The sequence below is a fragment of the Pseudomonas sp. 86_A genome (assembly GCF_017491705.1).
Taxonomy (GTDB): Bacteria; Pseudomonadota; Gammaproteobacteria; order Pseudomonadales; family Pseudomonadaceae; genus Aquipseudomonas; species Aquipseudomonas koreensis.
In genome coordinates, this window is the sequence record NZ_JAFGYS010000016.1 from 149,943 (window position 1) to 207,613 (window position 57,671).

40 protein-coding genes and 1 pseudogene (2 of these 41 cut by a window edge) are annotated in these 57,671 nt (G+C 62.2%); 27 read left to right on the top strand and 14 right to left on the bottom strand.

Translation table 11 applies throughout. From position 1 onward, the window contains the following. From J5M57_RS23650 to pvdM, 4 genes are all read right to left on the bottom strand, one after another. On the bottom strand, positions 1-127 hold the start of the coding sequence (locus tag J5M57_RS23650) for a cyclic peptide export ABC transporter (protein ID WP_083366445.1). It extends 1,523 nt beyond the left edge of the window; the window shows 127 of its 1,650 coding nt (coding positions 1-127); it begins with the start codon at positions 125-127; the stop codon falls past the left edge of the window. Positions 128-462: 335 nt separating this feature from the next. Further along, positions 463-1,356, bottom strand: coding sequence for a formylglycine-generating enzyme family protein (locus tag J5M57_RS23655; RefSeq protein WP_207849588.1), 894 nt, complete (start codon positions 1,354-1,356; stop codon positions 463-465). Positions 1,357-1,386: 30 nt separating this feature from the next. Next, positions 1,387-2,667, bottom strand: coding sequence for an aminotransferase class V-fold PLP-dependent enzyme (locus tag J5M57_RS23660; protein ID WP_083366443.1), 1,281 nt, complete (start codon positions 2,665-2,667; stop codon positions 1,387-1,389). Between the two features lie 28 nt (positions 2,668-2,695). Next, positions 2,696-4,045, bottom strand: coding sequence for a pyoverdine-tailoring dipeptidase-like protein PvdM (gene pvdM / locus J5M57_RS23665; RefSeq protein WP_064586820.1), 1,350 nt, complete (start codon positions 4,043-4,045; stop codon positions 2,696-2,698). Positions 4,046-4,285: 240 nt separating this feature from the next. Between pvdM and J5M57_RS23670 the strand changes: the two genes are divergently transcribed. After that, positions 4,286-5,914, top strand: coding sequence for a PvdJ/PvdD/PvdP-like protein (locus J5M57_RS23670; protein WP_207849589.1), 1,629 nt, complete (start codon positions 4,286-4,288; stop codon positions 5,912-5,914). A 174-nt stretch (positions 5,915-6,088) separates the two neighbouring features. Here the strand turns inward: J5M57_RS23670 and J5M57_RS23675 are convergent, their stop codons facing one another. The 3 genes from J5M57_RS23675 to J5M57_RS23685 are packed head-to-tail and all read right to left on the bottom strand — an operon-like array spanning position 6,089 to position 10,646. Beyond that, the gene (locus J5M57_RS23675) at positions 6,089-7,489 is read right to left on the bottom strand and encodes an efflux transporter outer membrane subunit (RefSeq protein WP_207849590.1); all 1,401 of its coding nucleotides are present in this window, start codon (positions 7,487-7,489) and stop codon (positions 6,089-6,091) included. Positions 7,490-7,496: 7 nt separating this feature from the next. Next, positions 7,497-9,473: a MacB family efflux pump subunit gene (locus tag J5M57_RS23680; RefSeq protein WP_207849591.1), complete on the bottom strand. Its 1,977-nt coding sequence runs from the start codon at positions 9,471-9,473 to the stop codon at positions 7,497-7,499. Then, positions 9,474-10,646, bottom strand: a complete 1,173-nt coding sequence (locus tag J5M57_RS23685) for an efflux RND transporter periplasmic adaptor subunit (protein ID WP_064586824.1) — start codon at positions 10,644-10,646, stop codon at positions 9,474-9,476. It abuts the gene before it with no gap. 323 nt (positions 10,647-10,969) lie between these two features. On the opposite strand from J5M57_RS23685, the gene J5M57_RS23690 reads away from it, so the two are divergent. The 19 genes from J5M57_RS23690 to J5M57_RS23780 all read left to right on the top strand — a co-directional run bounded on the left by J5M57_RS23690 (position 10,970) and on the right by J5M57_RS23780 (position 38,261). Then, positions 10,970-11,452 (top strand): sigma-70 family RNA polymerase sigma factor, encoded by a 483-nt coding sequence (locus J5M57_RS23690; RefSeq protein ID WP_064586825.1) that lies wholly within the window; start codon positions 10,970-10,972, stop codon positions 11,450-11,452. Between the two features lie 135 nt (positions 11,453-11,587). After that, positions 11,588-12,922 carry a SidA/IucD/PvdA family monooxygenase gene (locus J5M57_RS23695; protein ID WP_064586826.1) on the top strand — a complete coding sequence of 445 codons (1,335 nt, stop codon included), beginning with the start codon at positions 11,588-11,590 and terminating at the stop codon, positions 12,920-12,922. 558 nt (positions 12,923-13,480) lie between these two features. Continuing rightward, positions 13,481-16,180 carry a magnesium-translocating P-type ATPase gene (gene mgtA, locus J5M57_RS23700; protein WP_207849592.1) on the top strand — a complete coding sequence of 900 codons (2,700 nt, stop codon included), beginning with the start codon at positions 13,481-13,483 and terminating at the stop codon, positions 16,178-16,180. Between the two features lie 156 nt (positions 16,181-16,336). Beyond that, positions 16,337-17,053 carry an MgtC/SapB family protein gene (locus tag J5M57_RS23705; protein ID WP_083366436.1) on the top strand — a complete coding sequence of 239 codons (717 nt, stop codon included), beginning with the start codon at positions 16,337-16,339 and terminating at the stop codon, positions 17,051-17,053. A 308-nt stretch (positions 17,054-17,361) separates the two neighbouring features. Further along, complete coding sequence (locus J5M57_RS23710) at positions 17,362-17,892, top strand: fimbrial protein (protein WP_064586829.1); 531 nt, start codon at positions 17,362-17,364, stop codon at positions 17,890-17,892. Between the two features lie 146 nt (positions 17,893-18,038). Continuing rightward, positions 18,039-20,426 carry a fimbria/pilus outer membrane usher protein gene (locus J5M57_RS23715; protein WP_347709574.1) on the top strand — a complete coding sequence of 796 codons (2,388 nt, stop codon included), beginning with the start codon at positions 18,039-18,041 and terminating at the stop codon, positions 20,424-20,426. Between the two features lie 46 nt (positions 20,427-20,472). Next, positions 20,473-21,219: a molecular chaperone gene (locus J5M57_RS23720; protein WP_207849593.1), complete on the top strand. Its 747-nt coding sequence runs from the start codon at positions 20,473-20,475 to the stop codon at positions 21,217-21,219. Further along, positions 21,216-22,256, top strand: coding sequence for a fimbrial protein (locus J5M57_RS23725; RefSeq protein WP_207849594.1), 1,041 nt, complete (start codon positions 21,216-21,218; stop codon positions 22,254-22,256). Before J5M57_RS23720 ends, J5M57_RS23725 begins: the two co-directional genes overlap by 4 nt. 142 nt (positions 22,257-22,398) lie before the next feature. Then, positions 22,399-23,586: an EAL domain-containing response regulator gene (locus J5M57_RS23730; protein WP_207849595.1), complete on the top strand. Its 1,188-nt coding sequence runs from the start codon at positions 22,399-22,401 to the stop codon at positions 23,584-23,586. 151 nt (positions 23,587-23,737) lie between these two features. Beyond that, positions 23,738-24,364, top strand: coding sequence for a response regulator transcription factor (locus J5M57_RS23735; protein ID WP_064586833.1), 627 nt, complete (start codon positions 23,738-23,740; stop codon positions 24,362-24,364). Further along, complete coding sequence (locus tag J5M57_RS23740; RefSeq protein ID WP_207849596.1) at positions 24,365-28,009, top strand: transporter substrate-binding domain-containing protein; 3,645 nt, start codon at positions 24,365-24,367, stop codon at positions 28,007-28,009. Between the two features lie 259 nt (positions 28,010-28,268). Continuing rightward, positions 28,269-28,682, top strand: a complete 414-nt coding sequence (locus tag J5M57_RS23745) for a DUF4398 domain-containing protein (protein ID WP_169840736.1) — start codon at positions 28,269-28,271, stop codon at positions 28,680-28,682. A 10-nt stretch (positions 28,683-28,692) separates the two neighbouring features. Further along, positions 28,693-29,466, top strand: a complete 774-nt coding sequence (locus tag J5M57_RS23750) for an OmpA family protein (protein ID WP_064586836.1) — start codon at positions 28,693-28,695, stop codon at positions 29,464-29,466. Positions 29,467-29,698: 232 nt separating this feature from the next. Beyond that, complete coding sequence (locus tag J5M57_RS23755) at positions 29,699-31,909, top strand: autotransporter outer membrane beta-barrel domain-containing protein (RefSeq protein WP_207849597.1); 2,211 nt, start codon at positions 29,699-29,701, stop codon at positions 31,907-31,909. A 168-nt stretch (positions 31,910-32,077) separates the two neighbouring features. Beyond that, positions 32,078-32,443: a hypothetical protein gene (locus J5M57_RS23760; RefSeq protein ID WP_169841255.1), complete on the top strand. Its 366-nt coding sequence runs from the start codon at positions 32,078-32,080 to the stop codon at positions 32,441-32,443. Between the two features lie 94 nt (positions 32,444-32,537). Continuing rightward, on the top strand, positions 32,538-33,746 hold the full coding sequence (locus tag J5M57_RS23765) for an EAL domain-containing response regulator (RefSeq protein ID WP_207849598.1): 1,209 nt from the start codon (positions 32,538-32,540) through the stop codon (positions 33,744-33,746). A 90-nt stretch (positions 33,747-33,836) separates the two neighbouring features. Further along, complete coding sequence (locus J5M57_RS23770) at positions 33,837-34,271, top strand: chemotaxis protein CheY (protein WP_207849599.1); 435 nt, start codon at positions 33,837-33,839, stop codon at positions 34,269-34,271. 143 nt (positions 34,272-34,414) lie between these two features. Further along, positions 34,415-35,041, top strand: a complete 627-nt coding sequence (locus J5M57_RS23775; protein WP_207849600.1) for a response regulator transcription factor — start codon at positions 34,415-34,417, stop codon at positions 35,039-35,041. A 10-nt stretch (positions 35,042-35,051) separates the two neighbouring features. Continuing rightward, the gene (locus tag J5M57_RS23780) at positions 35,052-38,261 is read left to right on the top strand and encodes a transporter substrate-binding domain-containing protein (RefSeq protein WP_207849601.1); all 3,210 of its coding nucleotides are present in this window, start codon (positions 35,052-35,054) and stop codon (positions 38,259-38,261) included. A gap of 4 nt (positions 38,262-38,265) precedes the next feature. Here J5M57_RS23780 and dkgB read toward each other — a convergent pair whose 3' ends face one another. Further along, positions 38,266-39,069, bottom strand: coding sequence for a 2,5-didehydrogluconate reductase DkgB (gene dkgB / locus J5M57_RS23785; protein ID WP_207849602.1), 804 nt, complete (start codon positions 39,067-39,069; stop codon positions 38,266-38,268). 320 nt (positions 39,070-39,389) lie between these two features. On the opposite strand from dkgB, the gene J5M57_RS23790 reads away from it, so the two are divergent. The 3 genes from J5M57_RS23790 (at position 39,390) to J5M57_RS23800 (ending at position 42,352) form a co-directional block, all read left to right on the top strand. Further along, complete coding sequence (locus J5M57_RS23790; protein WP_207849603.1) at positions 39,390-40,256, top strand: pirin family protein; 867 nt, start codon at positions 39,390-39,392, stop codon at positions 40,254-40,256. Between the two features lie 115 nt (positions 40,257-40,371). After that, positions 40,372-41,814: a mechanosensitive ion channel domain-containing protein gene (locus J5M57_RS23795; protein ID WP_207849604.1), complete on the top strand. Its 1,443-nt coding sequence runs from the start codon at positions 40,372-40,374 to the stop codon at positions 41,812-41,814. 97 nt (positions 41,815-41,911) lie between these two features. Then, positions 41,912-42,352, top strand: coding sequence for a carboxymuconolactone decarboxylase family protein (locus J5M57_RS23800; RefSeq protein ID WP_207849605.1), 441 nt, complete (start codon positions 41,912-41,914; stop codon positions 42,350-42,352). 113 nt (positions 42,353-42,465) lie between these two features. On the opposite strand, the gene J5M57_RS23805 is transcribed toward J5M57_RS23800, so the two are convergent. Together J5M57_RS23805 and J5M57_RS23810 are read right to left on the bottom strand one after the other, a co-directional pair. After that, positions 42,466-44,058 carry a DHA2 family efflux MFS transporter permease subunit gene (locus tag J5M57_RS23805; RefSeq protein ID WP_207849606.1) on the bottom strand — a complete coding sequence of 531 codons (1,593 nt, stop codon included), beginning with the start codon at positions 44,056-44,058 and terminating at the stop codon, positions 42,466-42,468. Further along, positions 44,055-45,176: an HlyD family secretion protein gene (locus J5M57_RS23810; protein WP_207849607.1), complete on the bottom strand. Its 1,122-nt coding sequence runs from the start codon at positions 45,174-45,176 to the stop codon at positions 44,055-44,057. Before J5M57_RS23810 ends, J5M57_RS23805 begins: the two co-directional genes overlap by 4 nt. A 342-nt stretch (positions 45,177-45,518) precedes the next feature. On the opposite strand from J5M57_RS23810, the gene J5M57_RS23815 reads away from it, so the two are divergent. After that, positions 45,519-47,246, top strand: coding sequence for a ShlB/FhaC/HecB family hemolysin secretion/activation protein (locus J5M57_RS23815; protein WP_207849608.1), 1,728 nt, complete (start codon positions 45,519-45,521; stop codon positions 47,244-47,246). 113 nt (positions 47,247-47,359) lie between these two features. Next, complete coding sequence (locus J5M57_RS23820; protein WP_207849609.1) at positions 47,360-51,829, top strand: hemagglutinin repeat-containing protein; 4,470 nt, start codon at positions 47,360-47,362, stop codon at positions 51,827-51,829. A gap of 136 nt (positions 51,830-51,965) precedes the next feature. On the opposite strand, the gene nhaA is transcribed toward J5M57_RS23820, so the two are convergent. Next, entirely contained in the window at positions 51,966-53,174 is a 1,209-nt protein-coding gene (gene nhaA / locus J5M57_RS23825; RefSeq protein WP_207849610.1) for a Na+/H+ antiporter NhaA, read from the bottom strand. Positions 53,175-53,335: 161 nt separating this feature from the next. Between nhaA and J5M57_RS28975 the strand changes: the two are divergent. Further along, positions 53,336-53,437, top strand: a pseudogene (locus tag J5M57_RS28975) (hypothetical protein); the annotation flags it as partial. 164 nt (positions 53,438-53,601) lie between these two features. On the opposite strand, the gene J5M57_RS23830 reads toward J5M57_RS28975, so the two are convergent. After that, positions 53,602-54,753 carry an MFS transporter gene (locus J5M57_RS23830; protein ID WP_207849611.1) on the bottom strand — a complete coding sequence of 384 codons (1,152 nt, stop codon included), beginning with the start codon at positions 54,751-54,753 and terminating at the stop codon, positions 53,602-53,604. A 242-nt stretch (positions 54,754-54,995) separates the two neighbouring features. Between J5M57_RS23830 and J5M57_RS23835 the strand changes: the two genes are divergently transcribed. After that, positions 54,996-55,976, top strand: a complete 981-nt coding sequence (locus tag J5M57_RS23835) for a diaminopimelate epimerase (protein WP_207849612.1) — start codon at positions 54,996-54,998, stop codon at positions 55,974-55,976. A gap of 137 nt (positions 55,977-56,113) precedes the next feature. Here J5M57_RS23835 and codA read toward each other — a convergent pair whose 3' ends face one another. Next, the gene (gene codA / locus J5M57_RS23840; RefSeq protein WP_207849613.1) at positions 56,114-57,361 is read right to left on the bottom strand and encodes a cytosine deaminase; all 1,248 of its coding nucleotides are present in this window, start codon (positions 57,359-57,361) and stop codon (positions 56,114-56,116) included. A gap of 14 nt (positions 57,362-57,375) precedes the next feature. Continuing rightward, on the bottom strand, positions 57,376-57,671 hold the 3' portion of the coding sequence (gene codB / locus J5M57_RS23845; protein ID WP_207849614.1) for a cytosine permease. It continues 976 nt past the right edge of the window; 296 of the gene's 1,272 nt are visible here — the last part of the coding sequence; its start codon lies beyond the right edge, outside the window — the gene reads right to left on this strand; the stop codon is at positions 57,376-57,378.

Sequence of the window (57,671 nt, forward strand, 5' to 3'; positions counted from 1 at the left end):
TCGCCAGCAATACCGTGACGCTCAGGCCGCCGACCATGCCCAGAAAAATGGACGCGGCGACGATGAGCCGAAACGGTTTCAACAGGGCGAACAATTCGCCGATGGCGCCACGGGTAGGCTGAGTCATGGAAGACAGTTCCTTGGGTATAAAGGCAGATACCCAGTAGAACGTCCGGTGGCAGGCTTAATTTAGCCGGGTGCCGACTGGCGGCGACCCCGTTACGAACCTGTGGGCGCGGGCTTGCTCCCACAGGTAATGCTGCTCACGTAAGAAATTTTGCGTTCAATTGAAACCCGTGGCGAGGGAGCTTGTCGGATCGCCGCACCGTCCCGCTGGGTCGCGAAGCGGCCCCAAAAGAGGGACTGCTACGCAGTCCAGCGGGAGCAAGCTCCCTCGCCACAGTCACAGTGTCGGGCTTAAGTGAACAGCATTACGCTCCCACAGGGGGATTTCGGTGCTTGTCAGAGTTCGCGTACTACGCGAAAGCCCATCCAGTCGCCACGTTCCTGCGGATACTGGCTGTTGCGGTTGCCGGATCGGGAGAACACGGGCGCTTCGCCCCAGTCGTTGCCGCGAATGCGCACGGCTTCGCAATTGGCTTCCAGCCACGCGCTGCCATCGGTCGGTGCACCGACGTAGTCAGGGTGTTCGCAGTCTTCGACCCATTCGTAGACGTTGCCGTGCATGTCGTACATGCCAAAGGCATTGGGCGGATAGCTGCCCACGGGCGAGCTGTAGCTGAAACCGTCCGCCGGGCCGTAAGTGTTGGCGTGCTTGGCGATGCTGTATTCCTTGCCCTCGTCGAACGGGAAGGGGAACGGGCCCTTGCTGCCGGCGCGCGCGGCATATTCGCGCTGGGCTTCGCTGACCATGTGGTATTTCTGCCCGGTTTTCTGCGAGAGCCAGGCGACGTAGTTTTTCACGTCGTAGTAGTTCATGCACACCGCCGGTTGCCGAGGCCCCTGCGGGTAGCGCGGCTTGCTGGCGACACACTCGCGACCGGGGCGGGGATCGCCATTGGCGATGCTCACACCGCTTTCGCGCACGTAGCTGTCCCACTCACCGGCGGTGACCTGGAAGCGGCTCATGGCGAACGGTCTGGCGAATGTCACATCGTGCATCGGGCCTTCATCGGGTTCGCGGCCGACTTCATCGTCCGGCGTGCCCATGGTGAAGGTGCCCGCCGGTAGCACGACCATTTCCGGGCAGTCCTTGCAGTCCTTGAACACTTTGCCTGGCGCGGGCGGGGTGGCCGCCAGCGCGGGATTCGGCAGCAGGCTGCCGAGGAGGGCCGTGAAGGCCAGCACCTTGAGTGCGCCGGCGCCGGTGGCAGGGGACAACAGATCACGTTTCATGGGTCATCTCGATTAAAGGAAAGCGGGGATTCACAGGTGCTTGTCGAGCACGGCCATGAATCGCTCGATGTCGTTCTCGCTGTTGAGCAAACCCGGGGCGATACGGATCACCGGACCGACATCGCGCTCCACCGCATCGCACACCACACGGTCGGCCATCAGTTGCGCGGCGACCTGATCGCAGTCGCGGCCCTTGATCCGGAAGAAGGTGAAGCCGGACGACAGCGCGGCGCTGCGCGGTGTCACCAGTTCAATGGAGCGCTGTTCCAGCAGGCGGTTTTTCGCATGGGTGTTGAGGCTGTGGATGCGCGATTGCACCTCGTTCTTGCCCAGTTCCAGGTGCAGTTTGAACGCCTCGTCCAGCGCCCAGCGGTGCTCGAAACTGTGGTAGCCGCCCGGGGTCATGGTGGTCGAGAAGGTGGTGGCTTCCGAAAAGGTCGGGATGATCGGCGTGACGTCCTTGAGCTCGCTGGAGCGCGCGCAAATGATCCCGGTGCCACGCGGACCGAACATCCATTTGTGGGTGCCGGCAATAAAGAAATCGCAGTGCATGTCGGGGAAGTCCAGATCCTCGACGCCGAAGCCGTGCACGCCATCGACCACGTACAGGATGCGGTCCTTGTCGTCGCGCTGCCGGTTGTGTTGCTCGACCAGTTTGCCGATCTCGCCGATCGGCAGTTTCACGCCGCTGCCCGACTGCACCCAGGTCATGCCCAGCACGCGCGTCTCGGGACGGATGCCACGGTCGATGCCGCTCAGCACTTCGTCGACGGAGATCGTCGAACTGCTCTCGAACAGCTTGAGCTTGCGCACTTTTACCCCGTCGCGCTGCTGGCGGTAGCCGAGGGTATAGTTTGTCGAGTAGTGCTCGTGTTCGGTGGTGAGGATTTCCTGCCCCGGGCGCACGTGAATGCCGCCGTAGATCAGTGACAGACCTTCGGTGGTGCTGCCGGTCAGGGCGATTTGTTCGGGCTTGGCCTTGAGGTAGCGTCCGGCCCATTCGCGCACGATCTGTTCACGTTTTTCGGTCTCGCCCAAATCCCAGTCCATCGCCCGTCCGGGGTTGCGATCGAGCATGGCGCGATGGCGCTCGATGGCTTCGCGTACCGGCCGTGGGTGCGAGGTCACCAGGAAGTTGGCGAAGTGCAGATAGTCCGGATCCTGGTCGAACAACTGGCGCAGTCGCACCCATTTGTCGGCAGAGACCGGTTGCGGGTTGGCGGCCCGCGCCGGCAGGTTCACGGCGGCGCCCAATGGCAGGCCGGCGGCCAGAATCCCGGCCTGTTTGAGGAAAGAACGGCGGTTGGTCATGGAAGTCGGTTCGCTTGTTCAAAGGGCGTCAGTGGGTGGCCACGGGTTTCGACGATTTCTGCACCTGCTCCCAGACGCGCAGGAAATTGCCGCCCCACAACTTGCCGATGTCCGCTTCGCTGTAGCCGCGGGAGATCAGTTCGGCGGTCACGTTGCGTGCCTCGCTGACGTCCTTCCAGCCGTCGATGCCGCCACCGTCGTTGAAGTCGGAGCTGATGCCGACGTGATCGATGCCGATCTTCTTCACCGCGTAATCGATGGCATCGCCCAGGTCCTTGAGGGTGGCTTTGGGCTCTTCGTCGACAATCCCGTAGAGCTGACTGGCGTACTCGCCAAAGCGTTGCTCGGGCCACACGGTGATGATCGGATCGCCGGGCATCAGCGCCATTTCCAGACCTTGCAGCGGTTGCAGGTCGAATTTCGCGCGCAGGGCGTTGAGCTTGTCCTGAGTGTGCTGGCTCAACGGGCGCAGGTAGGTCGGGAAGCCGACAATCTGCACCACGCCGCCGCTGTTCTTGATCAGTTGCATTTCCTGATCGCTGATGTTGCGCGGGATATCCACCAGCCCTCGTGGCGCCGAGTGCGAGGCCACGATCGGTGCGCGGCTCAATTGCGCGACTTGTTCCAGGGCCTTGGTCGACATCTGCGACACGTCGATGATCACCCCCAGGTCGTTGAGCCGGTGCACCGCTTGCTTGCCGATATCGGACAGGCCGCCGAGGGCGTCGCGGGTGTCATTGAAAAACGGCAGCGGCCGCGATGAGTCGGCCCAGTCGTTGTTGCCCACGTAACTGAAGCCGAACATGCGCATGCCACGCGCGGCCCACTTGTCGAGGGCGTTGAGGTCGTTGCCCAGCGGATAGGCGTTGAGCATGCTCATGAAGATCGCGAATTTGCCTTCGCCATGCAGGCGCCGGAAGTCGTCCGGGGTGTAGGCGATCGCCACCTGATTGGGGAAGTCGCGCACCAGCGTGGTGATGATCTTGTAGCGGGTTTCCTGTTCGAAACGTGCTTCCTCGACGAAGCCCGCGGTGGGTCGATGCGGTGCGTTGGCGCCGTTCCAGATTTCCGGCCAGCCGAAGATCGTCAGCGCGGCACCGGAAAGCCGGCCGCGGGCGGCCTTGACCAGGTCGAACTGGCCGCTGCCGTCCTTGTCGGCTTCGTTGCCGGCGGTGCCGAAATCCAGCGGCACGGTGATGTGGCTGTCGAAGGAAAGGATTCGATCCTGCAACTCATCCGCCTGTTTCATGACTTTGGGCGGGTAGCCGGGGTTGTCCTTGAACCAGTGCTCCCAGACCGCAAAGCCGGCGGCGGCGCTGATCGCCAGGGCCAGCGGCAGGCCGATGTAAAGAGCCTTTTTCGAACGTGGTTTTGTCATTGCCATCTCAGTCAGGTTCGCCGTCGAGGTGCAGGCACGAGGGCCTTTGCTATCTGGGTGGAACGACTGGGCGGCCATGGAATTTAGGTGCTCGGAAAAAGATCGCCGCTTGCGCCCGTACGCCGATCCCTTGTTGGAGCTGCCGAAGGCTGCGATCTTTTCCGGCGCCCATAAATTTGCCGGCGTAATAATCGTTCTAGCTTGGATAAAGCCTGCTTCATGGCTGACACAGGTAGGGCAATGACGATTTCTCGACGATGGTTCATGGCGGGTCTGGCACTGACCGGCGCCGCCGTGCCTGCAGCGTATTTTGGGCATCGTGAATGGACGAAGCCGGACCCGACGATCACTCCCGGCGAAGCCTCGTTCGACGTCGCGGATGTGGCGGGTCAGCGTCTGGCCGATGCCCTGCGGGGTGTCTGGCAGATCCGTTTCGAAGGGCGTGATGCGGGCATTGCCGGGTTGCCGAAAGATGACCTGGAAGTCTTCCTCGACATCGCGCACAGGGGGCGCGGGGTGATCGGTTTTCTCGACACCGCCGAACGCCTGCGCTCGCCATTACAGCCGCGCTATCGAGTCCTCGCCGATCTGGCCGATGTCAGCGCCGCACAACTGAGCTGGCGGCTGGTCAGCACCACCGCGGCCGATGGTGCCCCCGACTATGAATTCAGCATGGGCCTGGACGAAGTGTGGGCCGGCTTCGGCAATGCCGGCAGCGGCAGCCTGAGCGGACGCGTATTGAATCTGCAGCGGCCGTTGATGTTGCCGGCCCAGGACAACCGCTTTGTCGCGGTCAAGCGTGTGTTCCCCGAGGCGCGTGAGCGCATTGGTCTCAACCCGACCCTGTTGGCGTGGCTGATTTCCCCTGAACATCGTTTGTTCCACCAGCTCTGGCACGCCTCACGGGACAAGTGGCACACCCTGTCCGAAGAAAAGCGCGGCGCGTTGCGCGGCATCGGCTGGCAGCCCGGTCCTCGGGACAAGGAGCGCGACGCTCGCGGGCCGCGCAAGGATCGCAACGGTTCGGGAATCGATTTTTTCTTCATGCACCGGCACATGCTGGGCACGGCGCGGTCGATGCAGGATCTGCCGTCCTGGCAGCATTTCCCGTTACCGCAGCCGGAGCTGATCCGTGATCGGCAGGGCTTTGCCGCCTATTTCGACAACCACGACGGCACCTCGCTGCCGCCGACCTGGCTGGCCGAAGAGGATGACGAATACTCGCAGTGGGTCAGTGATATCAAGACCGCGGAGACCTACCACAGCAACTTCCTGGTCTGGGAATCGCGTTACCGTGACCCGCGCTATCTGGCGAAGCTGACGTTGGGTCAGTTCGGGTCGGAGGTTGAACTGGGGCTGCACGACTGGCTGCACATGCGCTGGGCCTCGGTGCCGCGCGATCCGTCCAACGGGCATCCGGTTCCGTTTGCCCGCGACCCGGCGGATTTTTCCGCACGCTGGTACGCGGCTGAAAACGATTTTCTCGGCGATCCGTTTTCATCCCACGTCAGCCCGGTGTTCTGGGCGTTCCATGGCTGGATCGACGATCGTCTGGAAGACTGGTTCCGCGCCCACGAGCGGTTTCATCCGGGGGAGGTCTCGCGTATGCAGGTCAATGGCGTGCCGTGGTTCGCGCCGGGGCGCTGGGTCGAGGTCAATGATCCGTGGCTTGGCCCGATCACCCACGGCTGCAGCACAGTGCCGGGGCTGCAGGCTGGCAAGTCGGTGGAAATGGACCCGGAGACCATGAAACTGGCGCTGCGCATCACCTTTGGCGATGACGAGAAAAAACTCTCGGAACTGTTCCGCAAAGTGCCGAAACGGCCGTGGTATGCGCGGCATCTGAAGGCCAAACAGACTCCGGTCTGAGACCGCGTTATCGTTCAATCGCGAGCAGGCTCGCTCCCACAAAGGTTGGTGTTGAGCGCTCGCTTGAGTGCAACACAAATCCTGTAGGAGCGAGCCTGCTCGCGAAAGCGCTGGGTCATGAAAAGATGATTCGCCTGGCATGCCTTGATCGCTGGCTGTGCACGTCCCACGCGATTACCGACTCGGCGTTTGCCAACCCCCGCCAAGCGCCTTGTACAACGCAATGCTCGCCTGCAGTCGCGACAGGCGCAGTTGTACGTTGAGGTCTTGCGCCGCATACAGAGTGCGCTGGGTTTCCAGTACGGTCAGCAGGTCTTCGGCGCCGGCCTGATAGCGGCTTTGGGCGATGTCGAAAGCGGTCTGCGCCTGATTCAGTTCTTCGCTCTGCCATTGTCGCTGCTGGTCGATACCGCGAATGCTGTTTAGGGCTTTTTCCACATCGGCGAAACCATTGATGATCGCGCCGCGATAGTTTTCCAGCAGTTCTTGCTGACGCGCGGTGGCCTTGTCGCGCTCGGCGCTCAGGCGGCCGTTGTTGAAGATCGGTGCAACCAGGCCAGCCGTGAGGTTATAGAACGGGCTGCGCATCAGTTGGTCGAACTGGTTGGCACCCGAGCCGAGTTGAGCGGTGAGAGTCAGGGCTGGCAGCATCGCCGCGCGGGCGACTTTGACGTCGGCCTCGGCCGCCGCCAGTTGCGCTTCGGCGCGGGCGATGTCCGGACGTTGGCTGAGCAGTTCGCTGGGGACGCCGCTGGCAATCTCCGGCCACCGCAGGCGAGCAAAGGATTCCTGGCTGACCGCCACTTGCTGCACCGGTCGGCCGAGCAGGGCGGCCAGGCTGATCAAGGCTTCCTGGGCCTGTTGCTGCACCAGCGGCAATTGCCGTTGCTGCGCGGCCACCAGGCTTTTCTGCTGGGCCAGTGCCAGGGCGGTGGCCGAGCCCGCGTCGTGCCGGGTCTGCACCAGTTTCAGCACGCTTTCAGCGTTGTGCAGATTGAGTTCGGCAATGCGCGCCTGTTCGCGTAACGACAAGGTCTGCGCATAGGTGCTGGCGACCCCGCTGAGCAATGTCAGCTCGACGGTGGCGCGCTCGAATTCGCTAGCCTGCAAAGTGAACTGCGCGCTGTCGCGGGAGGCACGCTTGCCGCCCCAGAAGTCGACTTCGTAGCTGGCGCTCAGGTTGGTGTCGAAATAATCCACGGCTTGATTGCTGCTGTCGGCATCCAGTTGGCTGTAGCCGCTGCCGCGCAGCAGTTTCTGTCGATTGGCGTTGAACGCGGCTTTGACTTCCGGCAGTTGCGAGCCGCCGGCGATCACCGTGCCGGCCTGCGCCTGACGCACTCGGGCGACGGCGGCAGCGAGGTCGAAACTGCCCAGGCGCGCCTGCTCGATCAAACGGTCGAGTTCAGGGCTGCCGAACTGCCTCCACCACTGCGGATCGATGCGTGCGACGCTCGCCGCATGAGGCGATTGCCAGGTGGCAGGCGCTTGCACGCCACTCTCCGGACGCTGAACGGGACTGCCGCAGGCGCTGAGGATCAGGCATACGGTCAACAGGCTGAGGCGCGGTTTCATAGATCGATCATTCACTGGTAAGGGCCGTGACCGGGTCGAGCCGGGCAGCTTTGCGGGCAGGCATGAAGCCGAAGACAACACCGGTCACCAGGGCGCAAGCGAAGGCGCCGAGCACCGCCATCAACGAGAACGCCACGGCCACTTCACTGAGGATCAGCACGCCGCCGACGATCAGCGCCAGGGCGATGCCGGCAATCCCGCCGACCACCGAGAGCATCACCGCCTCGGTGAGGAACTGGCGCAGGATGTCGCGCTGGCGGGCGCCGGTTGCCATGCGGATGCCGATCTCGCGGGTCCGTTCGCGCACGGTCATGAGCATGATGTTCATCACGCCGATGCCGCCGACCAGCAACGAAATCGCGGCAATCGAACCGAGCATCAGCGACAGGGTGTTCTGGGTGCGCGCCTCGGCCTGGATCATCGCGGCGTTGTTGGTCAGTTCGAAATCCTTCTTGCCGTTGTGCAGGCGCAGCATCATGCGTTCGATGGCCTGCTCGGTCTCCTTGACCTTGCGCGCGTCGGCGGCGGCAATCGCCACGTACTCGGGGTTGTAGGTGCCGAACAGCCGAGTGCTGGCGGCGGAGTAGGGCACGGCAATGCGGTCGTCGCTGTCGGAGTCGCCGGAGCTGGCGCCTTTTTCAGCGAGCACGCCGACCACTTGAAACGGCACGTTCTCGATCAGGATGTATTGGCCGATGGGGTTGGCGACGCCCTTGAGCAGCTTGCTCCTGACCTTGTGCCCGATCACCGCCACTGCGGCGCCGGCGGCTTCATCGGCGGCGGTGAAATAGCTGCCCTCGACCACCGGCCAGTTGAATATTTTCGGGAAGTGGGTGTCGTTGCCGCCGACATAACTGTTGTGGTCAAGGTTGCCGAAACGCACCACGGCTTCGGCACCGTTGACCGGCATGATCTGCTTGATCAGCGGCAGGGTCGCGAGCACCGCCAGATCGTCCAGGGTGACAATGCCCTGGGGTGCTCGTGGATGCGGCGAGGCGCCGCTCAGGTAAATGATGTTCGAACCGAACGCGCCCATCTGCGCCATCACCTGGCGCTTGCTGCCTTCGCCGACGGCCAGCATGACCACCACCGACGCCACGCCGATGATGATCCCCAGCAGCGTCAGCGCGGTGCGGAAGCGGTTGATCCACATCACTCGCCATGCCGCGTGCAGGGCGTCGACCAACTCACCTTTCCACGCGCCGGTGGCTTCAGCGCCCTCGGCCAGACGCTTGCGCAGATCCACCGCTTGCAGGGCGCCGGGGTTGGCGCTGCTCTGCGCGTGGGGATTGTCGCGGGCGCTGTCGCTGATGATCAGGCCGTCGCTGATTTCGATGATGCGTTTGGCTCGCGCCGCTACTTCGCGGTCGTGGGTGATCAGGATCACCACGTGGCCCTGCTGGCTCGCCAGTTCGTCGAGCAGCGCCATCACCTCTTTGCCGCTGTGGCTGTCGAGGGCACCGGTGGGTTCGTCGGCGAGAATGATGTGACCGCCGTTCATCAACGCCCGGGCAATCGACACCCGTTGCTGTTGGCCGCCGGACAACTGATGCGGGCGATTGCCGGTGCGCGTAGCCAGACCGAGACGCTCGAGCAGGGCCGCCGCGCGGGCATGACGCTCGGCGGCCGGGGTGCCGGCATAGATCGCCGGCATCTCGACGTTTTCCTGGGCCGAGCCGGACGGAATCAGGTGGTAGCCCTGAAACACAAAACCGAAGGCTTCGCGGCGCAGCCAGGCCAGCTCGTCGCTGTCGAGGCCGGCGACGTTTTCCCCGGCAAAGCGGTACTCGCCGGACGTCGGCCGGTCGAGGCAGCCAAGGATGTTCATCAGGGTCGATTTACCGGAGCCGGACGCGCCGACAATCGCCACGAATTCGCCGGCGTGGATCGACAGGTCGATGCCGCGCAGCACGTGAACCTCGGGCGCGTCGCCGCCGCCGTAGGATTTGCGGATGTCCTGCAGGTCGATCAGAGGCGTTTGCATTCAGCCCCCGTTGCCGTCGGCCGGGCCGATCAACAGGTGATCGCCTTCGTTCAGCCCTTCGACAATCTGCACCTTGAGCCGGTCGCTGATCCCGGTGCGCACTTCGCGCTGCTGAATGTCACCGTTGGCCGCGACCACCTGCGCGGTCTGCAGGTTGGCCGTGGTGCTGCCCTGCAAGGCGGCGACCGGCGCAGTGAGGACATCCTTGGCCTGGTCGGCGACGAAAAACACCTGGGTGGTCATCTCCGCCATCAGCGCGTTGTCGGCGTTATCGACGTCGAGCAGCACGGTGTACAGCACCACCCGCGCACTGCCGCTCTTGCTGGTACTGGCCGGGCTGCCGCCGCCTTGGCTGGTCTGGTCCAGCGGCTTGGGTGGTACCGGCAGGATCTGCCGCACGGTGCTGCTCCAGCGCCGCTGACCGCCGCTGAGGGTGGTGAAATAAGCGCTCATGCCCGGTTTGACGTGGCCGATGTCGGCCTCGGAAACCTCGGCCCACACGGTCATCGGCGACAGTTTGGCGATGCGCAGGATCAACGGCGTCTGCTGCTGGGCGTTAAGGGTCTGGCCTTCGCGGGCGTCGAGGGCAACCACGGTGCCGGCCATCGGCGCGTAGATTCGCGTGTAGCCGAGTTCGGCCTGATCGCTGCGCAGGCTGGCTTCGGCCTGGCGGATCTGCGCCTGGAACATGTCGATGCGCGCCTGGGTGGCTTTCAGTTCGGCGCGCGCGGTCTGTACATCTTCTTCGCGGGTGGCGCCGCCGGCGGCGAGATGCTGCTGACGCTGATACTTCTGCCGCGCCAGTTCATGCTGGGCGCGCTGCTCCTGCAATTGCGCCTTGAGGTTTTCGATGGAGAAGCGCCCGGCGTCGAGTTTGGCCTTTTGCGTGGACGGATCGATTTCCACCAGCAACTGGCCTTCCTTGACCACATCGCCGACTTCCACGTGGATCTTCTGGATCTGCCCGGAGGCCTGCGCCCCGACATCGACATAACGGCGCGGTTGCAGGGTGCCCAGCGCGGTGACGCTGCTTTCGATGTCGCCACGGCTGACTTGCACGGTGGCGAAGCGGTCGCGGCCCGGCGGCAGGATTTGCCACGCGGCGTAGGCCACAACGGGAATCAGACAGAGGACTACGAGCAGGGCGCGTCGGGCGGGGCGGGGACGTTTCATGCAGGGTTCCGGCCAGTGGAATTCGGCCCGTCGTTCGGGGCGCGTGCAAAAGGCGCGCAGCCGCTGAACGCTGTCGCAAGGCACGACAGACACGGGGAGCTGTCCTGTAAACGACGAGCGCGGAGGGGAATTTAAGCGAAGACACAGGATGTTACAGGTATAGAACGGCACTATTTGACGGGCAACGACAAACGCCACTTTAAATCTATATGAGAATTACTATAAATTACGCACCTCAAGTTGCCACTATCTTGCTACCCGTTTTCGGGAGCCGTCGATCAGTGTGCTCAAGGATCGAATCCGCATCGAGGCGGCCGGGAGTCATGTTGGAAAACTACTATCGCGAGCTGGTGTGTTTCCTGAACGCCAAGCTGGGCAACCGTCAGGTCGCCGAAGATGTGGTGCATGACGCTTACGTGCGGGTACTGGAGCGCTCCAGCGACACGCCCATCGAGCAACCCCGGGCCTTTCTTTATCGCACCGCGTTGAATCTGGTGATCGACGATCATCGACGCAACGCCTTGCGCCAGGTCGAGCCGCTGGAAGTGCTCGACAGCGAAGAGCGCTATTTCATCCCGTCACCCCACGGCAGCCTCGATCACGGTCAGCGTCTGGAAATGCTCCAGCGCGCATTGGCGGAACTGCCGCCGCTGTGCCGCGACAGTTTTCTGCTGCGCAAGATCGAAGGCCTGTCGCACCCGCAGATCGCCGAGCACCTGGGCATTTCCAAGGCGCTGGTGGAAAAACACATCGTCAATGCGATGAAGCATTGCCGCCTGCGCATCAAGCAATGGGATGCCCATTGAGCCGGCGTCGTTAAATTTTATTTCACTGTCCTCGTTCCTACTCAACAGACGACCTGCTGTCCTGCTCAAGGGCCGGTCAGGTCACTTAGGCTCTCCTTTCCCCTTGTTGAGGGGTTCATCCAGAGGACACTGGAAATGACTCAGGCAATTGCATCGCCCATCGTTCACGACCTGATCGGCGTCGGTTTCGGCCCTTCGAACCTGGCGCTGGCCATCGCTCTGCAAGAGCGCGGCCCGACCCACGGCGAGCTGGATGTGCTGTTCCTCGACAAGCAGGCCGACTACAGCTGGCACGGCAACACCTTGTCGACCCAGAGCGAGTTGCAGATTTCCTTCCTCAAGGATCTGGTGACCCTGCGCAACCCGACCAGCCCGTACTCGTTCGTCAACTACCTCAAGCACCACGGCCGTCTGGTGGACTTCATCAACCTCGGCACCTTCTACCCGTGCCGCATGGAGTACAACGACTACCTGCGCTGGGTCGCCGGTCAGTTCACCGCGCAGAGCCGCTACGGCGAAGAAGTGCTGACCATCGAGCCGGTGCTGCACAACCATCAGGTTGAAGCACTGCGCGTGATCTCCCGCGACAGTGAAGGCCAGCAGTTTGTCCGCACCGCGCGTTCGGTGGTGGTGAGTGCCGGCGGCACGCCGCGGATTCCTGAAGCGTTCAAGGCGCTGAAGGGTGACAGCCGTGTGTTCCACCACTCGCAGTATCTGTCGCAGATGGCCAAACAGCCGTGCGTGAACAATCAACCGATGAGCATCGCGATCATCGGCGGCGGGCAGAGTGCTGCGGAAGCGTTCATTGATCTCAACGATTCGTTTCCGTCGGTGCAGGTCGACATGATCCTGCGCGGCTCGGCATTGAAGCCGGCGGACGACAGCCCGTTCGTCAACGAAGTGTTCTCGCCGGAGTTCACCGATCTGGTGTTCCAGCAAAACAGCGCCGAGCGTGAGCGTCTGGTCAACGAGTACCACAACACCAACTACTCGGTGGTGGACATCGACCTGATCGAACGCATCTACGGCATCTTCTATCGCCAGAAAGTCTCGGGCATCGCCCGTCACGCGTTCCGCACCCTGACCACCGTCGAGAGCGCCACCGCTACCGAAAATGGTATCGAACTGGCGGTGCGCAACAACGCCACCGGCGAAGTCACTGTGCGCAACTACGACGCGGTGGTGCTGGCCACCGGTTACGAGCGCCAGATGCACCGCAAACTGCTGGCACCGCTGCAAGAGTATCTGGGCGACTTCGAGGTTGATCGCAACTACAAACTGATCACCGACGAACGCTGCAAGGCCGGCCTGTACATGCAGGGCTTTTGCCAGGCCAGCCATGGTCTGAGCGACACGCTGCTGTCGGTGTTGCCGGTGCGCGCGGACGAGATTGCCGGTTCGTTGTATGAGCATGGCAAGAACCGTGGGCATCGTTCGATGGCGGATCTGTTGTTGGCAGCTGCCAGCTGAGCTTTGCGTCGTCTGTAATACCGCTATCGCGAGCAGGCTCACTCCTACAATGTTCTGTGCACGCAGGACAGCTGTAGGAGTGAGCCTGCTCGCGATAGGGCCATCAGACATGCTGAAAATCCGAAACCTGAACCCTTCCTGAACATCCCTGACACACCTCCTTACACGGGTTTACTCTCCAGACATCGAGGCGTAAGCTTCGCGCGTTTTCATCAATAGCGGAGACCCACAGTGGGTACTTGTTCGAGTGACAGTTGTCGGCCGGTCTCGGTAACCGGCAGATTCTCGGCAAGATAACGCGCAGCCTTTCTCTGCCGTTGTCTCGCCGTAAAGCGAGCAGCGGCATCCCGATCATGGTCAGTTGAGACCATGTCCCGACGTCCTTCTCATCGACACTGAAAAAGTGTGGTTTCGACCTTCGGGTCGTCCTCGCAACTCTATCGACACGCCTGTCTTTCCAGACCGGCGCGCCAAGCCTTGCCGTGCCGGTTTTTCCGGTGGACGAGGCGCGGCCGTACCTGCTCGACGGTTTCCCGGCTGACCACAGGGGCAACAGCCATGAAACTTACGCTCAAGGAATTTTTCGCAGGCTTCCTGCGCACACGCCACATCGCCCGGCACTTCCGCCGTCTGGCGCTGCTGGAATCGATCAACGACACCACGGTCAGCCGTGAAGTGCCGCCCACTTTGGCCAATACCCTGGTCGATGCGGCGCATCGCGACAGCGGCGAACTGCTGTCTTCGCTGGGCACCCACACCGACGGCCTGACCGACTTTGAAGTCGACGCACTGCGCGCGCAGTACGGCCTCAATGAAGTCGAACACGAGCAGCCGCTGCCATGGTGGACTCACCTGTGGCACTGCTACAAAAATCCGTTCAACCTGCTGCTGACCCTGTTGGCGCTGATCTCCTGGCTGACCGAAGACCTCAAGGCCGCCACCGTGATTTTCTCGATGGTGCTGCTGTCGACGCTGCTGCGCTTCTGGCAGGAAAGCAAATCCAACCAGGCCGCCGATGCGCTCAAGGCCATGGTCAGCAACACCGCCACGGTGATGCGCCGCGATGAGCCGCGCGTCGAACTGCCGATCAAGCAACTGGTCCCGGGCGACCTGATCGTGCTGTCGGCCGGCGACATGATTCCCGCCGACTGCCGGGTGCTCAGCGCCAAGGACCTGTTCGTCAGCCAGGCGGCGATGACCGGTGAATCGATGCCGGTGGAGAAATTCCCGCGTCAGGCCGACCGTGACACGCGCAATCCGCTGGAGCTGGAGAACATCCTGTTCATGGGCACCAACGTGGTGTCCGGCACGGCGGTGGCGGTGATTCTCACCACCGGCAACAGCACCTATTTCGGCGCGCTGGCGCAACGGGTCGGGGCGACTGACCGGGCCGTGACATCGTTCCAGATGGGCGTGAACAAAGTCAGCTGGCTGCTGATCCGCTTCATGTTCGTCATGGCGCCGCTGGTGCTGTTCATCAACGGGTTCACCAAGGGCGACTGGACCGAAGCGCTGCTGTTCGCACTGTCGATCGCCGTGGGTCTGACCCCGGAAATGCTGCCGATGATCGTCACCTCGACCCTGGCCAAAGGCGCGGTGTTCCTGTCGCGCAAGAAGGTCATCGTCAAGCGCCTGGACGCGATCCAGAACTTCGGCGCGATGGACGTGCTGTGCACCGACAAGACCGGCACCCTGACGCAGGACAAGATCTTCCTCGCCCGCAATGTCGATGTCTGGGGTGACGACTCCGATGACGTGCTGGAAATGGCCTACCTCAACAGCTACTACCAGACCGGACTGAAAAACCTGCTCGACGTGGCGGTGCTGGAACACGTGGAAATCCACCGTGAACTGAAAGTCGGCACGGCGTTTCGCAAGGTCGATGAGATCCCGTTCGACTTCAATCGCCGGCGCATGTCGGTGGTGGTCGAGGGGCGTGGCGAGCCGCATCTGCTGATCTGCAAAGGCGCGGTGGAGGAAGTGTTGGCGGTGTGCAGCCGCGTGCGTCACGGCGACGTCGATGAAGCCTTGAGCGATGAATTGCTGACCCGGATTCGTCAGGTCACCGCAGCATTCAACGCTGAAGGCTTGCGCGTGGTGGCGGTGGCGGCCCGCTCGATGCCCGAAGGTCGCGACACTTACAGCCTGGCGGATGAACAGGAGCTGACGCTGATCGGTTACGTGGCGTTCCTTGATCCACCGAAGGAAAGCACCGCGCCGGCGCTCAAGGCTCTGGCCGAGCATGGTGTGGCGGTCAAAGTGCTGACCGGTGATAACGAGCTGGTGACCGCGAAGATCTGCCGTGAAGTCGGCCTCGCCCAACAGGGCCTGTTGCTGGGCAACGATATCGAGCGCATGAGCGATGCCGAACTGGCGGTGGCGGTGGAAAAAACCAACGTCTTCGCCAAGCTGACGCCGTCGCAAAAGGAGCGCATCGTGCGCATCCTCAAGGGCAACGGGCACGTGGTCGGGTTCATGGGCGACGGCATCAACGACGCCCCGGCGCTGCGCACGGCCGACATCGGTATTTCGGTGGACAGCGCGGTGGACATCGCCAAGGAAGCGGCCGACATCATCCTGCTGGAAAAGAGCCTGATGGTGCTGGAGGAGGGCGTGCTCGAAGGGCGCCGGACCTTCGCCAACATGCTCAAGTACATCAAGATGACCGCCAGCTCCAACTTCGGCAACGTGTTCTCGGTGCTGGTGGCCAGTGCGTTCATTCCGTTTCTGCCGATGCTGCCGATGCACCTGCTGGTGCAGAACCTGCTCTACGACATTTCGCAGATCGCAATTCCGTTCGACAACGTTGATGAGGAGATGCTGAAAAAGCCACAACGCTGGCAGCCGGGTGATGTCGGTCGCTTCATGCTGTTCTTCGGCCCGATCAGTTCGATCTTTGACATCCTGACGTTCGCCTTGATGTGGTATGTATTCGATGCCAACACCCCGGATCACCAGACCCTGTTCCAGTCCGGCTGGTTCGTGGTGGGGCTGCTGACCCAGACGCTGATCGTGCACATGATCCGCACGCCGAAGATTCCGTTCCTGCAAAGCCGTGCAGCCATGCCGCTGTTGGTGATGACCGGGATCATCATGGCCGTCGGGATCTTCCTGCCGATGGGGCCGCTGGCCAACTACTTCAAGCTGCAGGCGCTGCCGTCGCTGTACTTCGTGTTCCTGCCGGTGATCCTGCTGGCGTACATGGCGCTGACCCAGGCGGTGAAAGGCTTCTACATCCGTCGGTTCGGCTGGCAGTAATGCTGCCTCTGTAGGAGTGAGCCTGCTCCGGGCGGCGTTCCGACGATAGCAATCTGTCAGTCAACATTTCAGCGACTGACACAGCGCTATCGTCGGAACGCCGCCCGGAGCAGGCTCACTCCTACAGGGGATTCGGGTGTTTTCAAGGACAAGACTATGCAAGCCATCAACAACCTCAACCTCACGTCACTGCTCGACACCCTGGTCAGCCTCAGCGCGGCGTTCATCCTCGGTGGTCTGATCGGTTTCGAACGTCAGTACCGCCAGCGTACGGCCGGCCTGCGCACCAACGTGCTGGTGGCGGTCGGCGCGGCGATTTTTGTCGACATGGCCAACCGCCTCGGCGGCGCTGAAGGCGCGGTGCGGGTGGTTGCCTACGTGGTCTCCGGCATCGGTTTTCTCGGTGCCGGCGTGATCATGCGCGAAGAGGGCAACGTGCGCGGCCTCAACACCGCCGCCACCCTGTGGACCTCAGCCGCCGTCGGCGCCTGTGCCGGTGCCGACCTGTTGGCCGAAGCGCTGCTCGGCACGCTGTTCATTCTGGCCGCCAACACCTTGCTGCGGCCGATCGTCAACAACATCAACCGCCAGCCACTGGACGTGGTCTCGGCCGAAGTCACCAACATCGTTTACGTGATCGCCCGGCGTTCGCAGCAGAAAGCGGTGTTCGCCTTGCTCGAAGCGGAACTTGAACGCAGCAACTACCCGGCCAGCGACATCGACGTGCATGCCTTCGGCGCCGATGAAATCGAGATCGAAGCGACGCTGGCGACCACCTCGGTGGACGGCGACGAACTGGACGCCCTGGTGGCGCGGATCTCCACGTCGGCGCTGGTGGTGCAGGCGTTCTGGAGCCCGAGCACCACCGAGTAAACTGCGTCTGGTGGCGAGAAATGTCCTACAGCTTGGGGGGAAAGGGCTTACATTTTCAGCGGTGTGCATCACTCATTATTTTCTCCGGAGCAGAGATGCCCGGCGTTCTGATGACTCTGTTCGGCATAACGTTTTAAGCGGTTCAGCCAGGCATGTACCGGTGGCAATTGCCAGCGGTATGGGGGGCTTGAGCTGTAGACGTAAACGCTGGTTTGTCGCTTCAACCGACAAACCGCGGTGCTGACTTGAATGATTCGGGAAGCCAGGCCGCTGGGCCGAATAAATAACTATCCCAAGAGATGCACACCATGAAAAAGCTTGTCGCTGTTACCGCCGCTACCGTTGCCATGAGTCTGGCTTCGTTCGCCAACGCTGCACCCGCTACCGGCAACCCGGGCACCGTGCGTTTTATCGGTGAGATCGTTTCCGGTGCCTGCGGTATCGACGCCAATTCTCTGGATCAAACCGTTTCTCTGGGTCAGGTTCCGTCGAACCGATTCAAGGCGACCGGCGATCGCTCCGACCCGGTCAAGTTCGACATCGTCCTGACCGACTGTGACACCACCACTCAGAAGAACGCCCGCTTTACCTTCAGCGGCGTACAGGACCCATCGGTGCCTGCGCTGTTCGCGACCACCGGTCTGGCGCAGAACGTTGGTATCCGCTTGCAGGCCAGCGCCGGCGAAATGCTCGACAACGGCAAGGAGCAGGTCGCGCCGGTGGTGCTGCAGGACGGCAACAACACCGTGACGTTTGCCGCCATGTACGAAGCCACCGCCGCGTCCGTCACCACCGGTGAAGCGGACAGCGTTGCCAACTTCACCGTTGCCTACAACTGATACGCCCGTATCAGCTGTTTAGAAGAAAGGGGTGAAAGCCCCTTTTTTCTTATTCTCCGAGCACTGTTTAAAGGGTATTGCCCGTGTACTGCCGCACACTTTTCGTGTCTTGCGTGTTGATCTGCTGTGCGCGTTCTGCAAGCGCCGTGGAGTTCAATTCGGAGTTCCTGAATATCGACCGTAAAGACGATATCAGCCTCGGGCAGTTCACCCATGCCCAATACACCGTGCCCGGAAGTTACCTGCTGGACATCACCGTCAACCAGCGCTACTTCGGCACGCGCTCCATCGAATTCAAACCTGGCGACAGCGCGCAGGACAGTTATGCCTGCCTGCCACCCTCGCTGGTGGAGATGTTCGGTCTCAAGCCTGAAGTGTTGAAGACCCTGCCACGCCTGGCCCAAGGGCAATGCGTGGACGTGCGCGCCATCGATAACGCAACCATCAAGTACATCAAAAGTCTGGGCCGGCTCTCGATCAGCCTGCCCCAGGCCAGTTTTGAATATGACGACCCCAATTACATTCCGCCGGCCGCCTGGCGCGACGGGCTGGACGGTGCATTGCTCGACTACCGGGTGATCGCCAACAGCCGCCAGTCCACGGCTTCCGGCGCTTCCGGCAGCGGCCGTTCGTTGCAAAGCTACGGCACCGCCGGATTGAACGTGGACGCCTGGCGGATTCGTGCCGACTATCAGGCCCGCCAGGCGTCCGGCGAGCAGAACAGCGGCATCCATGACAAGGCGTTCCAGTTGAACCGCCTCTATGCCTATCGCGCCTTGCCGGCCATTCGCTCGAAACTCTCGGTGGGTGAGGATTATCTGAATTCCGACGTGTTCGATACCTTCGCCCTGCGTGGCGCCACGTTGAGCAGCGACGACCGTATGCTGCCGCCCAGCCTGCGCGGTTATGCGCCACTGATCAGCGGGCTGGCGCGGACCAACGCGACAGTCACGGTGTCGCAGCAGGGCCGGGTGCTGTATTCGACGACGGTCACCCCCGGCGCCTTCAGCCTCCAGGATTTGAACAGCAGTGCCCAAGGCACGCTGGACGTCACTGTGCGTGAAGAAGACGGCAGCGAGCAGACGTTCACCGTGACCACGGCGGCGGTGCCGTTTCTGTCCCGTGAGGGGGAACTGCGCTACAAAGTCTCGGCCGGTCAGCCACGACTCAACGGCGCCGGTGGCAGCGAGCCGGGGTTCCTTTCCTCGGAAGTGGCCTACGGATTGCCTTGGGACTGGACGGTCTATGGCGGTGTCCTGGCCGCTTCGGACTATATGTCCGACGCCATCGGTCTGGGCAAGGATCTGGGGGTGTTCGGCGCCTTGTCGGCAGACGTCACCACTTCCCGCGCCAAGCTGCGCTGGAGCGGCGAAACGGTGGTGGGCAACTCCTACCGGATCAACTATTCCAAGCATTTCGATGGCATTGGCACCGACCTGCGCTTCCTCGGCTATCGCTTTTCCGACAAGACCTTCACCAACTTTTCGCAGTTCGCCGGTGACCCCGATTCCTACGCCTTGAACTCCGGCAAACAGCGTTACTCGGTGACACTGGCCAAGCAGTTTTCCTGGCTCTCGACGAGCGTTTCCTACGACCACTCCACGTATTGGGACGCGGCGCCGTCCGACCGGTTCGGCCTGTCACTGGCACGCAGTTTTTCCGTGGGCAACGTCAAGAACGTCAACGTCAATCTGTCCGCCTATCAGACGCGCAATGCGCTACAGAGCGATTCGCAGATCTATGTCGGGGTGACGGTGCCACTGGGGGGCAACTCGATGCTGTCGAGCAACGTTCAACGCTCGGGGTCGGCAGCGCCGTCGGGCAACGTCGGCTATAGCCATGACGACGGCGACGGCCTGAATTATCAGGTGTACGGCGGCCTCGGCGACAGCCGTTACGTCAACGCCTATGTCGGCAAACGGGCTTCGACCTACCGGGCCAACGCCTCGGCCACCACCGACGGCAGCACCTACCGCTCGCTGACGGCTGAACTCGACAGTTCGCTGGTCGCCACCCGTTACGGCGTGTCGGCTCACGGCAACGGCTCCAATGGTGATACCCGGCTGCTGGTCTCCACCGATGGCGTGCCGGACGTGGCGTTCACCGGTCAGACCCGCTCCAACCAGGCCGGTTACGCGGTGATGGACGGACTGCCGTCGTTTCAGGCCTACGAGGCGCGGATCAACATGGAGAAGTTGCCCCTGGACACCGAAGTCTCCAACCCGGTCCAGCGCCTGGCGCTCACCGAGGGCGCGATCGGCTATGTCAATTTTTCTACGGCCCGTGGCCACAACGCCTATGTGGCGCTGATGCGCAGCGACGGCAAACCGGTGCCCTTTGGCGCATCGGTACAGGACCGGGTCACGAACAAGGAAGTGGGCATTGTCGGCGAAGCCGGCGTGACCTATCTGCTGGGCGTCAAGGCGCAGGCCGAACTGGTGGCCGTGTGGGCAGACAGCCAGCGTTGCGCCCTTGCCGAGCTGCCTGAAGAGAACGTGGTGACCAACATCGCCAAACCCGTGCAGTGCCTCTGAGCGGGCGCTGAACACTACCCCTTTCCCAGTCTTGCGGAGCACCCTCATGCAGTTTTTTTTGTTTGCCAATACGCGTCATGTGTTCAGTCGTTGCGGCCTCGCGCTTGGCCTGTGTATGCCGTTGCTGGCGAGTGCAGCCGTGGTCCCGGATCGCACCCGCATCGTGTTTGAGGAAAGCGCGCCGTCGGTGAGCGTCACGTTGAGCAACAAAAACACGCAATTGCCCTTTGTCGTGCAGTCGTGGATCGAGAACGAAGCGGGCCAGAAGGTCACGACCCCCTTCATGGTGCTGCCGCCGTTGCAGCGCATCGAGCCCAGTGAAAGCAGCGTACTGCGTATCGTGAAGTTGCCTGAACTGGCGTTGCCCAAAGATCGGGAGTCGGTGTTCTACCTCAACGTGCGTGAAATTCCGCCGAAGACCGAAGCGGTCAATTCGATGCAGATCGCCTTGCAATCGAAAATCAAACTGTTCTACCGCCCGGCAGCGGTCAAGCGCGAGCGGGGCGACGACCTGGCGTTGGGCCTGAAGCTGAAAATCGATCCGGTCGGCAAGCAGTTGCTGGTCGACAACCCGACGCCTTTTCACATCACTGTGGTCGGGCTGCTCGCCGGTGCGGAAAAAACCAGAATGCCGATCGAGACGATCATGATCGCGCCTCGCGGCAGTGCCCGGTTTGCGCTGACCAGCACGGCGTTCACCACGCTGCGGGTGTCGAACATGAATGACTTCGGCGGCCAGACCGACACGCTGTTCAACTGTGCGGCGAATGTCTGCAGCGGTGTCAAACCATGAATCGCCAAGGCGGGCGCTGCCGCCAGTCCCGGCTGGTCAGGCTCTGCCTGGCGGCATTGCTGTTGGTGTTTTCCCAGGCTTCTTGGGCGATGTTTTGCAAATCGCTGGACGATGGCGCTTACCTGAGTGAATACATCGGTCCCGTGTCGGTGCCCGATACGGTGCCGGACGGCACGATCATCTGGCGCTCCAAAACCCACGTGGTCCCGGCCAAGTGCTGGAAGGTCCACGACATTCATTTTCGCGAAGACGATCCGATTTACTTCTACGGAAACCCGGCGGGGCTCAATGCGACGTCCTGGGGCATCGAATTCGGCCTGGTGTACAAGGGCATGACCGCCTGGGACGGTGACTGGAGCGCCAACCCGACACAGGGGGTGAACACCGGCTATATCTCGCGAGGCTGCCCATCGGCGAGCAATGATGCCGAGATGTTGCCGTGCTCGCTGGTTAACCCCAGCGTTGCGTTTCAAGTGGTGATCCGCAAACGTGGGTTGCTGCCGTTACAGCGGCCCTCGCAAGACACCTATGACGTGTTCCAGTTCGACGGCTTGTACGGCCTCAACGGGGGGCCGGGCAACCCGTTTGGCAACTTCCGTTTCCAGCTCAGCGGTTTGCAGAACATTGTCGGTACCGCCTGTACCGTCGATGTAACGGTAACGCCCGAGCCGGGTATCGTCGATTTCGGAGTGATCCAGAAAACCGCCACGGGCCTGTCGCCGCCCAATCCCACACGGCCGTTCAGCCTGGCGCTGGAGAAGAAGTGCAGCAGCGCGATCAACGTCGGTGCAACGTTCGTCACCCCGCAGCAGCAGGGCGATTACACCATTTTGCCCACCGCCGACAGTCAGTTCGGCATTCAGGTCAGAGATGCGCGCAACACCCTCGTGCCGATCAATGAGCCCTTTGCACTGGCCAGTTTTGCCGCAGACGTGAGCCATATCGATGTGCCGTTCAGCGCATCGGTCGTGCCGTTGGGCGACCCCAAGGTCGGACCATTCGAAGCGATCATGGTGGTGCAGATTGTTTACTACTGACGCAACCTGGCCGCAGTAAAAAGCCAGACCGGGTGCTGTCGCTGGGAAATTTCCTACAAGCCGGCCAGACAAGTCCTTCAGGATTCAGCCGTGACGATTGCCAATATGTCTGCTCTCAGGTCGATTAAGCGATGAGTTGATGATGGCCTCCCCACGAATTCTGGTGCTGGAAAATCAAGGTTTCGCGCGCAGCGTATTGGTCACGATGCTCGAGCGTCTGGGCGTGCGCGATGTATTGCAGGCCACTGACGGCGAGCAGGCGATGGTGCAGTTGCACTTGCGCGGCGGTGTTGACATCGTTTTGTGCGACCTGACCGAACGAGGTCTGGATTGCCTTGAATTTCTGCGCTGCGCCAGCCACAGCGGCATGGTGCGCTCCGTGGTGTTGTGCAGCGAATTGCAACCGGAGTTGCATCGCGCCCTGGGTCACATGCCAACGCTTGCAGGTCTGCATCTTCTGGGAATCCTCAACCGGCCGATTCAGTTGCGATCTTTGCGCCGCTTGCTGTTGCGCTACCGACTCGCCCGGGTGGTGCCTGTGCCGACTGTGCCGAGCCAGGAATTGCCCAGTGAAGACGAGGTGCGGCGCGGGCTTGCACTGGGCGAGTTCCGTGCCTGGTTCCAGCCCCAGATCACACTGAGCACCGGCGCGGTGGTCGGGGTCGAAGCGCTGGCACGCTGGGAGCATCCGGCGCGGGGCGTATTGTTGCCGAGTGACTTTCTGGCGGCGGTGTTGGCCTACGATCTGATCGATCAGATGTTCAAACACCTGCTGGAGCAGGGGCTGAGCCTGATGGGTATCCTGCGCCGGCAAGGCGTGAGCCTGACCCTGGCGCTCAATCTGCATGCTTCGCAACTGGCCGGTCATGAACTGATCGAGCACATCAGACGATCCCTGGAACGACATTCTTTCAAGGGCTCGGCACTGGTATTCGAATTGGCGGAAAACGGTTTGCTCGATAGCGCACCGGCCATCCATGAAAACCTGCTGCGTCTGAGACTGTTGGGCTGCGGCCTGGCGGTGGATGATTTCGGCGTGGGCTTTTCATCGCTCAAGTTGCTGTGTCAGCTACCGTTCAATCAAATCAAGCTGGATGGCCGATTCGTCCAGCGATTGGGGCATCCGCGCAATCGCTCCATGGTCACCTGCACACGGGTGTTGGCGCAGTCGCTGGACATGCGCCTGGTGATCGAAGGCGTCAGCAGCCTGAAGATCCGTGACCGGGTGCTCGCACTGGGGTGTGAAACCGGCCAGGGTTACTACCTGGCGCGACCCATGAGCGGGCATGATTTGCTGCAATGGCTGGCGATGCCCGGCAGCGCTGGCTGAATGCGTCAGGTTTGCCTCATACCCTTTTAGAAATTCCCTACACTTCAGTCGCGCTCGTGTATTTTTGCTGCACGGATGGACTGGCTTGTTGTTCCATTCTTATTCATGGCATTGACGATGTCGGTTGCCGGCGTGTTCTCCAGAGGTTTTTATGCTCAAAGCGATAGTTGTGGACGATCATCCGTTCATTCGCTCCTCGGTCAAAATGCTGCTGAAACAAGAACACTTCGAGGTCGTGGCGGAGGCCGACAATGGCGCAGATGCTGTGCAACTGGCCCGTGAACACGCCCCGGACCTGATCATTCTGGACATCGCCATGCCCAAGCTTGACGGGCTGGAGGTGATTTCGCGGATCAGTGCGCTGGGGCTGTCCAGCAAGATCCTGGTGCTGACCTCGCAATCGGCGCTGTTCTACTCCATGCGTTGCATGAAGGCTGGCGCGGCGGGCTATATCTCCAAAACCAATGACCTGGATGAGTTGATCAAGGCCATCAAGGCGGTGATGGACGGCTACACGTTCTTCCCTAACCTGGCCACCAGTTCGGTGCGGCGCAGCGATGTCGATGCCACGGATCTGGAACTGATCCAGAGCCTGTCCGATCGCGAGTTGACGATTCTGCAGCAGTTGTCCAATGGCCTGAGCAACAAGGAAATCGGTGACGCGATGCTGTTGAGCAACAAGACCGTCAGCACTTATAAGGCCCGCCTGATCGAGAAGCTCAAGGTCAAATCGGTGGTCTACCTTGCCGATTTCGCCAAACGCAACAACCTGGTCTAGATGAATACTCTTGTCAAAAAGCTCTTGGCGGGCCTGGTGTTGTGCGGCACCTGGCTGGCGGCCAGTGTCTGCACGGCAGCGCCTGAAACATTGCATGTGTTGGGGCGCTCGATCGTCGACGAATACTCGGTTGCCCTCGATGAAGCCGACTGGGCCTGGCTACGGCATCGCCCCACCTTGTTGCTCGGCGCCTCGGCACCCGACTACGCGCCGTTTGCGATCACCAGCAACGGCAACGACTACGAGGGGCTGACGGCCGACTATGCGCAACTGATCGCGCAACTGCTGCACGTCAACATTGAAGTCCGCCGTTTTGATTCGCGCGCGCAGGTTCTGGCGGCGCTCAAGAGCGGCCAGATCGACATGCTCGGGACGGCGAACGGCTATGAGGCGACTGACCCCGATTTATCGATGTCCACGTCTTACGCCGATGATCAACCGACGCTGGTGACGCGCATTGGCGATAAACAGAACCTGCCTGTGGATCTGGCCGGCAAGCGGGTCGCGATGCTTTACCACTATCTGCCGCCCGACGCGGTGCAGACGTTCTACCCCCATGCCAGCATCCAGTTGTATCCATCGACCCTGAGCGCCATCGGCGCGGTGGCGTTCGGTCAGGCAGACGTCTATCTGGGGGACTCGATCAGCTCCAATTACCTGATCAGCAAGAATTACCTGAACAACGTTCAGCTCAGCGACTTTTCCCGCATGGAGGTGCAACCCTTCGCGTTTGCGGTGAGTCGCGGCAATGACCGCCTGTTGCGCATCCTCAATGCGGCACTGAGCAGTATTCCCACCAGCGAGCGCATGGGCATTCTGCGCCGCTGGAGTGCCGGCGGGGCGACCATGCCCGGGCGCCAGACCCTGCATTTCAGTGTCAGCGAGCAGCGCTGGCTGGATCGTCATCCACGGATCAGCGTGGCGATCAACGAGAATTTTCTGCCGCTGACTTACTTCGACGACGATGGCAACTTTCGCGGACTCAGTGCCGACGTACTGGCGAAAATCAGCCTGCGCACCGGCCTGAAATTCGACGTGCAACGGGCTGAGTCGGTCAGCCAACTGGTCGACCAGGTGAGCAGCGGCAAAGCGGACATGCTCGCGGCGTTTACCCCGAGTGCCGAGCGTGAAAGCGAGTTGCGTTTCACCCGGCCTTACCTGACCACGCCGTTCGTGCTGGTCACCACCACTGACGGGTCCGCCCCGCAAACCCTGGATCAGATGGCCGGTAAACGCCTGGCGTTGATTCGCGGCAACGTGTTGCACGAATACCTGGTGGAGCAGTATCCCCGGGTGCAACTGGTGACGGCGCAAAACGCCGCCGACGCGATGAGCATGGTGGCTTCGGGCAAGGTCGACGGCGCGATCAATTCGCTGATCAATGCCCGCTATCTGATCTCTCGTCAGTATCGCGGCCAGTTGCAGGTCAGCAGCACCGTGGGGACCCAGCCGGCGCGCATCGCCTTGGCGACCAATCGCGGCGCACTGGAGTTGTATTCGATTCTCGACAAGGCGCTGCTGAGCATTTCCCCGGAAGAAATGGATGAACTGACCAACCGCTGGCGTGCCGAGGTGGTCGTCGACAGCAGCTACTGGCTGCGGCATCGCAGCGCGATCATTCAAGGGTTTGTCATCGCCGGTGTGTTGCTGCTGGTGGCGCTGGGCTGGATTGCCTACCTGCGCATGCTGATACGCAAGCGGCGCCAGGCCGAGCTGGCCCTCAACGATCAGATGGAGTTCATGCGGGTGTTGATTGATGGCACGCCGCATCCGATTTACGTGCGCGATCGCGAGGGGCGACTGGTGACCTGCAACAGCGGTTACCTGCAAGTGTTTGGTGTCGAGCGCGATGCGGTGGTGGGCAAGACCGTGACTGACGGCGTGCTGAGCAATGCCGCCGAGGCTCGGGGTTATGCCGAGGACTACCGGCAGGTCATGCAGTCGGGCGTTGCGCGAATCGAAGATCGCCAGCTCAGCCTGGCGGACGGTCGGGTGCTGACCATTTATCACTGGATGCTGCCGTACCGAGGCAGTCATGGCGAAGTCAGCGGCATGATTTCCGGCTGGATCGATGTCAGTGAGCGTCAGCAACTGTTGCAGCAATTGCGCGTTGCCAAGGACGGCGCCGACGATGCCAACCGGGCCAAGACCACGTTCCTGGCGACCATGAGTCATGAGATCCGCACGCCGATGAATGCGGTGATCGGCATGCTTGAGTTGGCGATGAAGAAAGCCGACCAAGGGGTGCTGGATCGCTTTGCCATCGAAGTGGCCTCGGGGGCGGCACGGGGCCTGCTGGACCTTATCGGGGATATCCTCGACATCGCGCGGATCGAATCCGGGCGGCTTTCATTGGCCCCGGAACGCGCCAACCTGCGCGAGCTGATCGAGTCGGTGGTACGGATATTCGAAGGGCTGGCGCGGCAGAAACACTTGCGCCTGCAACTGGATCTGGATGCGCTGGTCAACGCTGATGTGCTAATCGACCCGCTGCGTTTCAAGCAGGTGTTGTCGAACCTGTTGAGCAATGCGATCAAGTTCACCGACGCGGGGCAGGTCCGCGTGCAGGTGCGCGTCGATCAAGCGCAGGGCGAGCGAATGCTGGTGTGCCTGCGCGTGGAGGACAGCGGGCGTGGGATCTGCGCCGAAGACCAGCAGCGCCTGTTCACGCCGTTCACGCAGGCGGCCAATCAAGGACCGTCGCCACAGGGTGGTTCCGGCCTGGGGCTGGTGATCAGCCGCACCCTGTGCGAAATGATGGGCGGCTCGCTGACGATGTCCAGCGAGCCAGGCCAGGGCACGCAGATTGAGGTGCGCCTGAGCCTGCCGATCCTGCCGCCGCAGGCACGCGTGGCGGTGGCCGAAGTGGAGCCGGTGATGGTCAGCCAAGCGCTGAATATTCTGGTGATCGACGACTATCCGGCCAACCGTTTGCTGTTATCTCAGCAACTGAGTTATCTGGGCCACCGGGTGACGGACGCCGAGGATGGCGCCCATGGTCTGCGGGCCTGGCGCAGTGAGTCGTTCGATGTGGTGATCACCGATTGCAACATGCCGATCATGAACGGTTACGAACTGGCGCGGGCGATCCGTGACGAGGAGGCAGCGCGTGGACTGCCGCGCAGCCTGGTGCTGGGTTTTACCGCTAACGCACTGGCTGAAGAGAAGGAGCGCTGCGCGCAGGCCGGCATGGATGATTGTCTGTTCAAACCGATCAGCCTCAAGGACCTGAACGCGCGTCTGGCGTCGGTCGAGCCACAATCGCGGCCTGAACTGGAAGGCGATGATGCCAGCCTCGCCGAGAGCAGCGCTGACTTCGACCTGAGCAGCCTGGAGCAGTTGACCCGTGGTGATCCGGCGTCGATCAAGAGTCTGCTGACGGACTTGGCCACCAGCAACGAAGAGGACATGGCCAAGCTCATGCGCCTGTTCACTCTGCATGATGTGTCCGGGCTGGCTGACCTCGCGCATCGGGTCAAGGGCGGTGCGCGGATCATCAAGGCGAAGTCGTTGATTCAGGCGTGCGAGTTGCTGGAAGTCGCCTGCGAAGGTTCTGATTCGGGCGCATTGACCGAGGCGGTCGATGCCTTGCAGCAGGCCATGGAGCATTTGGCCGCCCAGTTGCAACCGTACCTGGCGGACTGAACGTCGACGCGCGGATCTTTTGGGTTTTGCACGGCAAACTTGCGAATTTTCCTACATTCGCCACTGAGCCTGCCTCGTTAACGTGCTGATGTCTCAGCGAAAGGCTGATTCAGAAAACCGGCGACCTCCACGACCTTCAGCGCAACGCTGAGCGTCATCCGGGGCGCCGCACGTAACGGGCAGGCGTCATCCATCCCCGGCATTGCCGACGCCTCAGCCCTCCGTGTTTACCTCACCTTTTATCGTTTTGGAGCAGTTGATGACCCTTCAACGTATGGCTTCCCGTGTGCGACTGTCGCTCAGCGGGCTGGTTGTAGCGGCGGCCTTGAGTGCCTGTGCCAGTGCGCCGGTTCCCGAGCAGCAGATCACCCTGTCCAGGGATGCCGTCAATCGCGCGGTGTCTGCCGAAGCAACGCAATACGCACCACTGGAAATGAAAGCCGCTCAGGACAAGATGTTTCTGATGGAACGCGCCATGGGGGAACGTGATTACGTTCAGGCGCGAACCCTGGCCGAACAGATCGAAGCCGACGCCAACCTCGCCGAACGCAAGGCGCGGGCGGTCAAGTGGCAGAAACAACTGGTCGATGCGCGCAGCGGCATTCAGGTGCTCAAGCAGGAAATGCTGCAAGACCCGGCCACCGGTTTCAACCCGCCCGCCAGCGCTCAATAAGGAACGATTCATGTCGAATTTCAAATTACTGCCCGTCGTTTCGCTGTGCGCGCTGGTGCTCGCCGGCTGCGCCACACCGCCGGAAAACCCGCAATTGCTACAAGCCCGCGCACAGTTCGCGGCGCTGCAACACAAGCCGGAATCGAACACCCTGGCGGCCATCGAAACCCGTGAGGCGTTCATCGCCCTGAACAAGGCCGATCAGGCCTCGCTCAAGGATCGCAAGGCGCCGGATGTCGAGCAGTTGACCTATCTGGCGAGCCAGAAAATCGCCGTCGCCGAGCAGACCATCGCCATGCGTCAGGCCGAAGCCGGCCTGAAGAAGATCGATGCCGAACGCACGCAGGTGCAACTGGACGTGCGTACGCAACAGCTCAAGGCCTTGCAGGCCATGAAGGCGCAGAAGACCGAGCGCGGCGAAGTGGTGACCTTCGGTGACGTGCTGTTCGACACCGGCAAGGCTGATCTGAAGCACGGCAGCCAGCGCAACTTCGAGCAGTTGGCGCAGTACCTGACCGCCAACCCGGAACGCCAAGTGCGGATCGAAGGCTTCACCGATGACGTGGGCAGCGATGACTTCAATCAGCGTCTGTCGGAGCGGCGTGCCGATGCGGTGGCGTTCGCGCTCAAGCGCATGGGCATCAGCGCTGATCGTCTGATCACCAAGGGCTACGGCAAGCAATTTCCGATTGCCGACAACGGCAGTTCCCACGCGCGTCAGCTCAATCGTCGGGTGGAGGTGATTATCTCCTACGGCTCGTCGGTAGTCGGATCACGTAACTGATGTCAGATAAGCGAGCCTGCAACGGGCTCGCTTGCTTCAGGGACATCGGGCGGTCAAGCCCTTTGGATTCTCTTGGGAAATTTCCTACAAGCAAAGGGAATTTTCCTACTCAGAAAAGCTTCCCACCTCTCTAAATTGCTGACCTCTGCGAGTAGGAACTGTCGATCACCGTGGTTCTGACTCTGTCCGAAAAATTCCGGTGCCTGAAAGGGCACACCAGAGGTCATTGCTCATGAAAGCCTTCGCCCCCTCGTTTCAACGCACGCCCATTGCTGTCGCAATGGCTTTTCTGCTGCCCTTGCATGCCAGCGCTTATACCGCCGCGGTCAACAGCGGTGCGGTGGTCTATGACGAGAGTGTCGGCACCGGGCTGCAATCGATCGGCACCAACGGCACGGCGTATCGTACGACCGTGAGCGGCAGTGGCCAGCAAAGTGTGTTTCTGAATGGCGTGAGCTACGACACCCTGGTCGAGGGTGCGACGCAGAATATCGCCAGCGGCGTCAGCCATGGCACCGTGGTCAACAACGGCGGTACGCAACTGGTCGGTACCAATGGCATTGCCAATGACACCGTACTCAACGCCAGTCAGCAGACGGTCACCCGCTCTACGGCCAATCGCACCGTGATCAACGCCGGTAGCGTGCAGACCCTGGATGTCATGGCCATTGCCAATGACACGCAGGTCGGCAATAACGGCGTGCAGAACCTGATCAACATGGCCGTCGCCAACGGCAGCGTGATCGAAGCCGGCGGCGAACAGACGCTGCGCCAAGGTCTGTTGGGTGGTGCGGTGGCCAATGACACTCAGGTTCAGGGCGGCACCCAGAGTGTCTACGACACCGGCACGGCCAACCGCAGCAAGGTGAGTAACGGCGGCCAGATCAATCTGTACCGCGGCGCGCAGGCCAACAGCGTGGTTGCGGAGGCCGGGGGGACGGTCAATGTCATGGACAACGGCGTGAAAACCGTGGACTCGCTGACCCTCAACGGCGGTCGTCTGGCCTTTGTGCCGAGCACTGATGGCAGTTTCAAGACCTTCACGGTCAACGCCTTGTCCGGCAGCGGCAGCATTCTGATGAACACCGATATCGCCAGTCAGCATGATGATTTGCTGGTGGTGCAGGGCGCTGGTCTGGCCAGTGGCGACCACACGTTGATCGTCGGCGATTCGGGCCGCGAACCGACCTCGGCGGACGGGCGTCTGCTGCTGGTGGACACCAATGGCGGCAGCGCGAAGTTCGGCCTCTATGGCGGGCATGTCGATGCCGGTGCGTTCCGTTACACCTTGCAGCAGCAAGGCAATGACTGGGTGCTGGCCAGTGCCGGGAGCATTCCTGTGGAGCCGGTCACGCCCGTAGACCCGGAAAAACCGGTTGACCCAGTGACGCCCGTAGACCCCGGCAAACCGGTAGATCCGGTAACGCCTGTTGATCCCGGCAAGCCAGTGGACCCGGTAACGCCCGTCGATCCGGTGAAGCCGGTGGATCCGGTAACCCCGCCGCGTCCAGTGGATCCGGGGCCGGAGCATCTGTCCAAAGGCAGCAACGCCGCGATTGCCGCACACACCGCCGGGGCCGGCCTGTGGAGTGCGCAAATGAACGCACTGGTCAAACGCCTGGGCGAGTTGCGCATGGGCCAGGATGACGGCGGCATCTGGACCCGCGCCATCGGCAAGCGACTCGATGTCAGCGAGCACTCCAGCCGTGCCTACCGTCAGGACATCAGCGGCCTGGAATTGGGTGCCGACAAGGCATTCGCCCTCGACAGCGGTAAAGTCTACGTCGGCGGCATGCTCGGCACGGCCCGTTCGGACATGGACTTCGGCGAGGGCGCGTCCGGCGCAATCGACAGTCGGATGTTCGGCATTTACGCCACCTACCTGAACGACAACGGCATCTATGTCGACAGCGTGTTGAAGTACAGCCGCTTCGACAACGACATCAAGACCCCGAGCAATCTGGGGGAGTCGGTCAAAGCGTCCTACAACACCAACGGCATCGGTGCAGACATCGAGGTGGGCAAACGGATTGCGCTGAAGGACGGCTGGTTCGTCGAGCCACAAGTCGAGATCACCGCCACCCGCGTCCAGGGCGCGAGCTACACCGCCAGCAACGGGCTGCGGGTCAAGTCCGATGACCTCGATTCGCTGCAAAGCCGCGTCGGCTCGTTGTTTGGTCGCAGCCTGGAACTGAGCAACGGCATGAAAGCCCAGCCCTACGTCAAAGCCTCTTACGTTACCGAGCATGCGGGCGGCAGCAAGGTGCGGGTCAATGGCAACACGTTCGATGCCGAACTGCCGGGCAACCGCATCGAGCTGGGTTTTGGTGGCGTGTTGCAGGTCAGCGAGAAGAGCAAGATTTCCCTGGATGCCGAATACGCCAAAGGCAATGACATCGAGCAGCCTTTCGGTGTGACGCTGGGCTATCGCTACCTCTGGTAAGAAAAATCGCCGCACTGGGTCAGACCTGTGCGGCGATCTTGACGGTTTTCCAGAGATTTCTGCCTGTTTTTAGGACTTGTCCTACATAGATCCTCATGGGTTCTGGTTAGCGTGTTCAGCACATTTCCCACACCGTTAATTTCCATGTCCTACAAATGCAGGCGAATCGTGATCGTCGAAGAGCAGCCCGCTCTGCAGTCCCGAATTGCTCGAGTCTGTCACGAGCTGGGCTATCGCAATCTCACGCCGATTGGTTCGTTTCGTGAACTGCTGGCGTTGACGCATTACGCCCATGACCCGTTCGAGCAATACGACCTGATGATCATCAATGGCGAACTGATTGCCGCCGCGGGAATTGATCCGGTGCGGTTGTTTCAGGGCAGTCCACAGATCCGCCATGGCGTGATCCACGATGCCCAACGTGGTCAGCTCCGCGCCGAGACGATATTCGCGACTGGGCGACGGCAGCTGTTGATGCTGCGTACACCGGATCGCCAGAGCCTTGGCGCTGTGCTGGAGCAACTCGATGTTTAGGAAATTTCCCACGCAGCTTCAGACCTTTCCTCGGGAGTTAAACGCTCAGGCAGCGGACACTCACAGGCCTTTCAACCACAACGAGCCCACCACCATGAGCAACCCGCCGCTTCGTATCCTGGTGCTTGAAGATCACCCGTTCCAGCGTTCGGTGGCGGTGAGCATGCTGCAGAGTCTGGGGCGCCACCAGGTGTTCGAAGCCAGTGACGGGGCGCAGGCGTTGGCCCTGCTCGACGAGGTCGGCACGGTCGACATCGCCCTGTGCGACCTGCAGATGGACGGCATGGATGGCCTGGAATTTCTGCAGCGGGTAGGCGCGTCGGGGCAAGTGAAGGCGGTGATCATCTGCAGTTCGTTGTCGGCGGATCTGCGCCGCGCGGTGCATCAGATGGTGACGCTGCTCGGCCTGGACCTGTTGGGCGATGTCGGCAAACCGATGCATGCGCAGATGTTGGCGGAGTTGTTGGGCAAGTTCATTGACCGCCCGAGCGTTGCCGATTGTCCGCGCGGAACCGTGGCGCTGGCCAGCGAAGGTGCTGTGCGCCAGGCCTTGGCCGAGCAGCAACTGCACGCCTGGTATCAACCCAAGTTCAACCTGCACACCGGTGAAGTCTGCGGTGTCGAGGTGCTTTGTCGCTGGCTGCATCCGACCCGAGGCATTATTACCCCGGCGCAGTTCATGCCGGTGCTGGAACGCTGTGGCTTGCTCGACGATTTGCTGTTTTCCCAGCTGGAGCAGGCATTGAACCTGCACCAGCGCGCCCGGACCCAGGGCTTTGCGCTGAACATGGCGTTCAATCTGCAAACCGTGCAATTGGCTAATCCGGAGCTGGCCAACAGTCTGAAAACCACGCTGGCGCGGCATGCCGTGACAGGTTCGAACCTGACCTTCGAACTGACCGAAAGCGGCTTGCTGGAAGCGCCGGCCACCAGCCTTGAGACGCTGGTGCGGTTGCGCATGATGGGCTGTCGCTTGTCCATCGATGACTTCGGTGCCGGGTTCTCCTCGTTGCAGCGCCTGTGCCAGTTGCCGTTCAACGAAATCAAGCTCGACGCTGAATTCATTCGCAGCCTTGAGCACGAGCCACGTTGCCGGGCGGCGATCAGCAGCACCTTGGCGCTGGGCGAAACCCTGGGCATGGCGGTGGTGATCGAAGGCATCGAAACCGACGCGCAGCGCCGCGAACTGCTGGCGCTGGGCTGCACCCTGGGGCAGGGCTACTGGTATGCGCGACCGATGGCCGGGGGCGACTTGTTGCACTGGCTGCAGCAACGCGGTCACGCCCTGCGCTCAGATGAATAACCGGTTTTTTAAGAAACGTCCTACAGAGCGCGCCCGTTGTCTTGCGTACGCTGGCCGCACTCTGCAACCACCACTTTCGGGAGATCGACAATGATCGACAAAACCTTGCGCATCCTGATTGCCGACTCGCAGCATTTTCACCGGATGAAAATCGAGCGCCTGTTTAATGGCCTTGGGTACTACCGCGTTGCTCCGGTACAGAGCCTGCTGGAGTTGCTGACGCTGGTGGAATACGGCTGCGAGCCGTTCGATGCCGTGGTCATCAACGCCGAACTGGCGGCGGGTTCGCTGGATCTGCTCGGGTTTTTCCTGAACAACCCGCATGTGCGTTACGCCCTGATCTACAACGAGCCCTCGGCTCCGCTGCAGAAGGCGCCCGGGTTTGCGCAGGAGAACGCGCAGGTCAGTCATGCCGCACTGCCCAATGCGGCAATCATCGAGCAATTGATGGCGCTGGTTGACGTGCGCACCGAGCCCGCGTGCCAGCGCTGGAGCCAGGTTCCGGTCCTGCAACGTCGCGCTTGAGCACAAATAGTCGGTTGCTGCAACTGTCAGACCTGACAGGTAGATTCGTCACCAGACCCGTGCAACAGTCTTTGGCGCAGCCCTTGTATCCGCTACCGGCGGCAACAGGGTGCGGTCGTCATGCCTTTGCATCGGGAGTGGTCATGAAGTCAGCGTTGATCGTCGATGATCATCCAGTGGTGCGTGCTGCCGTCAAGCTCGTGTTGCAAGCCGAGGGCTTCAAGCAGATTCACGAGGCATCGGACGGCAACGAAGTGGTGCAGATGATTCGCCAGTACAAGCCGAAACTGCTGGTGCTCGACCTGAGTTTGCCGGTTTTCGACGGTCTGGAGGTGATGAACCGGATCAGGGCCAATCATCTTGACTGCCGGATTCTGGTGTTCACCTCGTACGAGCCGCTGTATTACCAGGATCGTTGCCTGCGGGCTGGCGCACGGGCTTATGTAGCCAAAACCAATAAGCTCAAACAACTGCACCACGCCATTCAGGCGGTCATGTCGGGACACACTTATTTCGCTTCGCTGGCGAGCGGTGCCGGGGCCCTGAAGCCGGTGCTCGCCAATGAGAAGCAGATGATCGATCAATTGTCCGATCGCGAGTTGAGCATCTTCGTGCAACTGGCGCTTGGCAAACTGAACAAGGTGATTGCCGCCGACATGCACCTGAGCCACAAGACCGTCAGTACCTATAAAACCCGCCTGATGACCAAGCTCGCCGTGAAATCAGCGGTGCACTTGCGCGATTTCGCCAAGCGTAATCACTTGATCTGAGAAATGACGCATGAGCCACTGGCGCTGGATCCTGGTCTTGTTGTTGAGCGCTGTGCTGCCTTGTTGGGCCAGCGAGACACCGCAGGTGCTCGACGTTTTGACCCGTACCCGCCTGGAAAATGTCCAGGTGCGGCTGGATGAACAGGATCGACAGTGGCTGCGCGAACACCCGGTGCTGTACATGGGCATTTCCGGTCCCGATTACCCGCCGTTCGAGATCACGCGCAACCATCAGGACCTGGAAGGACTGACCGCCGATTACGCCGATATGCTCGCGCAAGTGCTGGGCATCAGGATCGAAGTGCGGCGCTATGCCCAGCGCGATGTGCTGATAAAAGCGCTCAGGCGCGGTGACGTGGATCTGCTGGGCACCTCCAACAACTTTGAAATTGCCGAGCCCGATCTGGTCCTGTCGCGCGCGTATGCCGAGGATCAGCCGATGCTGGCCACACGGCTCGACGACACATTACCCTCGGACATGGCGGGCAAGCGCATTGCCATGGTCGAGGATTACCTGCCGCTGGCAAGCGTGCAGGCGTTCTATCCCAAAGCCACGGTGCAACGCTATGCATCGGCCATGGACGCGCTCGGCGCCGTGGCGTTCGGTGCCGACGATGTTTACCTGGGCGACTACATCAGCGCCAATTACCTGATCAACACCAATTATCGCAACGACCTGCAACTGCTTGGGCCGTCAGGCCTGGACGCCAACCCGTTCGGCTTTGCATTACTGCGCCGCGACTCGAGCATGAAGCGCATTGTCGACAAGGCGCTGTTGGCGATTCCCATGGAACGCCGACTGATGATCGAGCAACGCTGGAGCGTCGGCCCTGCGGAAGTCAGCGCGCAGGCGCACGTGCAACTGAGTGTCGGGGAACAGCGCTGGCTGGATGAGCATCCGGTGATCCGGGTGGGGGCCATCGAGGATTTCGCACCTTTGACTTTCTTCGACGCCGACGGGCGTTTCCGAGGGCTCGCGGCGCAATTGTTGAGCCTGATCGGGCAGCGCAGCGGGCTGAAATTCGAGATCGTGCGTGGTCGTTCACTGGATCGGCAGATCGAGCAGCTCAAGGCCGGGGAACTCGATCTGTTGCCTGTGGTGACGCCCAGCCGCGAGCGCGAACTCGAGCTGCGCTTTACCCGCGCCTACCTGAACAATCCGTTTGTGCTGATCAGCGCGACGACGGCGCAGAGCCCACGCAGCCTTGATGATCTGGCGGGCAAGCGTGTGGCGATTTATCGCGGACATCCGTTGCGTGATTTCCTGCTCGAGCGTGTCCCGCTTATCCGGCTGGTGGACACCCAAGGACCGGCCGACGGCATGGCGCTGATCGCGAACGGCCAGGCGGATGCGACCATCAGTTCGTTGCTGGTCGCCCGCTACCTGATCGCCCGTCAGTACCGCGAGCGTCTGCACATCACCACCACCGTGGGCGATCAACCGGCGCGTATCGCTTTCGCCACGGCACCGCAGGCCGCGGCATTGCACACGATCATGAACAAGGCGCTGCTGAGCATTGCGCCGCAGGAAATGGACGAGTTGATCGAGCGCTGGAGCCACGACGTCGTACCAGAGGACAGTTACTGGCTGCGCCATCGGCGAGAAATCCTGCAGGGCTTCGCTGCTGCTGGCGGGCTGTTGTTACTGGCGTTGGCCTGGATTGGCTTTCAGCGTTGGCAGATTCGCCAGCGCCAGCAATGGCTGCGGCAACTGCAGGAGGCCAAGCAGGCCGCCGATGATGCCAATCGGGCGAAAACCACGTTTCTGGCGACCATGAGTCATGAGATCCGCACGCCGATGAATGCCCTGATCGGCATGCTCGAACTGGCCCTCAAGCGCGCCGACGAAGGCGTGACCGACCGACTGGCGATTCAGGTGGCGTCCGGTGCCGGCCAGCAGTTGCTGGCGCTGATCGGCGATATTCTTGACATTGCGCGCATCGAATCGGGGCATCTGTCACTGGCACCGGAGCGGGCCAATCTGCGCGATCTGGTGCTGTCGGTGTGTCGGGTGTTCGAAGGCCTGGCGCGCCAGAAGCAGCTGCTGTGGCAGATCGAACTCGACCCCCACAGCGCGATTGACGTGCTGATCGACCCGACACGCTTCAAGCAAGTGTTGTCGAATCTGCTGAGTAACGCGATCAAGTTCACCGAGGCGGGCGCAGTCAGTCTGCGCCTGCGGGTCAGCGCGGTGACGGGCGAGCGGCTGGCCGTGAACGTGTCGATCGAGGACAGCGGTATCGGCATCAGCGCCGAAGACCGGCAGCGCTTGTTCAACCCGTTCGTGCAGGCGGGCAACAATCCCCATTCGGTGCGCAGCGGTTCCGGCCTCGGTCTGGTGATCAGCCGCAGCCTGTGCGAAATGATGGGCGGGACCTTGCAACTCGACAGCGAGCCGGGCCGTGGTACGCGGGTAGACATCCGTCTCGAATTGCCGCTGCTGGCACCCCTCGCGCAGCCAGAGGCTGCATCCGAGCCAACGCTCAGCGCCGCGTGCTCATTGAACGTGCTGGTGGTCGACGATCATCCGGTCAACCGTCTGTTGCTGTGTTGGCAACTGAGTGAACTCGGGCACCGCACCGTCGACACCGAGGACGGCAGGCAGGCGCTGGACCTGTGGCGCGCGCAGTCATTCGATGTGCTGATTACCGACTGCAACATGCCACGGCTCGATGGCTATGAACTGACCCGGTTGATCCGTGAAGAAGAGGCCGTGTCCGGTCGGGCGCGCTGCCTGATCCTCGGGTTCACCGCCAATGCGCAAGTCGAGGAAAAGGCCCGTTGCCTGGCTGCCGGCATGGACGACTGCCTGTTCAAGCCGATTCGTCTGCATGACCTGGGTCAGGCCTTGTGCGGCGCCATCCAGCATGAAACCGAGGGGCCCGCCACGCCAGCCCTGACGGAAATCGACTTGAGTGCGCTGGAGCAACTGGCGGGGGCGGATTCGTCGATGATCCAGCACTTGCGCGAAGAGGTACGGCGCAGCCTGCAGCGCGACCTGCACAGGCTCGATGAGCTGGGGCGCGGTGACCGGGGAGGGTTGCGGGAGCTGGCCCACCACATCAAGGGTGGCGCACAAATGGTCGGTGCGGCGCGGGTGGTGGCGGCGTGTGTCGAACTTGAGCAGGCGTGCCAGGACGCCGAGCCAGCCGCGCTCGGCACGCCGACAACGGCGCTGCGCGAGGCGATGCTCAGCCTTGCGCAGCGCCTTCAGGCCTGATCGTTCAATCCCACTGCGGGGCGATGCCTTTCGGGCTGGTCAGGCGCTGGCCGCGCTCCAGCGTGGCGATCAGCGCCATGTCGGCGTCGCTCAGGGAGAGCGCGGTCGCGCCGAGGTTACTTTGCAGGTTGGCGCGTTTAGTCGACGACGGAATCACCGCGTAGCCCGACTGCATGGCCCAGGCCAGGGTGACTTGCGCCGGGGTGGCTTGCAGGCGTGTGGCGATCTGCTGGATCACCGGGTCCTTGAGCACTTCGCCGTAGGCGAGGGTCATGTACGAGGTGATCTGGATGCCCTGGCTGCGGGCGAACTCGACCACTTTGCGGTTTTGCAGGTACGGGTGCAGCTCAATCTGGTTGGTGGCGATGTGATCGGCGCCGACGGCGGTGATCGCTTGTTGCATCAGGTCGATGGTGAAGTTGGACACGCCGATCTGCCGGGTCAGGCCCAGACGCTTGGCTTCCAGCAGCGCTGCCATGAACTCGCCGACCGGCACCTGGTCTTGTGGCGATGGCCAGTGGATCAGCGTCAGGTCCAGATAATCGGTTTGCAGCTTGTGCAGGCTCTCCTTGAGGCTCTCGATCAAGCGCTCCCCGGCGAAGTTGGCGATCCAGATCTTGCTGGTGATGAACAGCGTTTCGCGGGCGATGCCGCTGGCAGCGATGGCTTGACCGACCTCGGCTTCGTTCTCGTAGATCTGCGCGGTGTCGATGGCCCGGTAACCGAGTTCAAGCGCGGTGCTCACCGAATCGATGACCACCTGACCTTGCAGGCGAAACGTACCCAGACCAAAAGCGGGAACAGACATTGATGACTCCAGGGTTGCAGTGGGAATGGGCACGAGTATCCGCGTCTGCTTCCTGGAGAAAAACCGCCGGCGGGACAAAGCACTGTTGAGCAGAAGTCATGAATCTTGTAGGAGCTGCGGCACGCTGCGATCCTTTGATCTTGTTTTTCAGGTTCAAAAGATCGCAGCGTGCCGCAGCTCCTACAGGGGGGTGATCGCTCGCGAAGGGCGTAGCACTGTTCTACATATGGAACACTAAAGCCGGTTTTTGCCGGCTAGTCCTCCGACCGTCATGGATTTAAGCTTAATCCATTGCGTCACCCACGTTTTTGGAGGCAACCATGAAAAACATCATCGGTATCTACACCAGCCCTCGCGGCCATTGGGTCGGCGATGGGTTCCCGGTTCGCACCCTGTTTTCCTACGACAACCTGGGAAAACACATCAGCCCGTTCCTGCTGCTCGATCACGCAGGACCTGCCGAATTCAGCCCGACCACCGAGCGCCGTGGCGTCGGCCAGCATCCGCATCGTGGTTTCGAAACCGTGACCATTGTCTACGACGGCGAAGTGCAACACCGGGATTCCACTGGCAGTGGCGGCACCATCGGCCCCGGCGACGTGCAGTGGATGACGGCGGCGTCCGGCATTCTGCACGAGGAGTTCCATTCGGATGCGTTCGCCAGAACCGGCGGCAAGCTGGAAATGGTGCAGTTGTGGGTCAACCTGCCGGCCAAGGACAAAATGGCCGCGCCCGGTTACCAGACGATTCTTGATGGCTACATCCCGAATATTGCGCTGAAGGATAATGCCGGCCACCTGCGCCTGATCGCCGGTGAGTTCGATGGCCAGAAAGGGCCGTCGCGGACGTTCACCCCGATCGACGTCTGGGACCTGCGGCTGAAGGCCGGAAAACTGCTGACGCTGGACCTGCACGAAGGTCGTAACACCGCCCTGGTGCTGTTGAAAGGTTCGGTCAGGATCAACGATGAGGACACTGCGCAGCAAGGGCAGTTGGTGCTGTTCGAACGCGACGGTCGCCAGTTGTCACTTGAGGCCAGCGAGGACGCGGTGGTGTTGCTGCTCAGCGGCGAGCCGATCGACGAACCGATCGTTGGCCACGGCCCGTTCGTGATGAACACCGAGCAGGAAATTCATCAGGCATTCGCCGACTTCCAGTCCGGGCGTTTCGGCCGAATGCACGGGTAAACCCACAGGGGGGTGGGGTGTTTCCGGGAACGGATTCATCCTGCCAGATCAATTGCTCCTACACTGAGCCAATCTGTGCGATCTTCTCGCGATTGGCCCGTGTCGGAGTGGTTTGATGTTGTCTTTCTTGACCGAACATCCGTTGTTTTGCGCGTTGATCCTGATCCTCCTCGATCTGGGCCTGTGGCGGCTGATCAGCTCCCGTGGCAGCGAGTGGAAGCTGTTGGTGCGGGTGCTGATATTCGGCCTGTTCAGCGCGGTGCTGTTCAACGAAGGTCTCAATCCCATGGAGCCGGCGCCGTGGGCCGACAACGTGCCGCTGCACCTGGCCGCGACCGGGTTGCAGATCGGCTGGTGGCTGTTCGGCGCGCGAACCCTGACCGTGCTGATCGGCGCGGTGATGATGCAGCGGGTCGGGCACACCGGGCGGCTGTTGCAGGATCTGCTCGGTGCGGTGATCTTCCTGATCGCGATCATTGCGGCGCTGGCCTACGTGCTGGATCTGCCGGTCAAAGGCGTGCTGGCGACCTCCGGGGCCTTGGCGATCATCGTGGGTCTGGCGTTGCAGAGCACCCTGAGCGACGTGTTCTCCGGGATCGTGCTCAACACCACCAAGCCGTATCAGATCGATGACTGGATCTCCATCGACGGCACCGAAGGGCGGGTCATCGACATCGACTGGCGCGCCACGCGCCTGCAAACCAGTCAGGGCAGCATGGCGGTGATTCCCAACTCGCTGGCGGCCAAGGCCAAGATCATCAACTTCAGCCGGCCGAGCAACATGTTCGGCGTGGCGGTCAGCGTGCAGGTCAGCCCGCATGCTCGCCCGAATACGGTGATCGATGCGCTGGAGCGGGCGATGCAGGGCTGCCGTCCGCTGCTGGACAATCCCTCACCGAGCGTGGCGCTGAAGAGCTCCAGCAGTGCCGGCGCGGAATATGAAATCAGCGGGTTCGTCTCGTCGATGGACGAGAAGCGTTCGGTGCGCAACCAACTGTTCGATCTGGCCTATCGGCACTTGCAGGCGTCCGGGGTCAATCTGTTGTCGAGTGTCGAACCGATTGTCTCCGGCAACCTCTCGCGGCCACGGGCGCTGCTCGACAGTTCGCCGATTTTCTCCACCCTGCGCCAGGAAGAGAAAGACACCTTCAGCCAGAACATGACCCTGCAGACCTTCCGGGCCGGCGAGACGATTCTGGACGCCGGGGAGGTCAGCGATCATTTGTTCATCATCGAATCCGGTGTGGTCAGCGTGACCCTGACCCGCCATGGCAGCCCGTTCGAATCCGGGCGCATGGGGCCGGGGGAGGTGATCGGCGAGGCCGGCATCCTGTCCGACTCCTCGGTGCCGGCGACCTTCGCGGCGAAAACCTTCTGCGCGCTGTACCGCATCGAGAAGACCTACCTGAAGCCGTGCCTGGATGCCCGCCACGACATCAACGAAGCGATGAAGGCCTTGCTCGATTACCGCCTGCACAAGGCCCAGACGCTGACCCAGGACGTGCCGGCTGTGGTGGCGAAAACCGGCTTCCTGCAGTGGTTGCGCAATCGCGTGTGACGGGGTGGTCTACTCGTCTTCCGGGAGATTGGCTATTTGTCCGGGGCCGTGGCGGGACTACCTTAGTCACACATTCACTGGCCCCGGAAATTCAACCATGAAAGCTCGTACCGATTTCTACACCGCTTCCCCAGACGCCCTGAAAGCGATGATCGCGCTGGAAACCGCAGTCTCGAAACTGCCGCTGGAAAAGACCCTGGTCGAACTGGTCAAGCTGCGCGCTTCGCAGATCAACGGCTGCGCCTTCTGCATCGATATGCACACCGCCGATGCGATCAAGGGCGGCGAAACCCCACGCCGGCTGTTCGCGGTGACCGCATGGCGTGAAGCACCGTTCTTCACCGAGCGTGAACGCGCTGCGCTGCTGTGGACCGAATCGCTGACCCAACTGAGCCTGACCCACGCCCCGGACGAAGACTACGACATCGTCGCCGCGCAGTTCACGCCCAGGGAAATGGTCGACCTGAGCGTGGCGATCAGCACGATCAACAGCTGGAACCGCCTGGCGGTGGGCTTCCGTAAAACCCCGCAACTCTAAGCCGCAACACACACACCTGTAGGAGCTGCCGAAGGCTGCGATCTTTTGCTCTTGTTTCTAAAAAGCAAAATCAAAAGATCGCAGCCTTCGGCAGCTCCTACAGGGACGTGACATCAATGCGCATCCGCACTCGGCGCGGCCGGTGGTTGCACCTTGCGCATCAAGGGCACCATCGCCGTGGCGAGGATGAAGCACAGCATGATCATCAAGAAGGTGTCGCCGTAGGTCTGGGTCTGCGCCTCGCGGTAGGTCAGCAGCCACAGTTGACGCAGGCCGGCGGTGATGCCGACGTCACCGCTCTGGCCCAGCGTCGCCAGGTTGCCGGTGACCTGTGTCAGCCACTGATTCATCGCCTCGTTGCTGCTGTTCAGATGCTCGGCCAGCCGGGTGAAGTGCAGGTTGGTGCGGTCATTGAGAACGGTCGCACACGCCGCAATGCCGATGGCCCCGCCGAGGTTGCGCATCAGGTTGAACAGGCCCGAGGCGTGTTTCAGCCGCGCCGGTGCCAACCCGCCCAGCGTCAGTGTCACCGCTGGCGGCACTGCCAATTGCTGGGCGATCCCGCGCAGCGCTTGCGGCAACATCAACTGACCGGCTCCCCAGTCGTGGGTGATCGGACTGAACTCCCACATCGACAGCGCAAACAGCCCCAGCCCGATCATCATGATCCAGCGCAGATCCATGCGATTGGCGAGAAAGGCATACAGCGGAATCGCCATGATCTGGAACACCCCGGTGGAAAAAACCGCCAGGCCAATGTCCAACGCGCTGTAACCGCGCACACGCCCGAGAAACAGTGGCGTCAGGTAAATCGTCGCGAACAGACCGATGCCGGTGACGAAGGAAAAGAAGCAGCCGAGGGCGAAGTTGCGGTCCTTGAGCGCGCGCAGATCGACGATCGGATTGGCCACGTGCAACGTGCGTCCGATAAAGGCCAGACCGGCCAGAGCGCTGATCCATGCCGTGGTCAGAATCGTTTGATCGCTGAACCAGTTCCAGCGCGGGCCTTCTTCGAGGGTGTATTCCAGGCAGCCGAGAAACAGCGCGAGAAACACCATGCTCAAGTAGTCCGCGCCCTTGAGCAGCGACAGTTCCGGCTGGTCGATCTTCACCAGCATCGGCACCGCCACCGCGACGAAAATCCCCGGCACCAGGTTGATGTAGAACAGCCAGTGCCACGAGGAAATATCGGTGATCCAGCCGCCGATCACCGGCCCCAATGTCGGCGCCAGTGACGCCACGGCACCGATGGTTGCCGCGGCAATCACCCGTTGTTTGCCGGTGAAGAAAAAGAACGCCGTGGTGAACACCAGCGGGATCATCGAACCGCCGAGAAAGCCCTGCAGCGCACGAAAGGCGATCATGCTCTGGATGTTCCACGCCACTCCGCACAGCAGGCTGGCCAGGGTGAAGCCGACCGCCGAGGCGCAGAACAGCCAACGCGTGGAGAACACCCGCGACAGCCAGCCCGACAGCGGGATCACGATGATTTCGGCGATCAGGTAACTGGTCTGCACCCACGCGGTTTCGTCGGTGCCGGCCGAGAGTCCGCCGCCAATGTCCCGCAGCGACGCCGAAACGATCTGGATGTCCAGCAGCGCGATGAACATGCCGATGCACATCGTGGCGAAGGCGAACACCTTGGTCGCGGTGGCCATGTCGGCGGCGTTGAACGGCTGCGCCGGGGCGGCGAGGGCAGTGCTCATGGCGCGACGGCCACGGCGCGGGTTTCAGCGGGCGCGCGGGTGTCGACTTCGGCGGTCACCGACAACCCTGGCCGCAGATGACCGAGCACACCGTCGGCCGGGTCGAGCAGGATCCGCACCGGCACCCGCTGGACGATTTTGGTGAAGTTGCCGGTGGCGTTCTCCGGCGGCAGCACGCTGAATTGCGAACCGGTGGCGGGGGCGAGGCTGTCGAGGCGGCCGTGGAATTCCTGGCCGGAGAGCACGTCGGCACGGATGCTCACCCGTTGCCCGGGGCGCATTCTGGCGAGTTGGTCTTCCTTGAAATTGGCATCGACCCACAGCCCGCTGGCCGGCACCACCGACAACTGCTGCGAACCGGCCTGGGCATAGGCGCCGACCCGCGCGCGGCGATTGCCGATCACGCCATCGACCGGTGCGCGCAGTTCGGTATAGCCGAGGTTCAACTGCGCCAGATCACGCTCGGCTCGGGCTTGTTGCAGGGCGGCGCGGGCCTGTTGTTTCTGGGTGTCGATCACCGCCAGTTGGCGCTGGGCGGCGAGCAGTTCGGCCTGGGCGCGGGCACTCAGGGCCTGGGCGGTCTTGAAGGTGGCGTCGGCACGCTGGGCGCTTTCCACTGAGACGGCATTGGTGCTCACCAGGCGTTTGTAGCGCGCGTTGTCGTCCCGCGAGCGGGCCGTTTCGGCACCCGCCGCATCGATGCCGGCACGGGCCTGACCGATCACCGCTTGCTGCAGTTGTTCGGTGGCGTCGAGGTTGGCCAGCAACGCTTGTTCGGCGGCGACTGCGCCTTCGGCTTTGGCGAGGTTGGCGCGGTAGTCGCGCGCGTCGAGGCGGATCAGCACATCACCGGCCTTGACTGGCTGGTTGTCGCTGACCAGCACTTCTTCGATGTAGCCGGCGACCTTCGGCCCGATCACCGTGACGTCGCCACCGATGTAGGCATCGTCGGTCTCCTCCAGAAAACGCCCGGTGCCCCACCAGTGAGTGGCGTACACCCCGACAGCCACCATGGCAATCAGGCCGACGCCGGGCAGCAACAGGCGTTTGCGCAGTGGGGGCCTGGCGGAGGGGACCGCAGCAGACAGGTCGGGCTCAAGGGTGGGCATGCTGGTCATGGCGTAATACCTGCGAAGCGAGAAGTTATTACGGCTGTAATATGGCGTGAGTAATATTTTGTGGCAATTGAATTTTCATGCCGGTCGTCAGTTGCCTGCCGAGGCTCAGGGTTTGGAGCGGTTGCGCTTGCTGAAGGGCGCCAGTAATTCGGGCCAGGTATGCGAAAACTCGATGAATGCTCTCGGGGAAACCCTGAGGCCACGGTGTTGAACGCAGCAAAATCAAATGTTTAAGAAATGTAAGCGCTGTAGGAAGCGTCTTGCATTTGTGTAGGAAGGCTCTGACTATCACTCGCATTGATGGGGTGGCATTACGCCATTTTATGATTGCAAGGATGTTGCGTGCCGTATTCGCTTCGCGCTGTTTCTCGTCGTCGTTCCACGCGTTGCCCGCTGTTGTCGGCCTTTGTGTTGAGTGTGTGTGCCTCCTCGATTCAAGCGGCTGACCCTGTTGCGCCGGGCCAGGAAGCGCTGCGCCAGCAACAACAGCAACAGCGCGATCTGCAACAACTGCAGATGGAGCAACGCAAGCGCCAACTGGAGCGCGGTGCGTTCGGCTCGGCGCCCGCCACCCCGGCAATCCCGCAAACTGTCGCCCCCGATGAACGCTGCTGGCCGCTAAGTGGCACGCGCATCGGCGGCGTCACCCTGATTGACAGCGGCAAACTCAACGCCCGAATCAAACCGCTGCTGGCGCCGTGCATGGGCGTTGGCCAGATCAACCATCTGCTGGCGACCATCACCGCCGCCTATGTCGAGCAGGGCTACATCGCCAGCCGCCCGTACCTGTTGAGCGCGCCAGCGGCGGGGCAGTCGCTGGACATCATGATCGACGAGGGCTACATCGAGTCCATCGAACTGGCCGACCAGAGTCTGCCGGTGTCGTTGGGCGGTGCGTTCCCGCATATGCTCGGCCAGCCGTTGAACCTGCGCGATCTGGAGCAGGGCCTGGATCAGTTGAACCGCCTGCGTTCGATTGACCTGACCGCCGACATCGCCCCCGGCAGCCAGCCCGGCGCGTCGCGGATCATCCTGCGCTCGCGCACGGCCGGACAGTCGCGTTGGGCCATAGGGCTGGGCATCGACAACCTCGGCAGCGCCAGCACCGGGCGTGATCGCAACAGTGTCAGCCTGAGTTTCGACAGCCCGCTGCAACTCAACGATCTGCTGAGCCTCAGCGCCAGCGACACGTTGAATCAGGGAGACCGCTACAACCGCAACGCCAGCCTGTATTACGCGATTCCCTACGGCTACTGGACCTACAGCGTGTTCGCCAGCCACGCCGAATACCGCGCGCCGTTCAAACTGCCCAGCGTGACGTTCCACAGCACCGGCATCACCGATCAATTGAGCCTGCGCGCCGACCGCGTGCTGTGGCGCGACCAGAGCCGCCAGCTCAGCGCCAACCTGCAACTGGCGCACAAGGACGTCGACAGCTATCTGGAAAACGCCCGGTTGGGCATTCAGAGCCCGACCCTGACCGTGGCCGAAGCCGGACTCAATCTGTTCTGGCTCGACCGTGCGGTGTGGAACCTCGATGTCACTTATTCGCAAGGCTTGCGCTGGCTGGGCGCCGATGACGACGCCAATCACGCGGTCAACAATTTGCCCAAGGCGCAGTTTCGCAAGTACCGCGCCGGCCTCAGCCAATGGCGCAACGGCCAGTTCGGCGCGCAAGCGTGGCAGTGGCAGAGCCAGCTCAATCTGCAATACAGCCCTGACCCGTTGCCGGCCATCGAACAGTTGCTCGGCACCGACGATTCGGCGGTGCGCGGCTATCGGGTCAGCAGCGCCTCCGGCGCCAGCGGCGCGATCTGGCGCAACACCCTGCGCCTGCCGTTGCGCACCGATTGGCCAGTGCAGATCACCCCGCGCGTGGCCCTCGACAACGGCTGGCTCAAGGCCGACCACGGTGCGCAAGGTCAACGCCTGAGTGGCGCCAGCGTCGGCTTGAACCTGGGCTGGAAGAATCTGCAAGTGGACGTCGATTACCAGCGCGCCCTCAACACCCCCAACGGTTTGCAGCACGAGCCAGAAACCTGGCTGATGCGCGTGGGGTTGCAGATATGAGCACCATCAAGACTCATCAAGCAGTGAACAAACAGCCGTCGGATCTGAGCGCGACAGCCACGGCCAAGACTAAATCGCGCGCCGTGATGCCGTTCTTACATGGAGACGTTTTTATGCCAGCACATACCTTTGCATTCCATCTTTCTCCTCGGGGCAAATTGCGCTGGGCGATCGCCAGCCTGTTCTTCGCCGTGCACCTGCCCAGCGCCCTCGCCGGCGGTGTGGTGGTCGCGCCGGGCCCCGGCGGCACCGCGCAATTGCAGACCCAGGGCGGCGTGCCCATCGTCAATATCGTCGCGCCCAACGGCTCCGGCCTGTCGCACAACCAGTTCCTCGACTACAACGTCGACCGTCAGGGCCTGGTGCTGAACAACGCCTTGCAGGCCGGGCAATCGCAGCTCGCCGGGCAACTGGCGGCCAACCCGCAACTGCAGGGGCAGGCGGCCAGCGTGATCCTCAACGAGGTGATCAGCCGCAACCCTTCAGCCATCAACGGCGCCCAGGAAATCTTCGGCCGTGCCGCCGATTACGTGCTGGCCAACCCCAACGGCATTTCGGTGAACGGCGGCAGTTTCATCAACACGCCGAACGCCAATCTGGTGGTCGGTCGTCCGGAATTGAACGACGGCAAACTTCAGGCATTGAACACCCGCGACGCCAGCGGCCAGTTGCAGATCCACAGCGGCGGCCTGCGCAACGGCGAGGGCTCGGTCAACCTGATCGCCCCGCGTATCGACAGCCAGGGGCGCATCGACGCCCGTGATCAACTGAACCTCACGGTCGGGCGCAACCAGGTGGATTACGCCAGCGGTCAGGTGAAAACCGTTGACCCATCGGGTAGCACCCATGACCAACGCATCGACGCCAGCCTGTTCGGCGCGATGCAGGCCGGGCGCATCAACATCGTCAGCACCGCCGAAGGCGCGGGTGTACGTGTGGGGGCGGTGCAAGTGGCCGGGCGTGACGGCGTGCAGATTCGTTCGGCCGGCGACCTCAGTGTCAGCGGCGAAGCGCTCCCCAACAGCCTGGACGTGACCCGTGCCGGTATCCGCAGCAGCCAGGGCGATGTCGGCCTGCACAGCGGCAAGGACCTGACGCTGGCCGCTGCCGATGTCAGTGGTCGTGATGTCAGCGTCGACGCCAAGCGCAACCTGACCCTGAGCACCGTGGAAAGCCGCAAACTCCAGGAGAAGCGCGAAAACTGGAGCAACAGCACCATCGGCATCACCTGGGAAACCTACGACCGCACCCAGACCGACAGTGAAACTCGCCAGCACGGCAGCCAGATCGTCGCCAGCCGCGACGCCAGGCTGACCTCCGGCAAAGACACCGAACTCAAAGCGGCCAAGGTCGAAGCGGCGAAGCAGCTCGATGTGCAGAGCGGCGGCGATCTGCGCCTGACCGCCGCCACTGAAAGCCACACCCAGAGCGATCAGGGCAACCACCGCAAGCACCTGTGGAAGGCCGACTGGAACAGCAGCAGCGAAGAGCAGCGCAGCGTCGGCAGCCAGCTCAAGGGCGGCAATATCGCCCTGCAAACCGCCGCGTTGTTGCGCGCCGAAGGCGCCGAGCTGAACAGCACCGGCGACGTGAAACTGGCGGGCAAACAGGTGGACGTGACCACGGCCACGCGCACCAGCCGCAGCAATAACAACAGTTACTCCGGCGACCTGGTCGGCGGTGGTTTCTTCGGCAAGACCGGTGACGCCGACAAGGGCCAGACCCAGCATCAGGGCAGCAAAATCAATGCGGCCGGCAAACTGATCGTCAAGGCTGACGACGTGCGCATCAGCGGCAGCCAGGTCCGTGGCGGCACCGAGGCCAGCGTGATCAGCGACCAGGGTTCGCTGGTGATCGACGGCGTGCAGGACACTTCGCACAGCAACAACCACGACAAGGACAGCAAGTTCTTCGGCATCACCAAAGACGAGTCACGGCAGAACGCCAAGGACAGCACCACGGTGCGCAGCGAGCTGGTTTCCGACAGCAACCTCAAGCTCAAGAGTGCCAAGGACATCGACGTTGCCGGTTCCACAGTCAAGGCCGGCGGTGCACTGACGGCGGACGCCGCGGGGGATGTGAACGTGCATGCCACGCAGAACACCCACGACAGCCGCTCGACCAGCGAAACCCGTGGTTTCGACACCTACGCCAAAGAGCAAACGCCGGAGCAATACCGCGCCGGCGTGCATTACGAAGACAAGCAGCAGACCGTCACGAGCAACGACGTCACCCAGCAAGGCTCGAGCCTCAGCGGCGCCAGCGTGCAGGTGAAGGCCGGCGGCGATCTGACGATCAAGGGCGGTGAGGTCAAATCCACGGCGGGCGACACCACGCTGAGCGGCAAGAATGTGTCGTTGCTGGCCGAACAGGACAGCCACACAACGTCCACCGACACCTCCAGCACCGGCGGCGGCTTCTACTACACCGGTGGCCTCGACCGCGCCGGCAGTGGCGTCGATTTTGCCCACAGCACCGCGCAAGACAGCAGCAGCAAAACCACCGCGCAAACCACAGGCGTGCAGAGCAGCGGCGGCCTGACGATCAACGCCGACAAGCTGCTGACCGAAGGCGCACAGGTCAAGGCTGGCAATGGTTTGAACGTTGCGGCCAACGAAATCGATAACCGCGCGGCCAGCAACACCGAAAGCAGCAGCCACAGCCAGAGCAACTGGTCGGCGGACGTCGGTGCCAACGTCGAGTACAAGGACATCGCCCGCCCGATTGCCGGTGCGGTCAAGGATGTGCTCAACGGCAAGGTGCCGGACAAGGAAGCCTTGAGCAATCTCGGCCAGCCAAACGTCGGCCTCGACGTGGCGATCGGTCACGGCAGCGCCGACAAGACCGAGCAGAGCAGCAACGCGGTGGTCAGCCGTTTCGACGGGGGCAGTGTCGATGTAAAAACCGCCGGCACCCTGCACGACCAGGGCACCCAGTACAGCGCCAGCAACGGCAAGGTCAACATCAGCGCAGACACACTGGTAGCCGACGCCTCGAGCAACACCCACAGCAGCACCGATCACTCGGTGGACGCCAAGGTCGACGTGCGGGTCTACACCAAGACCGGCGAGGACGTTAACGTCGCCGGCAGCGGCGCGGGCGGCAACAGCTTCGCCAGCAAGGACAGCAGCACGGCGGTGGTGGGCGGCTATGCCGGTAATCAGGGCGTGAACATCAACGTCGGCGGTGATGCGCAGTTCGCCGGCAGCCGTTTTAACAGCGGTCAAGGCGCTGTGAGCATCAAGACCGGTGGCGATCTGGCGCTGAATCAGGCCAACGACCGCCAGAGCAGCAGCGACTCCAGCCTGCGCGGCAATGCCTCGCTGACGGTCGGCACTTTGCCGGGCACCGATGGCACTAACGTCGACCTCGGTGCCGGGTTCCAGCTCGACCACACTGGCAAGCAAACCACTGACACTCAGGCTCACGTCGCGAGCATCAGCGGCACCGGTCCGGTTCACTTGAGCAGCGGCGGCAACCAGGTCCAGCAAGGCACGCAGATCGACAGCGCGGGCGCCATCGATCTGCACGCGGACGGCAAGCTCGACCTGCAAGCGGCCACCGATACGCACACCGCAACCGGCAGCAATCTCGGCGGCGGTTTGAAGGGCGGCGGCAGCAAATCCACCAGCGAGAAGAGTCGCGATCAGGGCGTTAATCTGAGCGGCAACTTCAACATCGGCGGGGTTAACGAACACTCGCAAACCCTGGCCGGTGGTCAGCTCAACAGCCAGAGCGGTGTGGCGTTGAGCGGTGACGCGGTGCATCTGCAAGGCACGCAAGTCGGCGCGCCGAGCGTCAACATCGATGCGCAGAAGGGCGGTTTCGTTCAGGAGTCGGCGCAGTCCACCGAGCGTCGCAACAACTGGAATGTCGCGCTGAATGCCGGCGGCAACCTGAGCAGCAAGACCCCGACCGCCGCCGATGAAAAGGCCAGCAGCGACCACGGCTTCAACGCCGGGGCCAAGGTCGGCGTCGATTACCTGCAAGGCACCACCCAGCAGAACAGCCAGATCAAGGCGGACAGCGTGGTGCTCAACAGTGCCGGTGACGCACAGCTGTCGGGTGCGCGGATCGACGCGAACACGGTCAGCGGCAAGGTCGCCGGTGATCTGACCGTCGACAGCCGTCAGGACTCGAAGACGCAAGCCAAGGTCGATGTCGATCTGGGCCTCACCGCGAAGAAGAATCCACCGAGCGACAAGGAAAAACTCGCCGGCACCGACTACAAGCCGACACTGAAAGCGCAGGTCGAATACACCCACAAGGACAGCGTGGCGCAGGCCTCCGGCATCAGTGGCAGCCAGGGCGTGAACCTCGCGGTGGGCGGTGCGACACAGCTGACCGGCGCGCGGATTTCGGCGAGTGAGGGCAAAGTGGATCTGGGCGGTTCGAAGGTCGATAGCAGCGATCTGGTCAACCGTGACTACGGGGTGAAAGCCGGGCTGGACCTGCCGCAGAAAACCGAGGAGAACGCACCGAAGGTGTCTTTCGATAACGGCAATCTGAAAGTGGGTCCGGTGACCCTGAGCGGCAACCTCGACAGCCAGGCCCTGCAGGCCGGGATTGACGAAAAAGGCTGAGCAGCACCGCAATAACAACGGTGGGAGCAAACCTGCTCGCGAAGGGGGCAATTCAGTCAGCTAATGGGTCGACTGAATCAGCGCTTTCGCGAGCAGGCTCGCTCCCACATGTTTTATCTCGACCAGACCCTTGAAGTCAGTTCGAAGCCTTCGCCTTGCCGGCACTCATCAGCACGACCACCGCCAGCAGCGCGGACAGGATCGAGCCCAGCAACACGCCAACCTTTACCGAATCAACCAGGTGCGGTGCGCCCGGGAACGCCAGTGCGCCAATGAACAGGCTCATGGTGAAGCCGATCCCGCAGAGCAGGGCCACGCCATACAATTGCAGCCAGCTCGCGCCTTGCGGCAGTTGCGCCAGACCACTGCGAATCGCCAGTGCACCGAGGCCGAGGATGCCGATCTGCTTGCCGAACAACAGGCCCAGCGCGACGCCCAGCGGCACCGGCTCGAGCAGGTTGCTCGGGGAAATGCCGGCCAGCGACACGCCCGCGTTGGCGAAGCCGAAAATCGGCACCACGGCGAACGCCACCCATGGATGCATTTTTTCTTCGAGGTACAGCAGCGGCGAGTTGTGCTCGTCCTCCGGGTTACCCAGCGGGATGCACAGCGCCAGAATCACCCCGGCGAGGGTCGCGTGGATCCCCGATTGCAGCATGAAGAACCACAGGAAGGCGCCGGCGATCAGGTATGGCCAAAGCTTTCTGCCCCCGCAGCGATTGAGGATCACCAGCAACGCAATCACTGCCAGTGACGCCAGCAGCATGCTCACCGACAGGCCACTGGTGTAGAAAATCGCGATGATCACCACCGCACCCAGATCATCCAGAATGGCCAGGGCCGAAAGAAAGATTTTCAGCGAGACGGGGACGCGCTTACCCAGTAGCGACAGCACGCCCAGGGCGAAGGCAATGTCAGTGGCGGCGGGAATTGCCCAACCGCTGAGGGTTTGTGGATTGCCCCAGTTGATCGCGACATAGATCAGCGCCGGCACCAGCATCCCGCCAAGTGCCGCGAAGCCCGGCAGCGCGCGCTGACCCCAGGTCGACAACTGACCGGCGAGCATTTCGCGTTTGATTTCCAGGCCCACCAGCATGAAGAAGATCGCCATCAGGCCATCGTTCACCCAATGCTCGATCGACAAGCCGGCGATCTTGATGTGCAGGGTCGAGAAGTACGTGGCGGCCCACGGCGAGTTGGCGATCAACAGCGCGGCAAGGGCGGCGGCCATCAGGATCAGGCCACCGGCAGATTCGGCGGCGAAGAAACGGGAGAGAAAGGCCATCGCAGAAGGCGAGCCCTGACGGGCAGGGGCAGCATGCAGGCGTGACGGATCGTGGCTCATAGGCACGGCAACTCCGCGCGGCGGCCCGACCTGCGCTGAATTAAACCTGCCCTGCCGCGTTGTTGCGGTGGCACCCGGGCGGCATTTTACACAATAGGCGGGGGCTTGGGGGGAACGCGGGCGCAGTTTCGGCGCGGCCTCCAAGAAATGAATGGCCGGGCTTCGGTCCGCAGGTGTCGAACCTGAAGCTCGGCGCCGGGGTGAAAAACGTCTTCGACAAGCAGTATTTCACCGGTTCCAGCGACAACAATCCGGGGATGTAGGGCGGTGCGCCGCGCACGTTCTTTGTGCAGGCCAGCGTTGGTTTCTGATAACGCCTGACCCTTTGGCGAGGGAGCTTGCTCCCGCTGGACTGCGCAGCAGGCCCGATTTTTGTGTGCGCTTCGCAATCCGGCGGGAGCAAGCTCCCTCGCCACAATGATGGTGTTCAGACCTTGAGTGTTTTGCCGCCAATCGCCACGGCGACCAACAGCAACGCCATCAACCCGAAAGCAAAACTCAAACTGCTGGCATGGGCGACAAAGCCGATCACCGCCGGCCCCGCCAGAATGCCTGCATAACCCAGCGTGGTGATCGCTGGCACCGCGATGCTTTCCGGCATCACCGTCTGCTTGCCCACGGCGGTGTACAGCACCGGCACGATGTTCGAACAGCCGGCGCCGACCAGCGCATAACCCAGCAACGCCGCTTCCCAGCTCGGGGCGAAGGTTGCGAGAAACAGGCCAGCCGCCGCCAACAGGCCGCCGAACAGAATGATTCGCGTGGCACCGACACTGCGCACGATCCGGTCACCCATCAGGCGTCCGGCCGTCATGGTCAGGGCAAATGCGGCGTAACCCAACCCTGCGTACGCCGTGTCGATTCCGCGCTCCTGGGCGAGAAACACCGCGCTCCAGTCCAGTGCCGCGCCTTCGGTGAGGAACACGATGAAGCACATGCCGCCGATGAACAGCACGATGCCGTGGGGAATGGCAAATGCCGGGCCGGAGCTTTCACTGCCGTAGGGCAGCATGTGCGGCACGCACTTGAACAGCGCGCCGATCAATACCGCCACCACCACCAGCATTGCCGCCAGCGGCGTCAGGCCGAGGCCGAGCAGGGCGCTGACACCGGCCGCGCCGACAATCCCGCCGAGGCTGAACAGGCCATGAAAGCCGGACATCATGTTCTTGCCGCTGGCCCGTTCGACGATCACCGCTTGCAGGTTGACGGTCGAGTCCACCGTGCCCAAACCGGCGCCGAACATGAACAGCGTGGCAATCAGCGCCGGAATCGACGACACCGTCGCCAGCAACGGCAGCGCCGCGCAAATCAGCAGGGTGCCGCCGGTGGCCACTTTGCGGCAGCCGAAGCGCGTAGCGAGAATCCCCGCCAGCGGCATCGCCAGAATCGAACCGACCCCCAGGCACAACAACAGCAGGCCCAGCGTCCCTTCATCCAGCCCGGCCCGGGCCTTGGCGTACGGCACCAGCGGCGCCCACGCGGCAATGCCGAGGCCGGCGATGAAAAAAGCGATGCGCGTCGACATCTGTTGCAGGCGTCCGGGGACGAAGGTGTCTTGGGGGTTGAGGCTGGTCATATCGATCCTTGGCAAAAAACATCGCGTCCCCCGAATGACCGTGATCGCGCGTCGAGGTTCGATCGCAGGTTCCGGGGGAGTGCAGCCGACATCCTAACCCGTAGGCGTTCGTCCGCTCGCGAAAACGGTGATTCGGGCAATGAATATGGCGACGGATATACCGCCTTCGCGCGCAGACTCGCTCCCACAGGGGATTGCGTTTTACAGTGGCAGCTTCGGGGATTTAACGGTAAGGGCCGGTGATGACGCAGTTCTACGATGCGCGGGGCAATATATACGGGGTGGTGTCGCCGCAGACACTTCGCGAGGCGGGGATCGATTTGTCGATCAGTGCCGCGCAGTGTGCGTTGTCGAGACAGGCGTGGAGCCAGGCAGCCATTGCCCTGTGTTGCGACTGGCCTGAGGGGCAGCGTCCAGAGCAGAGCAAATCCCACCGCAGCGACGGCCTGCTGATCGGCCCTTTTCAGTCCGCGTCACCGTTCGATGTACTCATCGTCAATACCGACGGCACTCTGGCTGAACGCAGCGGCAACGGCCTGACGATCTTTGCCCAATCCTTGCTGGAGCAGGGGCTGATGCCGGCGGAGGGGGCATTGCTGCGAGTGCATCACGACAAGGGTGACGCCGTGGAAACCTCGGTGAAACCGGCTGAAGTCGAAGCGGTGAAGGGTTTCTGGCTGGACCTCGGTCAACCGGGTTTCGGGCCTTCTGCAGTGAGCGCGCAGCAGGTTGAAAAACGCGTGTTCAACGGGAAGGACGTCAGCCACGTAGGGCCACTGGCTCAGCTCAACCCGGCGTGGCAACACAGTCAGTTCGTGCGCATCGGCAATCCGCATTGCGTGACGTTGCTGACCGACGTCGCCGATCTGCCGAGCAACTCACAAATGCGCGAGTCGCCATGGGCCGAGGGCCTGACCCGGATTGCTTATGCGATGCCCGCCGGCGCCGGTCAACCGTGTCCGGCGGGCGTCAATCTGCAATGGGCTGCGCGCCAATCAGCGCAACGCATCGTCGCCCGGGTGTTCGAGCGCGGGGAAGGGCCGACGGCGTCTTCCGGCACCAGTGCCAGTGCGGTGGCCTGTGCGGCGTGGGCGGTGGGCTGGGTGGCGAGCGGTGAAGTGCAGGTGGTGATGCCGGGCGGCACGGCGCCGGTGTTGCTCGAAGAAGAGCGCGGCGCGTTGGTGCGGGTCAGGCTGTTTGGTACGGCGCGATTGATGGGTTGAAGCGGTAATCGCTTTCGCGAGCAGGCTCGCTCCCACAGGGGGCATGCTGTGCAACGGGGGACCGCGAGCAGGCTCAGTCTTGCAGGGCAACGCCTACCAAGGTGGGAGCGAGCCTGCTCGCGAAGGGGCCAGTCGAATCAGCTCACATCTGTACTGAACTCCACCACCGGCATCTGCCGCTTCATCAGCACTTTGCCGCCGCGAATCGAATACAGCGGCAGACCCTGGCTGCGGATCACTTCGTAATCGCTGTCCGCCGACAGAATCAGCAGGTTGGCCGGGCGGCCCGGCTCCAGGCCATAGCGTTCGCCCAGGTGCATGGCCCTGGCGCTGTTGTCGGTGACCAGATCGAGTGCGTTCTGCAGATTGCGGTAACCGAGCATGTGGCAGATGTGCAGCCCGGCCTCCAGCACGCGCAGGATGTTGCCGTTGCCCAGCGGATACCACGGATCGACGATGGAATCCTGGCCGAAACACACGTTCATTCCGGCTTCCAGCAGCTCGTTGACCCGGGTCACGCCACGGCGTTTGGGGAAGTTGTCGAAGCGCCCCTGCAGGTGGATGCTTTCGGTCGGGCACGAGACAAAACTGATCCCGGAATGCCCGAGCAGACGGAACAGCTTGGCGCAGTAGGCGTTGTCGTAAGAGCCCATCGCCGTGGTGTGGCTGGCGGTGACCCGGGCGCCCATGTCGCGGCTGCGTGCTTCTTCGGCGAGCACTTCGAGGAAGCGCGAATGCGGGTCGTCGGTTTCGTCACAGTGCACGTCCACCAGGCAACCGGTGCGTTCGGCCAGGTCCATCAGAAACTTCACTGAACTCACGCCCTGATCGCGGGTGTACTCGAAATGCGGAATGCCGCCGACCACATCGGCGCCCATGCGAATCGCTTCTTCCATCAGCTCGCGACCGTTGCGGAACGACTCGATGCCTTCCTGCGGGAACGCGACGATTTGCAGGTCGATCAGGTGCCGGCTCTGTTCGCGCACTTCGAGCATCGCCTTGAGCGCGGTGAGCTGCGGGTCGGTGACGTCGACGTGGGTGCGCACGTGCTGGATGCCATGGGCGGCCAGTGCCTGAATGGTTTTTTTGGCGCGGGTCCTGGTGTCTTCTTCGGTGATGGTGACCTTGCGCTCGCCCCAGCATTCGATGCCCTCGAACAGCGTGCCGCTCATGTTCCAGCGCGGCTCGCCGGCGGTGAGGGTGGCGTCGAGGTGGATGTGCGGTTCGACGAAGGGCGGCACCACCAGATTGCCGCCGGCATCGAGGTCGTCGGGGTGGAGGGACGGGGCTTCGGTCTGGCGGCTGATGCTGCGGATCAGGCCGTCTTCCAGGTGCAGTTCGTGTAAACCATCCTGGTTGCGCAGTCGCGCGTTGATGATGTGCATCAGGCGAATCCTTCTTATAGGTCCTGTAGTGGCACGGTGGCGCGGCGGGCGCCGAGCAGGCCGGTGACGATGACATACGTTAGCGCGGCGGCGGCAATCCCTACCAGCGGCGCGACCCACGGCGAGTGGAACGCAGCGAGCGTGCCGACCGCGTAAGCCCCCAGCCCCGGCCAGTTGAACGCCGGCAGCCGTGCGTCGGCCAGACGCGGATAGCGCCCGCGCCAGCGGAAGAAAAAGTCAGCCATGATCACTCCGCCAATCGGCGGAATCACCGTGCCCAGCAGAATCAGGTACGGCACCAGCATGTCGT

What these genes read in the sequence shown, in the direction of transcription:
- J5M57_RS23655 (WP_207849588.1), bottom strand. Translation starts at nt 1,356, where the DNA reads ATGAAACGTGATCTGTTGTCCCCTGCCACCGGCGCCGGCGCACTCAAG.
- J5M57_RS23660 (WP_083366443.1), bottom strand. Translation starts at nt 2,667, where the DNA reads ATGACCAACCGCCGTTCTTTCCTCAAACAGGCCGGGATTCTGGCCGCC.
- pvdM (WP_064586820.1), bottom strand. Translation starts at nt 4,045, where the DNA reads ATGACAAAACCACGTTCGAAAAAGGCTCTTTACATCGGCCTGCCGCTG.
- J5M57_RS23670 (WP_207849589.1), top strand. Translation starts at nt 4,286, where the DNA reads ATGACGATTTCTCGACGATGGTTCATGGCGGGTCTGGCACTGACCGGC.
- J5M57_RS23675 (WP_207849590.1), bottom strand. Translation starts at nt 7,489, where the DNA reads ATGAAACCGCGCCTCAGCCTGTTGACCGTATGCCTGATCCTCAGCGCC.
- J5M57_RS23680 (WP_207849591.1), bottom strand. Translation starts at nt 9,473, where the DNA reads ATGCAAACGCCTCTGATCGACCTGCAGGACATCCGCAAATCCTACGGC.
- J5M57_RS23685 (WP_064586824.1), bottom strand. Translation starts at nt 10,646, where the DNA reads ATGAAACGTCCCCGCCCCGCCCGACGCGCCCTGCTCGTAGTCCTCTGT.
- J5M57_RS23690 (WP_064586825.1), top strand. Translation starts at nt 10,970, where the DNA reads ATGTTGGAAAACTACTATCGCGAGCTGGTGTGTTTCCTGAACGCCAAG.
- J5M57_RS23695 (WP_064586826.1), top strand. Translation starts at nt 11,588, where the DNA reads ATGACTCAGGCAATTGCATCGCCCATCGTTCACGACCTGATCGGCGTC.
- mgtA (WP_207849592.1), top strand. Translation starts at nt 13,481, where the DNA reads ATGAAACTTACGCTCAAGGAATTTTTCGCAGGCTTCCTGCGCACACGC.
- J5M57_RS23705 (WP_083366436.1), top strand. Translation starts at nt 16,337, where the DNA reads ATGCAAGCCATCAACAACCTCAACCTCACGTCACTGCTCGACACCCTG.
- J5M57_RS23710 (WP_064586829.1), top strand. Translation starts at nt 17,362, where the DNA reads ATGAAAAAGCTTGTCGCTGTTACCGCCGCTACCGTTGCCATGAGTCTG.
- J5M57_RS23720 (WP_207849593.1), top strand. Translation starts at nt 20,473, where the DNA reads ATGCAGTTTTTTTTGTTTGCCAATACGCGTCATGTGTTCAGTCGTTGC.
- J5M57_RS23725 (WP_207849594.1), top strand. Translation starts at nt 21,216, where the DNA reads ATGAATCGCCAAGGCGGGCGCTGCCGCCAGTCCCGGCTGGTCAGGCTC.
- J5M57_RS23730 (WP_207849595.1), top strand. Translation starts at nt 22,399, where the DNA reads ATGGCCTCCCCACGAATTCTGGTGCTGGAAAATCAAGGTTTCGCGCGC.
- J5M57_RS23735 (WP_064586833.1), top strand. Translation starts at nt 23,738, where the DNA reads ATGCTCAAAGCGATAGTTGTGGACGATCATCCGTTCATTCGCTCCTCG.
- J5M57_RS23740 (WP_207849596.1), top strand. Translation starts at nt 24,365, where the DNA reads ATGAATACTCTTGTCAAAAAGCTCTTGGCGGGCCTGGTGTTGTGCGGC.
- J5M57_RS23745 (WP_169840736.1), top strand. Translation starts at nt 28,269, where the DNA reads ATGACCCTTCAACGTATGGCTTCCCGTGTGCGACTGTCGCTCAGCGGG.
- J5M57_RS23750 (WP_064586836.1), top strand. Translation starts at nt 28,693, where the DNA reads ATGTCGAATTTCAAATTACTGCCCGTCGTTTCGCTGTGCGCGCTGGTG.
- J5M57_RS23755 (WP_207849597.1), top strand. Translation starts at nt 29,699, where the DNA reads ATGAAAGCCTTCGCCCCCTCGTTTCAACGCACGCCCATTGCTGTCGCA.
- J5M57_RS23765 (WP_207849598.1), top strand. Translation starts at nt 32,538, where the DNA reads ATGAGCAACCCGCCGCTTCGTATCCTGGTGCTTGAAGATCACCCGTTC.
- J5M57_RS23770 (WP_207849599.1), top strand. Translation starts at nt 33,837, where the DNA reads ATGATCGACAAAACCTTGCGCATCCTGATTGCCGACTCGCAGCATTTT.
- J5M57_RS23775 (WP_207849600.1), top strand. Translation starts at nt 34,415, where the DNA reads ATGAAGTCAGCGTTGATCGTCGATGATCATCCAGTGGTGCGTGCTGCC.
- J5M57_RS23780 (WP_207849601.1), top strand. Translation starts at nt 35,052, where the DNA reads ATGAGCCACTGGCGCTGGATCCTGGTCTTGTTGTTGAGCGCTGTGCTG.
- dkgB (WP_207849602.1), bottom strand. Translation starts at nt 39,069, where the DNA reads ATGTCTGTTCCCGCTTTTGGTCTGGGTACGTTTCGCCTGCAAGGTCAG.
- J5M57_RS23790 (WP_207849603.1), top strand. Translation starts at nt 39,390, where the DNA reads ATGAAAAACATCATCGGTATCTACACCAGCCCTCGCGGCCATTGGGTC.
- J5M57_RS23795 (WP_207849604.1), top strand. Translation starts at nt 40,372, where the DNA reads ATGTTGTCTTTCTTGACCGAACATCCGTTGTTTTGCGCGTTGATCCTG.
- J5M57_RS23800 (WP_207849605.1), top strand. Translation starts at nt 41,912, where the DNA reads ATGAAAGCTCGTACCGATTTCTACACCGCTTCCCCAGACGCCCTGAAA.
- J5M57_RS23805 (WP_207849606.1), bottom strand. Translation starts at nt 44,058, where the DNA reads ATGAGCACTGCCCTCGCCGCCCCGGCGCAGCCGTTCAACGCCGCCGAC.
- J5M57_RS23810 (WP_207849607.1), bottom strand. Translation starts at nt 45,176, where the DNA reads ATGACCAGCATGCCCACCCTTGAGCCCGACCTGTCTGCTGCGGTCCCC.
- J5M57_RS23820 (WP_207849609.1), top strand. Translation starts at nt 47,360, where the DNA reads ATGCCAGCACATACCTTTGCATTCCATCTTTCTCCTCGGGGCAAATTG.
- nhaA (WP_207849610.1), bottom strand. Translation starts at nt 53,174, where the DNA reads ATGAGCCACGATCCGTCACGCCTGCATGCTGCCCCTGCCCGTCAGGGC.
- J5M57_RS23830 (WP_207849611.1), bottom strand. Translation starts at nt 54,753, where the DNA reads ATGACCAGCCTCAACCCCCAAGACACCTTCGTCCCCGGACGCCTGCAA.
- J5M57_RS23835 (WP_207849612.1), top strand. Translation starts at nt 54,996, where the DNA reads ATGACGCAGTTCTACGATGCGCGGGGCAATATATACGGGGTGGTGTCG.
- codA (WP_207849613.1), bottom strand. Translation starts at nt 57,361, where the DNA reads ATGCACATCATCAACGCGCGACTGCGCAACCAGGATGGTTTACACGAA.